This window comes from Micromonospora okii (assembly GCF_020884795.1).
Lineage (GTDB): Bacteria > Actinomycetota > Actinomycetes > Mycobacteriales > Micromonosporaceae > Micromonospora > Micromonospora okii.
The window spans coordinates 394,433-451,793 of record NZ_BBZF01000015.1; the positions used below are offsets into that span (position 1 = coordinate 394,433).

52 protein-coding genes (2 of these 52 cut by a window edge) are annotated in these 57,361 nt (G+C 75.0%); 26 read left to right on the top strand and 26 right to left on the bottom strand.

What is annotated here, in order from left to right:
- On the top strand, nt 1-21 hold the final stretch of the coding sequence (locus tag LPU43_RS11250; RefSeq protein ID WP_229400218.1) for a DUF58 domain-containing protein. The gene continues 1,278 nt to the left of window position 1, outside the view; the window shows 21 of its 1,299 coding nt (coding positions 1,279-1,299); the start codon falls outside the window, past its left edge; it ends in the stop codon at nt 19-21.
- A gap of 64 nt (nt 22-85) precedes the next feature.
- Entirely contained in the window at nt 86-2,551 is a 2,466-nt protein-coding gene (locus LPU43_RS11255) for a transglutaminase TgpA family protein (protein ID WP_229400219.1), read from the top strand.
- Nucleotides 2,552-2,886: 335 nt separating this feature from the next.
- Here LPU43_RS11255 and LPU43_RS11260 read toward each other — a convergent pair whose 3' ends face one another.
- The 9 genes from LPU43_RS11260 to LPU43_RS11300 all read right to left on the bottom strand — a co-directional run bounded on the left by LPU43_RS11260 (nt 2,887) and on the right by LPU43_RS11300 (nt 13,788).
- Complete coding sequence (locus tag LPU43_RS11260; protein ID WP_229400220.1) at nt 2,887-3,285, bottom strand: SCO2097 family morphological protein; 399 nt, start codon at nt 3,283-3,285, stop codon at nt 2,887-2,889.
- 115 nt (nt 3,286-3,400) lie between these two features.
- Nucleotides 3,401-4,660 (bottom strand): DNA polymerase IV, encoded by a 1,260-nt coding sequence (locus LPU43_RS11265; RefSeq protein ID WP_229400221.1) that lies wholly within the window; start codon nt 4,658-4,660, stop codon nt 3,401-3,403.
- Between the two features lie 49 nt (nt 4,661-4,709).
- On the bottom strand, nt 4,710-5,867 hold the full coding sequence (locus LPU43_RS11270; protein ID WP_373321686.1) for an alkaline phosphatase family protein: 1,158 nt from the start codon (nt 5,865-5,867) through the stop codon (nt 4,710-4,712).
- A 47-nt stretch (nt 5,868-5,914) separates the two neighbouring features.
- On the bottom strand, nt 5,915-6,682 hold the full coding sequence (locus LPU43_RS11275) for a methyltransferase domain-containing protein (RefSeq protein WP_229400222.1): 768 nt from the start codon (nt 6,680-6,682) through the stop codon (nt 5,915-5,917).
- A gap of 82 nt (nt 6,683-6,764) precedes the next feature.
- Nucleotides 6,765-6,914: a hypothetical protein gene (locus tag LPU43_RS11280; protein ID WP_373321687.1), complete on the bottom strand. Its 150-nt coding sequence runs from the start codon at nt 6,912-6,914 to the stop codon at nt 6,765-6,767.
- A gap of 118 nt (nt 6,915-7,032) precedes the next feature.
- Nucleotides 7,033-10,455: an error-prone DNA polymerase gene (locus LPU43_RS11285; RefSeq protein ID WP_229400224.1), complete on the bottom strand. Its 3,423-nt coding sequence runs from the start codon at nt 10,453-10,455 to the stop codon at nt 7,033-7,035.
- A gap of 102 nt (nt 10,456-10,557) precedes the next feature.
- Nucleotides 10,558-12,255: a DNA polymerase Y family protein gene (locus LPU43_RS11290; protein ID WP_229400225.1), complete on the bottom strand. Its 1,698-nt coding sequence runs from the start codon at nt 12,253-12,255 to the stop codon at nt 10,558-10,560.
- 205 nt (nt 12,256-12,460) lie between these two features.
- Nucleotides 12,461-13,261, bottom strand: coding sequence for a DnaE2-dependent mutagenesis accessory factor ImuA' (gene imuA' / locus LPU43_RS11295; protein ID WP_229400226.1), 801 nt, complete (start codon nt 13,259-13,261; stop codon nt 12,461-12,463).
- Nucleotides 13,262-13,338: 77 nt separating this feature from the next.
- Nucleotides 13,339-13,788 carry an SAV_6107 family HEPN domain-containing protein gene (locus LPU43_RS11300; RefSeq protein ID WP_229400227.1) on the bottom strand — a complete coding sequence of 150 codons (450 nt, stop codon included), beginning with the start codon at nt 13,786-13,788 and terminating at the stop codon, nt 13,339-13,341.
- Nucleotides 13,789-14,283: 495 nt separating this feature from the next.
- On the opposite strand from LPU43_RS11300, the gene LPU43_RS11305 reads away from it, so the two are divergent.
- From LPU43_RS11305 to LPU43_RS11345, 9 genes are all read left to right on the top strand, one after another.
- Complete coding sequence (locus LPU43_RS11305) at nt 14,284-15,252, top strand: EamA family transporter (protein WP_229400228.1); 969 nt, start codon at nt 14,284-14,286, stop codon at nt 15,250-15,252.
- A 179-nt stretch (nt 15,253-15,431) separates the two neighbouring features.
- Nucleotides 15,432-16,247 carry a sensor domain-containing protein gene (locus LPU43_RS11310; RefSeq protein ID WP_229400229.1) on the top strand — a complete coding sequence of 272 codons (816 nt, stop codon included), beginning with the start codon at nt 15,432-15,434 and terminating at the stop codon, nt 16,245-16,247.
- Nucleotides 16,244-17,755 (top strand): coiled-coil domain-containing protein, encoded by a 1,512-nt coding sequence (locus tag LPU43_RS11315; RefSeq protein WP_229400230.1) that lies wholly within the window; start codon nt 16,244-16,246, stop codon nt 17,753-17,755. The genes LPU43_RS11310 and LPU43_RS11315 overlap by 4 nt, the downstream gene beginning before the upstream one ends.
- 52 nt (nt 17,756-17,807) lie before the next feature.
- Nucleotides 17,808-18,296: a YbaK/EbsC family protein gene (locus LPU43_RS11320; protein ID WP_229400231.1), complete on the top strand. Its 489-nt coding sequence runs from the start codon at nt 17,808-17,810 to the stop codon at nt 18,294-18,296.
- Nucleotides 18,293-19,033 (top strand): monooxygenase, encoded by a 741-nt coding sequence (locus LPU43_RS11325; RefSeq protein ID WP_229400232.1) that lies wholly within the window; start codon nt 18,293-18,295, stop codon nt 19,031-19,033. Before LPU43_RS11320 ends, LPU43_RS11325 begins: the two co-directional genes overlap by 4 nt.
- Complete coding sequence (locus LPU43_RS11330; protein ID WP_229400233.1) at nt 19,030-19,635, top strand: GNAT family N-acetyltransferase; 606 nt, start codon at nt 19,030-19,032, stop codon at nt 19,633-19,635. Before LPU43_RS11325 ends, LPU43_RS11330 begins: the two co-directional genes overlap by 4 nt.
- 68 nt (nt 19,636-19,703) lie before the next feature.
- Complete coding sequence (locus LPU43_RS11335) at nt 19,704-20,549, top strand: carotenoid biosynthesis protein (RefSeq protein ID WP_373321696.1); 846 nt, start codon at nt 19,704-19,706, stop codon at nt 20,547-20,549.
- Nucleotides 20,546-21,673: a glycosyltransferase family 2 protein gene (locus tag LPU43_RS11340; RefSeq protein ID WP_229400234.1), complete on the top strand. Its 1,128-nt coding sequence runs from the start codon at nt 20,546-20,548 to the stop codon at nt 21,671-21,673. The genes LPU43_RS11335 and LPU43_RS11340 overlap by 4 nt, the downstream gene beginning before the upstream one ends.
- 12 nt (nt 21,674-21,685) lie before the next feature.
- Complete coding sequence (locus LPU43_RS11345) at nt 21,686-23,176, top strand: phytoene desaturase family protein (protein ID WP_229400235.1); 1,491 nt, start codon at nt 21,686-21,688, stop codon at nt 23,174-23,176.
- A gap of 10 nt (nt 23,177-23,186) precedes the next feature.
- On the opposite strand, the gene LPU43_RS11350 is transcribed toward LPU43_RS11345, so the two are convergent.
- Together LPU43_RS11350 and metF are read right to left on the bottom strand one after the other, a co-directional pair.
- The gene (locus LPU43_RS11350; RefSeq protein ID WP_229400236.1) at nt 23,187-23,876 is read right to left on the bottom strand and encodes a CDP-alcohol phosphatidyltransferase family protein; all 690 of its coding nucleotides are present in this window, start codon (nt 23,874-23,876) and stop codon (nt 23,187-23,189) included.
- Nucleotides 23,877-23,919: 43 nt separating this feature from the next.
- Nucleotides 23,920-24,837, bottom strand: a complete 918-nt coding sequence (gene metF / locus LPU43_RS11355) for a methylenetetrahydrofolate reductase [NAD(P)H] (RefSeq protein ID WP_229400237.1) — start codon at nt 24,835-24,837, stop codon at nt 23,920-23,922.
- 273 nt (nt 24,838-25,110) lie between these two features.
- Between metF and LPU43_RS11360 the strand changes: the two genes are divergently transcribed.
- Nucleotides 25,111-25,494 carry a helix-turn-helix domain-containing protein gene (locus tag LPU43_RS11360; protein ID WP_229400238.1) on the top strand — a complete coding sequence of 128 codons (384 nt, stop codon included), beginning with the start codon at nt 25,111-25,113 and terminating at the stop codon, nt 25,492-25,494.
- Between the two features lie 168 nt (nt 25,495-25,662).
- Here the strand turns inward: LPU43_RS11360 and LPU43_RS11365 are convergent, their stop codons facing one another.
- Entirely contained in the window at nt 25,663-27,189 is a 1,527-nt protein-coding gene (locus LPU43_RS11365) for a non-reducing end alpha-L-arabinofuranosidase family hydrolase (RefSeq protein ID WP_229400240.1), read from the bottom strand.
- 352 nt (nt 27,190-27,541) lie between these two features.
- Between LPU43_RS11365 and LPU43_RS11370 the strand changes: the two genes are divergently transcribed.
- Nucleotides 27,542-28,624 (top strand): polyprenyl synthetase family protein, encoded by a 1,083-nt coding sequence (locus tag LPU43_RS11370; protein ID WP_229400242.1) that lies wholly within the window; start codon nt 27,542-27,544, stop codon nt 28,622-28,624.
- A 204-nt stretch (nt 28,625-28,828) separates the two neighbouring features.
- Here the strand turns inward: LPU43_RS11370 and LPU43_RS11375 are convergent, their stop codons facing one another.
- Nucleotides 28,829-29,272 carry an Rv2175c family DNA-binding protein gene (locus tag LPU43_RS11375; protein ID WP_373321688.1) on the bottom strand — a complete coding sequence of 148 codons (444 nt, stop codon included), beginning with the start codon at nt 29,270-29,272 and terminating at the stop codon, nt 28,829-28,831.
- Nucleotides 29,273-29,413: 141 nt separating this feature from the next.
- Between LPU43_RS11375 and pknB the strand changes: the two genes are divergently transcribed.
- Both pknB and LPU43_RS11385 read left to right on the top strand, forming a co-directional pair.
- On the top strand, nt 29,414-31,399 hold the full coding sequence (gene pknB, locus LPU43_RS11380) for a Stk1 family PASTA domain-containing Ser/Thr kinase (protein WP_229400243.1): 1,986 nt from the start codon (nt 29,414-29,416) through the stop codon (nt 31,397-31,399).
- Nucleotides 31,400-31,401: 2 nt separating this feature from the next.
- Nucleotides 31,402-32,271 (top strand): deoxyribonuclease IV, encoded by an 870-nt coding sequence (locus tag LPU43_RS11385; protein ID WP_229400244.1) that lies wholly within the window; start codon nt 31,402-31,404, stop codon nt 32,269-32,271.
- 131 nt (nt 32,272-32,402) lie between these two features.
- Here the strand turns inward: LPU43_RS11385 and LPU43_RS11390 are convergent, their stop codons facing one another.
- From LPU43_RS11390 to LPU43_RS11405, 4 genes are all read right to left on the bottom strand, one after another.
- A complete protein-coding gene (locus tag LPU43_RS11390; RefSeq protein WP_229400246.1) occupies nt 32,403-33,440 on the bottom strand; it encodes a threonine aldolase family protein in 1,038 nt (345 codons plus the stop codon).
- A gap of 103 nt (nt 33,441-33,543) precedes the next feature.
- Nucleotides 33,544-34,950 (bottom strand): class II 3-deoxy-7-phosphoheptulonate synthase, encoded by a 1,407-nt coding sequence (locus LPU43_RS11395; RefSeq protein ID WP_229400247.1) that lies wholly within the window; start codon nt 34,948-34,950, stop codon nt 33,544-33,546.
- A gap of 83 nt (nt 34,951-35,033) precedes the next feature.
- Nucleotides 35,034-35,510, bottom strand: a complete 477-nt coding sequence (locus LPU43_RS11400) for a hypothetical protein (protein ID WP_229400248.1) — start codon at nt 35,508-35,510, stop codon at nt 35,034-35,036.
- A gap of 244 nt (nt 35,511-35,754) precedes the next feature.
- Nucleotides 35,755-37,386: a glycosyl hydrolase family 18 protein gene (locus tag LPU43_RS11405; RefSeq protein WP_229400249.1), complete on the bottom strand. Its 1,632-nt coding sequence runs from the start codon at nt 37,384-37,386 to the stop codon at nt 35,755-35,757.
- A 160-nt stretch (nt 37,387-37,546) separates the two neighbouring features.
- On the opposite strand from LPU43_RS11405, the gene LPU43_RS11410 reads away from it, so the two are divergent.
- Complete coding sequence (locus LPU43_RS11410; RefSeq protein WP_229400250.1) at nt 37,547-38,035, top strand: glutathione peroxidase; 489 nt, start codon at nt 37,547-37,549, stop codon at nt 38,033-38,035.
- Nucleotides 38,036-38,260: 225 nt separating this feature from the next.
- Here the strand turns inward: LPU43_RS11410 and LPU43_RS11415 are convergent, their stop codons facing one another.
- The gene (locus LPU43_RS11415; RefSeq protein WP_229400251.1) at nt 38,261-39,034 is read right to left on the bottom strand and encodes an SGNH/GDSL hydrolase family protein; all 774 of its coding nucleotides are present in this window, start codon (nt 39,032-39,034) and stop codon (nt 38,261-38,263) included.
- Between the two features lie 302 nt (nt 39,035-39,336).
- On the opposite strand from LPU43_RS11415, the gene LPU43_RS11420 reads away from it, so the two are divergent.
- Nucleotides 39,337-40,167 carry an exonuclease domain-containing protein gene (locus tag LPU43_RS11420; RefSeq protein WP_229400252.1) on the top strand — a complete coding sequence of 277 codons (831 nt, stop codon included), beginning with the start codon at nt 39,337-39,339 and terminating at the stop codon, nt 40,165-40,167.
- 119 nt (nt 40,168-40,286) lie between these two features.
- Here LPU43_RS11420 and LPU43_RS11425 read toward each other — a convergent pair whose 3' ends face one another.
- Entirely contained in the window at nt 40,287-40,772 is a 486-nt protein-coding gene (locus tag LPU43_RS11425) for a GNAT family N-acetyltransferase (RefSeq protein WP_229400253.1), read from the bottom strand.
- A gap of 53 nt (nt 40,773-40,825) precedes the next feature.
- Between LPU43_RS11425 and LPU43_RS11430 the strand changes: the two genes are divergently transcribed.
- A complete protein-coding gene (locus tag LPU43_RS11430) occupies nt 40,826-41,773 on the top strand; it encodes a threonine ammonia-lyase (RefSeq protein ID WP_229400254.1) in 948 nt (315 codons plus the stop codon).
- Here LPU43_RS11430 and LPU43_RS11435 read toward each other — a convergent pair.
- Nucleotides 41,757-42,911, bottom strand: coding sequence for an oxidoreductase (locus LPU43_RS11435; protein WP_229400255.1), 1,155 nt, complete (start codon nt 42,909-42,911; stop codon nt 41,757-41,759). The genes LPU43_RS11430 and LPU43_RS11435 overlap by 17 nt on opposite strands.
- Nucleotides 42,908-43,261: a globin family protein gene (locus LPU43_RS11440; protein WP_229400256.1), complete on the bottom strand. Its 354-nt coding sequence runs from the start codon at nt 43,259-43,261 to the stop codon at nt 42,908-42,910. The genes LPU43_RS11435 and LPU43_RS11440 overlap by 4 nt, the downstream gene beginning before the upstream one ends.
- A 274-nt stretch (nt 43,262-43,535) precedes the next feature.
- Between LPU43_RS11440 and LPU43_RS11445 the strand changes: the two genes are divergently transcribed.
- The 3 genes from LPU43_RS11445 to LPU43_RS11455 are packed head-to-tail and all read left to right on the top strand — an operon-like array spanning nt 43,536 to nt 45,993.
- Nucleotides 43,536-44,696: a helix-turn-helix transcriptional regulator gene (locus tag LPU43_RS11445; protein ID WP_229400257.1), complete on the top strand. Its 1,161-nt coding sequence runs from the start codon at nt 43,536-43,538 to the stop codon at nt 44,694-44,696.
- Nucleotides 44,693-45,235, top strand: a complete 543-nt coding sequence (locus LPU43_RS11450) for a cysteine hydrolase family protein (protein ID WP_229400258.1) — start codon at nt 44,693-44,695, stop codon at nt 45,233-45,235. Before LPU43_RS11445 ends, LPU43_RS11450 begins: the two co-directional genes overlap by 4 nt.
- Nucleotides 45,236-45,273: 38 nt before the next feature.
- On the top strand, nt 45,274-45,993 hold the full coding sequence (locus LPU43_RS11455) for a 5-formyltetrahydrofolate cyclo-ligase (protein WP_229400259.1): 720 nt from the start codon (nt 45,274-45,276) through the stop codon (nt 45,991-45,993).
- 280 nt (nt 45,994-46,273) lie between these two features.
- On the opposite strand, the gene proC is transcribed toward LPU43_RS11455, so the two are convergent.
- From proC to LPU43_RS11475, 4 genes are all read right to left on the bottom strand, one after another.
- Complete coding sequence (gene proC / locus LPU43_RS11460) at nt 46,274-47,089, bottom strand: pyrroline-5-carboxylate reductase (protein ID WP_229400260.1); 816 nt, start codon at nt 47,087-47,089, stop codon at nt 46,274-46,276.
- A 152-nt stretch (nt 47,090-47,241) separates the two neighbouring features.
- Nucleotides 47,242-48,270, bottom strand: coding sequence for a 6-phosphofructokinase (locus tag LPU43_RS11465; RefSeq protein ID WP_229400379.1), 1,029 nt, complete (start codon nt 48,268-48,270; stop codon nt 47,242-47,244).
- A 423-nt stretch (nt 48,271-48,693) separates the two neighbouring features.
- Nucleotides 48,694-49,197: a pyridoxamine 5'-phosphate oxidase family protein gene (locus LPU43_RS11470; protein WP_229400261.1), complete on the bottom strand. Its 504-nt coding sequence runs from the start codon at nt 49,195-49,197 to the stop codon at nt 48,694-48,696.
- Between the two features lie 113 nt (nt 49,198-49,310).
- Entirely contained in the window at nt 49,311-49,808 is a 498-nt protein-coding gene (locus LPU43_RS11475; protein ID WP_229400380.1) for a polyadenylate-specific 3'-exoribonuclease AS, read from the bottom strand.
- 247 nt (nt 49,809-50,055) lie between these two features.
- On the opposite strand from LPU43_RS11475, the gene LPU43_RS11480 reads away from it, so the two are divergent.
- Entirely contained in the window at nt 50,056-50,748 is a 693-nt protein-coding gene (locus LPU43_RS11480; RefSeq protein WP_229400262.1) for a Crp/Fnr family transcriptional regulator, read from the top strand.
- Between the two features lie 64 nt (nt 50,749-50,812).
- Here the strand turns inward: LPU43_RS11480 and LPU43_RS11485 are convergent, their stop codons facing one another.
- Entirely contained in the window at nt 50,813-51,061 is a 249-nt protein-coding gene (locus LPU43_RS11485) for a hypothetical protein (RefSeq protein ID WP_229400264.1), read from the bottom strand.
- A gap of 98 nt (nt 51,062-51,159) precedes the next feature.
- On the opposite strand from LPU43_RS11485, the gene LPU43_RS11490 reads away from it, so the two are divergent.
- The 4 genes from LPU43_RS11490 to LPU43_RS11505 form a co-directional block, all read left to right on the top strand.
- Nucleotides 51,160-54,765, top strand: coding sequence for an ATP-binding protein (locus LPU43_RS11490; protein WP_229400265.1), 3,606 nt, complete (start codon nt 51,160-51,162; stop codon nt 54,763-54,765).
- Between the two features lie 44 nt (nt 54,766-54,809).
- Complete coding sequence (locus tag LPU43_RS11495; protein ID WP_229400266.1) at nt 54,810-55,100, top strand: hypothetical protein; 291 nt, start codon at nt 54,810-54,812, stop codon at nt 55,098-55,100.
- A gap of 136 nt (nt 55,101-55,236) precedes the next feature.
- Nucleotides 55,237-56,070, top strand: a complete 834-nt coding sequence (locus LPU43_RS11500) for a DUF308 domain-containing protein (protein ID WP_229400267.1) — start codon at nt 55,237-55,239, stop codon at nt 56,068-56,070.
- Nucleotides 56,071-56,273: 203 nt separating this feature from the next.
- Nucleotides 56,274-57,361: the 5' portion of an alpha,alpha-trehalose-phosphate synthase (UDP-forming) gene (locus LPU43_RS11505; RefSeq protein ID WP_229400268.1), read on the top strand. It continues 331 nt past the right edge of the window; 1,088 of the gene's 1,419 nt are visible here — the first part of the coding sequence; its start codon is at nt 56,274-56,276; its stop codon lies beyond the right edge, outside the window.

Below are 57,361 nucleotides of genomic sequence, written 5' to 3' on the forward strand. Positions count from 1 at the left end.
GTGGCCGGGCGCGTCAAGTGACGAACCGGCGGGCCGCGCGCCAGTGCGCCCGGCCCGGCGGGCAGACGACCGGAAGGGTGGTCCCGTGACCGCGACCCGCAACCTCGGCTTCGTGGCCGCCGGCGCGACCCTGCTGGCGGCGGCCCCCCTGTCGGCGATCTTCGAGCGCTGGACGTGGCTCATCCAGACGTCGATCGCGGTCGCGGTGGTGGCCGGGGCCGCCGCGCTGACCCGGCTGGCCCGGATGCCGCTGTGGGGGCAGGCGCTGGGCATGCTCGGCGGGCTGACGCTCGCGCTGACCTGGCTCTTCCCCGCTGGCACCGAGCTGGTCGCGTTCCTGCCCACGCCGGGCACCTTCGCCCACTTCGGCGAGCTGCTCGGCGCGTCGGCGCAGGACATGCGCTCGTACGGGGTAAAGGTTCCCGACACCGACCCGCTGCTCTTCGTGACCGTGCTGGGCATCGGCGCGGTGGCGGTGGTGGTGGACGTGCTCGCCGTCGGGCTGCGCCGCCCCGCGCTGGCCGGCCTGCCGATGCTCGCCGTCTACTCGGTCCCGGTCGCCGTGTACACCGACAGCGTCCCCGCCGTGCCGTTCGTCGTCGGCGCCGCCGGCTACCTGTGGCTGCTGGTCACCGACAACGTGGACCGGGTGCGCCGGTTCGGCCGCCGGTTCACCGGCGACGGCCGGGACGTCGACGTGTGGGAGGCCTCCCCGCTGGCCGCCGCCGGGCGTCGGCTGGCCGTGGTCGGGGTGGTGCTGGCCGTGGCGCTGCCGCTGGCGGTGCCGGGGATGACCGGCGGCCTGCTCGACACCCTCGGCTCGGGCACCGGCGACGGCAGCGGCCGACCCGGGCAGGGCGGCAACCAGGGCCGCGTCGACCTGTTCGCCTCGCTCAGCGGCCAGCTCAACCAGTCCGAGGTGTACGAGATGGTCAAGGTGACCACCTCCGAGCCGAACCCGTTCTACCTGCGCTACGGGGTCGCCGACGAGCTGCGGCCCGACGGCTTCCGGGTGCGCACCCCCACCGGCCGCCCGGTCACCCGGGACCTGCCCGACCCGACGCAGCGGGCCCGCGCGGGCGTCGAGCAGAAGCGGTACCGGGCCACCGTCAAGGTCACGAAGAACCTCGCCATGCCGCTGCTTCCCGTGTACGCCGAGCCGGTGCGGACCGAGGAGTTGGGCGGCAACTGGCTCTACGACCCGAACCTTCAGGTGCTCTTCTCCAACCGGGACAACTCCCGCGACAAGAGCTACTCCTTCGAGTACGTCCGCTCGACGTACACCCCGGCGGCGCTGCGCCAGGCCCCGTCGCTGCCGTCGGACCACCCGGTCCGGCTCCAGCAGACGGCCACCCCGCCGGCCCCGAAGGTGGACGCCCTGGTCGCCGACCTGGTGCGCGGCAAGCGCACCGACTACGACAAGGTCCGGGCGATCTACGACCACTTCTCCGCCGACAACGGCTTCACCTACAGCCTGACCACCAAGGGCGGCACGAGCGGGCAGGACGTCGTCGACTTCCTGACCAACAAGGCCGGCTTCTGCCAGCAGTACGCGGCGGCGATGGCGTGGCTCGTCCGCGCGGCCGGCATCCCGGCCCGGGTGGCGTTCGGTTTCAGCAACGGCACGGGCCGCACCGACGACGGTTACGTGCTGACCAACCGCAACCTGCACGCCTGGACCGAGGTCTACTTCGACGGGATGGGCTGGGTGCCCTTCGACGCCACCCCCGCGTACGGGGTGCAGGGGTCGACCCGCTCGGCCTGGGCGCCGGACACCGACCGGCCGGAGCCGGAGAGCCCCGGGGCCGGTTCCCCCGCCACGCCGGACGACGCGGAACCGTCGGCGGGCCCGGCCGGCCGCGACGCCGCCGACCGGGAGACCGACGCGGGCCTCGCCGTCGGGGCGGACGCCCCCACCCGGGAAGACCCCACCTGGCCGTGGTGGGCGGCCGGCGCGCTGGCGCTGCTGGCCCTGCTCGCCGCCCCGGCGCTGCGCCGGGCGGCGTTGCGCCGCCGCCGGGGCGGCCGGGCGGCGGTGGCCGCCGCGCCGGCCACCGTGGGCAGCGGCGCGGGCGGCTCCGAGCGGACGATGGTCGTGCAGGTCGACGCCGACCGGGCCCGCGCGGACGCCCACGCCGCCTGGGACGAACTGCTCGACACCCTGGTCGACTACCGGGTCCGGGTGGACCGGACGGAGACGCCGAGGGCGACCGCCGAGCGCCTGGTGAACGACGACCTCGCCGAGGACGCCACCGCCGCCGCCGGGGCCCGGCTGCTCGGCCGGGCCGAGGAGCGGGCCCGCTACGCCCGCGCGCCCCTCACCGGCGAGGAACTGCCCCCGGCCCTGCGCGCCGTGCGGGGCGCGCTCGCCGGCCGGGCGGGCCGCCGGGCCCGGGTGGTGGCCGCCGTGCTCCCGCCGTCGGTGCTGCTGCACTGGCGCACGGCGGTGACCGACGCGACCTCGCGGCTGGTGACCCGCGCCGGCGACGCCCGGTACCGCCTGCTGCGCTGGACCCCCCGCCGACTGCTCTCCTCCCGCCCCCACCGCTGACCCCACCCCGCGCACTCACCACTGACCCCGCCCATCGGCGGAAGACGACGCAAATTCACGGAATCAGTGGCTTAGAGCGCGAAATGGCCACTCATTCGGTGAATTTGCGCGCGGGGCGGGGCGGGCGCGGGGGGCAGGCCCGGAGCGGCGGGTTCTGGCCTGCGGCGCGGGTTGGGGTGGGCGCGGGCCTGCGGGACAGGGCGGGCGCGGAGTGGGCGCGGGCCTGCGGGCGGGCGGCAGCACGACCCTGTGGGAGTGGACGCGGGCCTGCGGGTGGGCGGCGGCGCGGCCCCGCCGGGGACGGCGGGGCCGGGATCTTCAGCGGCGGGGCCGGGTCAGCGGTGCCCCTCCGGGCGCTGCCGCCACCGGTCCTCCATCCGGTCGAGCAACGACGACCGGCGGCCGGACCGCCCGCGCGGGCGGCGTCGGCTGCTCGTCGTCCCCCCGACCACGTGCAGGTCGGGTGACTGCGCCCGGCGGTGCGACTGCACCGCGTACGCCGCCGCGCCGAGCATGATGACGAAACCCCCCACGGCAAGCGGTGGAGTCTTGATCACCGCACCGTAGACCAGCAGGGCCAGGCCAACGATGATCGCGCCGGCAGCGACGAGCAGGCGACGCCGCGCGTGGAAACGCGGGTCGCTGGCGCGCACGGCCGAGGCGAATTTGGGGTCCTCGGCAAGCGACCGCTCGATCTGCTCGAACAGCCGCTGCTCGTGCTCCGAGAGCGGCACGGCACTCCTCCCCGGTCACGTTGGTCGGCCCGGTCGGACCGACAGACCGTGGCAGCCATCCGGCTGCTTGCCGTCAAGTCTACGAGGGGGGTCGCGCGTCGGAAAGCGGGACGACCTATGGGCGGGGCGGATTTTCGTTTCGCCGGGGGTCGGGGCGGCCGAGCAGGCTCGCCGGACCTATGACGGATCGCCCGAATCGGGCGGCGGCGGCGTCCGCGGCGGCCTCGGCCTCCCGCCAGCCGCGCTCGGGAGCGCCGAGGGTGAGCTGCCGGGGCGTCTCGTCCGCCGGGGCGAGCCCCTCCATCCGGACCCCGACGAGGCGGACCCGCTCACCCGGGTCGAGGGCGGTGTAGAGCGCCCAGGACGTGTCGAACATCTCCCGGGCGGTGTCGGTGGGGACGCCGAGGGTGCGGGAGCGGCTGACCGTGCGGAAGTCGGCCATCCGCACCTTGATCGAGACCGTCCGCCCGACCTGGCCGGCCCGGCGCAACCGGCCGCCGACCTTCTCGGCGAGGGCGAGCAGCGCCCGGCGGATCTCCAGCGGGTCGGCCACGTCGGCGTCGAAGGTCACCTCGGCGCCGATGGACTTCTCCACCTGCTCGGGGGTGACCCGACGCGGGTCGCGCCCCCAGGACAGCTCGTGCAGGTGGCTGGCGGCGGCCTCGCCGACCGCCCTGCGGAGCATGCCGAGCGGCGCCTCGGCCAGGTCGCCGATGGTGGCCAGGCCGAGGCGGCGCAGCGCCTCGGTGGAGCGCTCCCCCACCCCCCACAGCGCGGAGACCGGCAGCGGGTGCAGGAAGTCGAGCACCTTCTCCGCCGGCACCACCAGCAACCCGTCGGGCTTGGCCCGGGTGGAGCCCAGCTTCGCCACGAACTTGCTCGGCGCGACCCCCACCGAGCAGGTCAGGCCCTGCTCGGCGGCGACCCGGGCGCGGATGGCGCGGGCGATCTCGGCGGGCGGACCGAACAGCCGGCGGGCGCCGGCCACGTCGAGGAACGCCTCGTCCAGCGAGAGCGGCTCGACCAGCGGGGTGACGTCCCGGAAGATCGCCATGACCGCGCGGGACGCCGCCGTGTACTGCGGGAAGTCGGGCGGCAGGTAGACCGCGTGCGGGCAGAGGGCGCGGGCCCGCGCGGTCGGCATGGCGCTGCGGACGCCGTACCGTCGGGCCTCGTAGCTGGCGGAGCTGACCACCCCGCGCGGCCCGACCCCGCCGACCACGACGGCCCGGCCGCGCAGCTCGGGGCGGCGGCGCACCTCGACGGAGGCGTAGAAGGCGTCCATGTCGACGTGCAGGATCGGGCAGCCGGAGTCGTCGCCCCCGGGCCCGAAGCGCGGGTCGCCGCCACGCGGCAACGACTGACTGCGACCCATCCCCGCAGGTTAGCCCCCGGGTCCGACAGCGCGGCGACCGCGCGGGCCCTCAGCCGCGCACGACCAGCAGCGGAATCGTCATCTCGGCGGCGGTGTCCGCGCCGTGGTACGCCACCAGGCGCGACTCCATCGGGTGCTCCGACCGGGTGGCCACCACGGCGGACGTGCCCCGGCACACCACCACCACGTCGCCGACGCGGCGCAGGTGCTCCTCGGGCACCGGGCCGAACCAGCCGGTGGCCACCGCCTCGTCGCGGCGCAGCACCCGGGCCGCGTCGCCGAGCAGGGCCGACCAGGCGGCCACCACGTCGTCGGCGGCGCCCGGCTCGACGTGCAGGTAGCGGACCCGGGGCTCGCCGGCCAGCACCCGCACCCCGGCCCGCAGCCGGGGATCGGCGTCGAAGTCGATCCGGTCCGCCGCCGGCACGTCGAGCTGGCCGTGGTCGGCGGTGACCAGCAGCGCGGCGTCCGGCGGCAGCCCGTCGACCAGCCGGACGAGCAGGGCGTCCACCTCGGTGGCGGCGGCCCGCCACGGCGCGGAGTCGACGCCGCTGAGGTGGCCGTGCCGGTCCAGGTCGGGGTGGTAGCCGGAGACCAGGGTCGGCCCGCTCCCGGCGCGCAGCGCGGCGAGCATCGCGGCGGCGAGCGCATCGGCGTCGGCCGCGCCCCGGTAGTCTCCGCCCCGGTTCGCGGCCAGGGTGAGGCCGCTACCGGCGTACTCGGGGCGGCTCACCACGGTCACCGCGACCCCGGCGGCGCGGGCCCGCTCGAGCTGGGTGGGCACGGGCTGCCAGCGCAGCGGCTCCGGGTCGCCGGCCCACTCGATGTGGCTGAGCACCCGGTCGGTGTCGGGCACCCGGACCTTGAAGCCCAGCACCCCGTGCGCGCCGGGCGCGGCGCCGGTGCCGAGGGTCACCAGGCTGGTCGGCGTGGTGGAGGGGAAGCCGGAGGTGAGCGGGCGGCCGACGGTGGCGGCGAGCCCGGCCAGGGTCGGGGCGTACGGGGCGGCGGTGGGGATCTGGTACCAGCCGAGCCCGTCGACCAGCAGCACCGCGACGCGCCGCACCCCGGCCAGCCCGGGGCGCAGCCCGAGCAGGTCGGCGGCCCCCGGCACGCCGAGCACCGCCAGCGCGCTGGGCAGCACGTCGGCCAGGCTCCCGCCGCCGTAGCGGGGCGGGACCGGGGTGAGGGGGCCCGGCGGGGTCACCGGGCCGGGCGACGGCGTCGGCGGCCCCGGCACGGGGCCGGGGCCACTCACGCCGGGCGGCGGGCGAAGAGGTGGAGTTGGGCGGCGAGGTCCCGGTACGGCGGCCGGGCGGCCAGGGCCCGCTCCAGCTCGACCAGGGCGCCCTGCTGGCCGTCCGCGACGGAGGCGGGGAGCAGGTCGGCCAGGACGCGTACCCCGTGGATCTCCTCGACCGCCAGGCCGGCGGCGGTGAGCAGCGCGGCGGCGCGGTCGGCGTCGTAGCGCCGGCGCAGGGTGTCCCGGGGCCCGGCGGCGCCGGCCGGGTCGGCGGCCAGCGCGGCAGCCACGTCGAGGTGGCCGCTCATCGCCCGGCCGAGCACCGCGGCGGCCCGCCCGGCGACCAGGACGCTCGCGGCGCCGCCCGGGCGCAGCGCGGCGGCCAGCGCGGACACCACCGGCACGGGATCGTCGACCACCTCCAGCACGGCGTGGCAGAGCACCAGGTCGACGCTGGCCGGCTCGACCAGGCCGGCGAGGGCGTCGCCGTCGCCCTGCACGGCGTGCACCCGGTCGGCGACGCCGGCCTCGGCGGCCCGGCGGGTCAGCGCGGCGAGCGCGTCGGGGCTCGCGTCGACCACGGTGACCCGGTGGCCGGCCCCGGCGAGCGGCACGGCGAACCCGCCCGTGCCGCCGCCGACGTCGAGGACGGTGAGCCGGTCGTCGGCGCGGCGGTCCAGTTCGGCCCGCAGCACCGACCAGATGACGGCGGTACGGGGGGTCAACGGCGGGCCGGTGAGTCGGCCCCGGGTCTGCTCCACGCGGTCGAGCCTAGTCACCCGGTCCAGCCGCCCGGCGCATCCGGTAGCCGGGAAACGGCGACCGGCGGAGCCCCGGGCGGCGGTGGACCGCCGGTGGCGCCTAGGACTCGCCGCCGCCGGCCGGGTCCTCCTCGGCGCGGGAACGGCGGGCGTTGGCCACCGCGCCGTCGGTCACCGAGTACTCGCGCGCCTCGGTGGTGTGTGCCGCGACCCAATCGGCGCCGAGCCGGGTGCGTCGGACGTTCGCCACCGAACCGCTGTACGTGTCGTTACCCGCCACTGGTTCCTACCCTTTCCTGGACCGCGGGCCACTCTGCCCGCGCGAGCACAATTGTCCCTCCCGACCACCGGCCACACCGTGACGCCGATCACCGGAAGTCGCGGGAGGCGGGGGCGACCGGCGGGTCGATCGGGTCGAGCCGGTCGGCGACGAGGTTGGTCACCCCCTCGTGCCGCTGCAACCGGCCGCGCACCACCAGCGCGGCGCTGCTGCGCGCCACCCGCCGGTGGCGCTGCCACAGCCCCGGCGAGCAGGTGACGTTGAGCATCCCGGTCTCGTCCTCCAGGTTGAGGAAGGTCACCCCGCCGGCGGTGCCCGGCCGCTGCCGGTGGGTGACGATCCCGCCGACCCGGATCCGCCGACCCGGCTCCACCCCGCCCAGCCGGGCGATCGGCACCGCGCCGAGGGCGTCGAGGCGGTCGCGGAGGAACCGGGCCGGGTGGCTCTCCGGCGACAGGCCGGTGGCCCAGACGTCGGCCACGAGGCGGTCCACCGCCTCCATCCCGGGCAGGGCCGGCGCGGTCGCGCCGGTCACCGTGCCCGGCAGCCGGCCCGGCCGGTCCTGGGCCGCCGCCCCCGCCGCCCAGAGCGCCTGCCGCCGGGTCAGCCCGAAGCAGGCGAAGGCGTCCGCGGTGGCCAGCGCCTCGAGCTGCGCGGCGGTGAGACCGACGCGCCGGGCCAGGTCCGGCATGTCCCGGTACGGCCCGCGCGCCGCCCGCTCCGCCTCGATCCGCTCGGCCACCCCGTCGCCGAGGGTGCGTACGCCGGACAGCCCGAGCCGGACCGCCGGACCGCCCAGCCCCCAGGAGTGCGGGGCCTCCCCCGGCCCGCTGCCCCACCGGGTCTGCGGCGTCGACTCCAGCACCGCCTTCGCGCCGCTGGCGTTGACGTCCGGCCGGCGCACCTCGACGCCGTGCCGGCGGGCGTCGTCGACCAGGGTCTGCGGCGCGTAGAAGCCCATCGGCTGGGCGTTGAGCAGCGCCGCCAGGAACGGACCGGGGTGGTACCGCTTGAGCCACGAGCTGGCGTACACCAGGTAGGCGAAGCTCATCGCGTGGCTCTCCGGGAAGCCGTAGCTGGCGAACGCGGTGAGCTTGCGGTAGACGTCGTCGGCCAGCTCGCCGGTGATGCCCCGCTCGGCCATCCCCGCGTAGAGCCGGTCGGCGAGCTGGGCCATCCGCTCCACCGAGCGCTTCGCCCCCATCGCCCGGCGGAGCTGGTCGGCCCCCGCCGCGTCGAAGCCCGCCAGGTCGATGGCGAGCTGCATGAGCTGCTCCTGGAACAGCGGCACGCCGAGGGTCTTCTCCAGCGCGTTGCGCATCAGCGGGTGCGGGAACGTCACCGGCTCCTGGCCGTTGCGACGCCGGATGTACGGGTGCACCGAGCCACCCTGGATCGGGCCGGGCCGGATCAGCGCCACCTCCACCACCAGGTCGTAGAACTCGCGGGGCTTGAGCCGGGGCAGGGTGGCCATCTGGGCGCGGCTCTCCACCTGGAACACCCCGACCGAGTCGGCCCGGCACAGCATGTCGTACACCTCGGGGTCGTCCAGCGTCATGTCGCCCAGGTCGAGGGTCTCGCCGATCATGTCGTAGCCGTAGTGCAGGGCGGAGAGCATGCCGAGGCCGAGCAGGTCGAACTTGACCAGGCCGACGGCGGCGCAGTCGTCCTTGTCCCACTGGAGGACGCTGCGGCCGGGCATCCGGCCCCACTCCACCGGGCAGACCTCGATCACCGGGCGGTCGCAGATCACCATGCCGCCGGAGTGGATGCCCAGGTGCCGGGGGAAGGTCTGCAACTCGTCGGCGTACGCGACGACCTGCTCCGGGATGCCCTCGGCGTCGACGGAGGCGACCGAGCCCCAGCGGTCGATCCGCTTGCTCCAGGCGTCCTGCTGGCCGGGCGAGAAGCCGAACGCCTTCGCCACGTCCCGCACCGCCGACCGGGGCCGGTACGAGATGACGTTGGCGACCTGGGCGGCATGCTCCCGCCCGTACCGGGCGTAGACGTGCTGGATCACCTCCTCCCGGCGGTCGGACTCGATGTCCACGTCGATGTCGGGCGGGCCGTCGCGTTCCGGGGCGAGGAAGCGCTCGAAGAGCAGCCGGTGCCGCACGGCGTCCACGTTGGTGATCCGCAGCGCGTAGCAGACCGCGGAGTTCGCCGCCGAGCCCCGGCCCTGGCAGTAGATGTCCTCCCGGCGGCAGAAGGCGACGATGTCGTACACCACCAGGAAGTAGCCGGGGAAGCCCAGCTCCTCGATCATCCGCAGCTCGTGGTCGAGTTGCGCGTACGCCTCCGGGTGCGCCTCGGGCGGCCCGTACCGCTCCCGGGCGCCGTCCATGGTGAGCCGGCGCAGCCAGCTCATCTCGGTATGCCCGGGCGGCACCGGGTACGCCGGCAGCTTCGGCGCGACCAGCCGCAGGTCGAACGCCAGCTCCGCGCCGAACTCGGCGGCCCGCGCCACCGCGCCCGGGTACGCGGCGAACCGGGCCGCCATCTCCGCGCCGCCGCGCAGGTGGGCGGTGCCGGCGGCGGGCAGCCAGCCGTCGATCTCGTCGAGGCTGCGCCGGGCCCGCACCGCCGCCACGGTGGTGGCCAGCCTGCGCCGCCCCGGGGTGGCGTAGTGCACGTTGTTCGTGGCCACCGTGGGCAGCCCGGCGGCGGCGGCCAGCTCGGCGAGGGCGTCGTTGCGGTCGCCGTCGACCGGGTGGCCGTGGTCGGTCAGCTCCACCGCCACCGTCTCCGCGCCGAACAGGGCGGTCAGCCGGTCCAGCTCCCGGGCCGCCGCGTCGACCCCCTCGGTGAGCAGCGCCGCCGGCACGTGCCCCTTGCGGCAGCCCGTGAGCACCAGCACGTGGTCGCGCAGCTCAGCGGCGACCTCCGCCAGCTCGCCGTAGTCCGGGCGGCCCTTCTCGCCGCCGCGCAGTTGGGCGCGGGCGATGGTGCGGGCCAGCCGGGCGTACCCCTCGGGGCCGTGGGCCAGGACGAGCAGGTGGGTGCCGCGCGGGTCGGGCTCGCCGCTGCGGGCGGACGCTCCCCGCTTCCCGGGGGCACCCGGGCCGGGCGGGCCCAGCGTCAGCTCCGCGCCGACCACGGTGGGCAGCCCCAGCGCGCGGGCCGACTCGGCGAAGCGCACCACCCCGTAGAAGCCGTCGTGGTCGGTGACGGCGAGCGCGGTGAGCCCCAGCCGGGCCGCCTCCTCGGCCAGCTCCTCGGGGTGGCTGGCCCCGTCGAGGAAGCTGAAGTTGCTGTGCGCGTGCAGCTCGGCGTACGGCACCGCGCCGTCGCGGCGGGGCACCCCCGGGGCCCGGTACGGCCGCCGGTTGCGGGCCGCGCCGTCGCCCCCGTCGACGGCGAGCGGGTCCACCACGCGCAGGTGCCGCCCGTCGCCCCGCCCGCCGCCGCCTTGCCCGCCGCCACCCCGTTCGCCACCCCGTTCGCCGCCGCCCCGCCCGGAGAGCACGTCCTCCAGCTCCGACCAGGGCATCTTCGGGTTACGAAAACTCACCGGACGCCCCCTCGCCCGGCCCGTGCGGAGATCTTGGTAGCTTTCGGCCCCTCCAGGGGCCCCTGGAGGGGCCGAAAGCTACCAAGATCCGTCGAGGTGTCGTCAGTCATAGATCGCCTCGACCAGCCACCGACCGGCCTCGACCGCCAGGAGGAGGGCGGCGCCGTCGGCCAGGCAGACCTGGAACCGGGCCCGGCGGCGGGCCTCGGCCGGCGCCCACCAACGCTCGTCGACCGGCCACGGGCCAGCCCACCCGACGATCTCCACCGGCCTGGCCGCGCCCACGACCAGCCGCGCCGGGGCGGCGGTGAGCTGGAGCCGGGCGCTGACCCCGACCGGCTCGCCGGCGGCGTCGTGCACGGTCGCGGCGAGCGGCGCGGGGAGCACCACGGCCGGCGCGGGCGGCGGAATCCGCCCCGGCCAGGGCGGCTCCCCGGACCGCGCCACCCCACCCGACCGGGCGACGCCGCCCGCCCGGCTCCCTCCATCGGCCCGGACGGCGCGGGCAGGAGCGGCAGCGTGGGCAGGACCGGCGGTGAGGGTCGGTTCGAGCGGCCAGGCCGGTGGGCCGGGGCGGGCGGGCAGCCGCTCGTCGCCCCACGGCACCAGTCGCACCTGGTCGGCCGGGGACCGCCCGCCGCCGAGCACCGCCGTCACCACCGCCTCGGGGCCGAGGATGCCCTGCACCCGGCTGAGCGCCCGGTGCGCCCGCTCCCGCTCCTCACCCGTCTCCCCCCACAGCCCGGGTTGCAGGCCGCCCCGGGCGAGCACCCCGTCGGGCACCAGCCGCAGCCGGACGATCCCGGCCGTCGGCCGGGCCGGACGCGCACCGGACCGGCCGGCGCTGCCGGACAGCCAGCCGTCCAACTGCCAACGCACCCGGTCGGCGATGGCCGCGGCGGTGAGCAGGCCGTCGTGCCGCCACACCCGGTGCAGCTCCTGGCCGTGCGCGGTGACCGCCTCGATGCCCAGCCGGGTGCAGGCCAGCCCGTGCGCGGCGAGCCGGTCGTGCAGCCGCTCGGCCAGCGCGCGGGCGGCGAAGGCGGCGGCGTCGACCCGGTCGATCGGCTCGTCGTGGTCGGCGGTGACCGCCAGGTCGACCGGGGGTTGGCGGACGGCCAGCGGCCGGTGGTCCCGGCCGGCGGCGAGCCGGTGGGCCAGCGCGCCGTCGAACCCGAACCGGGCCAGTACGTCCCCGGCCGGCAGCGCGGCGAAGTCCCCGAGGGTGCGCACGCCGAGCCGGCGCAGCAGGTCCGCCAGGGCCGGCCGGCCCAGCGCCTCCACGGCGAGGCCGGCCAGGAATCGGGGCGTGTCGCCGGGGGGCACCACCTGCCCGGCACGCGCGGCCAGGCCGGCGGCGAACACCCCGTCGGCGATGCCGACCTGGCTCTCCACCGCGCAGGTCTGGGCGACGTGCTCGATGATCTGCTCGGCGGCGGCCTCCTCGCCGCCGAGGTAGCGGCCCGGCCCCCGGGCGGCCAACGCGCAGGCGCCGGGGCGGACCACCTCGACCCCGGCGGCCAGCTCCTCGACGGCGGCCACCACCGGCTCGAACGCCCGGGCGTCGCGCCCCGGGTCGTGGTCGACGACGGTCAGCCCCGGGCAGCGGCCCTGCGCCTCCCGCCTGCGCAGGCCCCGGCGGACGCCGTCGGCGCGCGCCCGCTCGGAGCAGGCGACCACCCGGTTGGCGTGCAGCACGGCGACCGGCCCGGTGGCCGGCACCCCGTCGACGATCTCGGCGGCGAGCACCGGCCAGTCCGGGCACCAGAGCAGCAGCGTGCGCGTCGGCGCCCCGGTCACACGGGCCTCCCCGCGCGAGCGGTCCCGGCCGGGCAAGGCGAACCGCGCAGCCCGGCCGGCCGACGCGGGCCGCACAGCCCGGTAACACGGGCCTCCCTGCGCCGAGCGGTCCCAGGAGAGCAAGGCGAGCCCCGTAGTCCGGCCGGCCGGCGCGAACCGCACAGCGCGGTCACGCGGGCCTCCCCGCGCGGATCGTGCACTCCGGTCACGCCCGGCCGACCAGGGCGAGCGGGCCGGGGGCAGCCGGGGCGTCGCGCACCGGCGGGGCGGCCGGTGGCACGGCCCGGAGCCGGCCGGCGGTCGACCGGCCGGTGGCGGAGGCCGCCGGGGCGGCGGGCGAGCGGGGAATGACCCGGGTGCGCCCGTCGCCGGGCAACCAGACCTTGATCTCCTTGGGTCGGGCGGCGGCGCCGCGCCCCCGGGCGGAGACGGTGACCTCGCGCCGCCGCAGCCGCCCCCGGCCCTGCCCCAGCCCCTCCCAGACGCCCCGGACCACCTGGAGCGTGACGTCCGCGCCGTCCCAGCGGCCGTACGGGACGAGCACGCTGCCGCGCTGCCGGGCGCGGGCGGCCAGCCGGCTGGCGACCGAGGCGGAGACCGTGGCCGGCACGGCGGCGACCACCACGTCCACCCCGTCGATCAGCGCGGCGACGACGGTCGGCCACTCCGGTCCGGGCTGCGGCACCAGGGCGAGCCGGTCCAGGGCGATCCCGGCCTCGGCGGCGGCCCCCGCGCCGAACGTCGGCACCCCCACCACGGCGCACCACGAGCCGGACCGGGACGCCTCGGCGAGCAGCGCCAGCACCAGCGAGGTGCCGCCACTGCGCCAGGGCTGGCCGGTGGCGACCGCGACCGTGCTGCCCCTGCGCAGCCCCCGGTGGGGCAGCAGCCCGGTCAGCTCGGGGGCGACCGGGAGCGTCCGGTGTCCGCCGGTCGCCTCCGGCGCGCTCGCCGGACGCACCAGGCCGGCCAGTGCGGCGGTACCGACCACCATGCGGCCCGCCATCGGACCTACCCCCCGTCGTGCCTCGTCTGCCGTCTCTCTGCGCCTGCGTGCCCGGTGCCCGTCGCCGGGCGGCTGGCTCAGGCGGCGAGGCCGTCCAGCGGTGGCTGGTGGGCCAACCCGAGGGACGTCTCCACCACGGCCACGAACTGCTCGGCGGCCCGGAGCAGGTCGTCGGCCTCGCGGGCGCTGACCACCCGGGGGATGCCGGCCTCGGCGGCGGCGCGCTTGCCGGCGGCGGCGGCGAAGAACGCCGCCCACTCGTCGAGCTCGGGGGCGACGGTGGAGAGCAGGACCCAGACGCTGGTGATCCGGTGGCGGCGGGTCGGCGCGGGCCGGGCGCGGGCGGCGAGCAGGGCCGCGGCGGCGCGGAGCGCGGCCAGGTGGGCGGTGGCGTAGCGCAGCCCGTCGGGGCGGGTGCGGGCGGCCTCGACCAGCCCGTGCCGGGACACCGCGAGAAGCTGGGCCGGGGTGCGGTGCGGCAGCACGTGTGCCGGCACCGTCGGTGGCAGAGCCGGGTTGGTCGGCATGGGCTGTCTCCTCCACTCGGGCCGGGACCGGGCGCGGCGGGGCGAGCCGCCGACACGGGCCGGGTCGGGTGGTGCGGAGGAAGACGCACCGGGTGGGGCCGGCCGGGTGTGGACGCTTCCCCACACCACACCCGGCCGGCGTACCGGCGGGTTCGTCGCCCGCCGCCCGGGGGTCGTGGGCGGCGGGCGACGCTCCTGCCTGACGGGACCGGGCTCGCGACTGCCCGGCGCCCAGGTGCGGCCCGCGAAGCCGCACCGCCCGGGGCCGGCGCCGCGAAACACCACCCCGGACTGTTGGAACGAGTGTACGAGACAATCGTACACTCGTTCTAACCACTGCTGACAGTACACCCCCCTCCCGACGAAAACGCAACGTGTGGCGCGCCCCGAGCCGGTCGCGGCGACGGCGGTCCACCCCGACGACGACCGGGATGCCGGGCGGGTAACGAGCCCAAGCCCTTTCGCTCCTGACCGATCGACGGCTAACCTCTGCTCGTGACGACTCCCCGCCCCGCCCTCGGTGTCGCCATGGTGCTCGGCTCGGGAGCCCTGTTCGCCGTCAACGGCACGGTCTCCAAGCTGGTGCTGCGGGCCGGCCTGAACGCCCCGCAGCTCACCCTGCTGCGCGCCCTCGGCGCCGTCGCCGTCCTGCTGGTGCTGAGCGCCGTGCTGCGCCCGGGCGTACGCCGGCTGCGGATCACCGCCCGGCAGCTCCCGCTGCTGGTCGGGTACGGCCTGACCGGCTTCTTCCTGGTGCCGATGCTCTACCTCGTCGCCATCTCCCGGCTGCCGGTCGGCATCGGCCTGCTGTTCGAGTACTCCGCCCCGCTGCTGATCGCCCTCTGGGCCCGGTTCGGCCAGCGGCACCGGGTCCGCCCCCGGCTCTGGGCCGGCCTGGTGTTGAGCCTCGCCGGGCTGGGCTGCGTGGCCGAGGTGTGGGGCGAGCTGAAGCTGGACGGCCTCGGCGTGCTCGCCGGCCTCGGCGCGGCGGTCTTCCTGGCCTTCTACTACGTGCTCGGCGAGCACGGGGTGCGCAGGCGCGACACCCTGTCGCTGTGCACGTGGGCGTTCGGCGCGTCCGCCGTGGCCGGGCTGCTCACCCAGGCGCTCACCGCCGGCGCCGGGAGCTGGGAGCCGCTGACCGCGAGCACCAACGGCGTGCCGGTCGCCCTGCTCTGCGGGTACGTGGTGCTGCTCGGCGCGGTCGCGCCGTTCATGCTGGTGGCGGGTGCGATGCGGCACCTGCCGGCGACCAGCGTCGGGATCATCGGCATGGTGGAGCCGGTGCTCGCCGCGGCGGTCGCCTGGGCGGTCCTCGGCGCCGGCGAGACGCTCAACGCCGCCCAGCTCGGCGGCGGCGCGCTGGTGCTGCTCGGGGTGGCCCTGGCCGAGACGGCCCGGATCACCGTGCCGAGGACGACCGCCCCGCCCGCGCCCGACGTCGTCGGCGTCACCGCCCGCTGAGGCCACCCGCCCCCAGGTTCGGGTTCGGGACACTTCCTGGACCGGGCCCCCGGCGGACGGGCATCATTACCCCTCAACACATCGATTCCCGCGCATCGGCGGCTGTCGGGGCGGCGAGGATGACGAGTCGCGCCCACGGCGTCCCTGCCTGCCGTCGTCCGTCCGTGACGAGGTGGCCCATGACCCAGGCACCGCACCCCGGCATCCCCCCGGCAGCGCCCGGACCGCACGACACCGGCCCGGCCGGCCCACCCCCGACGTACGTCAACCCGGCCGGCCCGCCCCCGGGTGGACCGCCCCGCCCCCTGCTGTCCCGGCCCATTCCCCCGCTGGCCCGGCGCGTCCTGCTGATCGCCGGCGTCGCCGCCGTCGCCGCCGCGGTGCTGCTGGCCGGGGTCGGATGGTGGGTGTGGCACGCCGTCACCCGGTCGCACGCCGTGCCCGGGACGGTGCAGGCCAGCGTGCTCGACGCGGAGGAGGTCAGCAGGATCGTCGGGGTCACCCTGGCCGCCGAGACCCGGGCGGGGGAACCCGCGCCCGCGCTGGCCGCCGACCCGCTCCCCTGCGAGGTGGCCGTCGGCCCGGCGACCCGGGCGGTCTACGGGCGGTCGTGGACGGCCTTCCTGTCGGTCACCCACCAGGAGTCGCGCGAGGCGACCGCGCACGTCGTGACCCAGGTCGTCGGGAGGTACGCCGACGCCGGGCAGGCGGCCAAGGCGTTCCGGATCCTGACCGACGGCCTCCGGGCGTGCGCGCGGGCGGTGCGGACCGACCGGAACGAGGACACCTCGACGTGGTCCTACCGGGTCGACGCGTCGACCCCCGACGCGCTGGGGTGGACGGCCACCCAGGACGCGGGCGACGGCTGGGCCTGCCACCGCGCGGCACGGCTGAGAGACAGGTCGCTCGTCCAGGCCGCGGTCTGCCAGGCCGGCGACGGTCGGGCCGCCGCCGCGAGGATCGGTGACCTGCTCGCCACCCGGGTCGAGGGGTGATCCCCGTGGTCGCGGGGCGCATCCGGCGGCTGGCGGCGCTGGTCCTGGCCATGGTCCTGGCCCTGCCGCTGGGGGCAGGGCCGGCGGCTGCCGCCCCGGACGGCGCGGCGGCTGCCGTGGTCCTGCCGCTCGCGCCGAACAGCCTGTACCCGGCGGAGCTCAACGCGCGGATCAGGACGTTCGACGATCGGCTGTCGGCCCGGTCGGGCCGCGAACGGGACCTCGCGGCCCGGGAGAGGTCCCTGGACGGGCGGGTCAGGACGTACAACCAGCGCTCCAAGGCGGTGCTCGACCAACTCGACCGCAACCGCCAGCGGATCCGGGCGCACAACGCCCAGGTGGCCGCCTATCCCCGGGGCGCGCCGCCGCGCGTCGCCGACGCGCTCAACGCCCAGGCGCGGTCGCTCAACGCCGAGCAGCGGCGGCTGAAGCAGCAGGCCCAGGCGATCGCGTCCGACGGCGAGGCGATCAAGAGGGAGCAGCGGAAGCTGGAGGAGCGGCAGGAGGCCCTCGACGAGCAGCGCGCGACGCTGACGGCCGAACGCCGGGAGCTGCTGCGGGACAGCGTCTCCGCGCTGGTCAAGCAGAACAGCCGCCGGCCGCTGGTGACCGTCCGGTCGCTCGGCGGCGGTGACGTCGGCCGGTTGACCGACCCGGTCGGCGCGAGGCCCGCCGCCGACGGCGGCGACAGCGCCTCGCCGTCGCCCCGGGTCTCGGCCCTGCGGCAGTACGCCAGGACCCGCAACACCGAGGTCGACACCCGGCCCGTCGGGGTGCTGCTCCCGCCGGAGGCCGTCGCCCGGGCCACCGGCGACGAGGCCGGCGCCCTGCGGCCGTACCACGTCGTCGACGGCCTGGAACGCAACCGCGACGGGACCTACACCGCCCTGGAGGTCGTCGACCCCGCGCGGGGGTCGACGGAGCAGCGGCGGGCCTTCCACGAGGCCGTCCGCCGGGGCGGCCCGGCCCACGTCATCGGCAACCGGAGGATCACCGTCAGCGGGATACGGGAGGTGCCGGGGGCGTCCGCGCCGAAGGTCGAGCCCGTGGCCGAGGCTCCCTTCCCCCACGGCGGGGAGTCGGCGGAGGCGGCGGCCGTCGGGGCGCGGGACCGGGCCGCGGAGCTGCACGCGCTGCTGAGCAACCAGGCGAACACCACCACGGCGGTGATCGGCGTCTTCGACACCAGGGCCCGGACCTGGACGCTGCGCGTCGCGGTCAACGCCCCGGCGGGCGGGCCGCCCTCCACCCGGCCCGGGGCCTGGGCCCTGCGCGACGGGCTGGAGGAGTTCGTGCCGGGGGTCGGGCACGCGGAGGAGATCGTCGTCAACGGGCTCCGGCCGAACGAGGTCGTCGCGTTCGGCGGCGTGGTGCGCAACGTCTGCCGCGACATCTGCTTCAAGGCCCTGAACACCCGGGGGATGCAGTTCGGCGGGGAGGGAGACTACCGGGGCACCGACGACAAGACGCCGTTCTCGTACTTCTGGGTGGCGGACTGGTGGGAATGACGGGGCGGATACGGCCTCGGCCGGCGCACCGGCGGCGGGGAGAATGGGCGGCATGCAGTCACACCCGAACGTGCGGGCCGTGCGCGAGGCCCTCGACGCCGCGGGCGCGCGCGACGGCTCCGGCCGCCCCAGCGAGATCCGCCTGCTCCCCTCGGCAGCGCACACCGCCGCCGCGGCGGCCGAGGCGCTCGGCGTGACCGTCGGCGCGATCGCCAACTCGCTGGTCTTCGCCGCCGACGACGCGCCGCTGCTGGTGCTCACCTCCGGGGCGCACCGGGTGGACACCGCCGGCCTGGCCGCGTCCCTCGGCGTCACCCGCCTGCGCCGGGCCACCCCGGAGTTCGTCCGGCAACACACCGGCCAGGTGATCGGCGGGGTCGCCCCGCTCGGCCACCCCGCACCGCTGCGCACCCTGGTCGACGCCGCCCTCGCCGGGTACGACGAGGTCTGGGCGGCCGGCGGGGTGCCCCAGGCGGTCTTCCCCACCACGTACGCGGAGTTGCTCCGCATCACCGCCGGCACCCCGACCGAGGTCGCGTGAACGGCGTCCCCGAGCTGGTCACGCTGCACGTCTGGCGGATCGGCCGGTCGGGGCTGCCCGGCGCGCTGGCCCGGATGGCGGCGCACCCGGCGCGGCTGCGCCGCACCGCCGGGGTGCGGTTCGGCAAGCTGCTCGGCACCGGAACGGGGACCGGCTTCGGCCCCGGCGACGCCGACCTGACCCGCTGGGCCGCGCTGGCCGCCTGGGACTCCCCGGCCCACGCGGCCGGCTTCGACGACTCGCCGGTGGGCCGGTCCTGGGCCCGCCTCGCCCGCTCCTCCGTCCGGCTGGACCTGCGCCCGCTGACCAGCCGGGGCGAGTGGTCCGGGCGACGGCCGTTCGGCGAGCCGACCGGCGGCCGGGTCGACGGGCCGGTGCTGGCGCTGACCCGCGCCCGGCTGCGGCCCCGCCGGGCGGTCACCTTCTGGCGGGCGGTGCCGCCGGTGGCGGCCGCCCTGCACGCCGCGCCCGGCCTGCTCGCCCGGTTCGGCGTCGGCGAGGCCCCGCTCGGCTGGCAGGGCACGGTCAGCGTGTGGCGCGCCCCGGCGGACCTCGTCGCGTTCGCGTACCGTCACCCCGAGCACCGCGCCGCGATCACGCGCACCCCCACGGAGGGGTGGTACGCGGAGGAACTCTTCGCGCGGTTCGAGGTGCGCGACGTGGTCGGCGACCGGTCGGTGCTGGGTTGGGTCGCCGAGGACGGCGACGCGGGAACGGCGAGGGGTGGTCGGGCATGAGGTTGGTGCGCTGGACGCCGGACGATCTGGTCCGGCGGCTGGACGACGTGGTGGCGGTCTACGGCGAGGCGATGAACTACCGCACGGACCTGCTGGACGCCCGGCGCGGCTACATGGCCACCCACGTCCGCCGGCCCGGCTTCCGCGCCGTCGCCAGCCTCACCTCCGAGGGGCACCTGGCCGGCTTCGGGTACGGCTACCTCGGCGCCCCCGGCCAGTGGTGGCACGACCAGGTGCACCGGGCCCTGGACGGCGAGGCCCGCCGGCGCTGGCTCGTCGACTGCTTCGAGGTGGTCGAGCTGCACGTCCGGCCGCCCGCGCAGGGGCACGGCCTGGGCGGTCGGCAGCTCACCGCCCTGCTCAGCCTGGCCGAGGCCAGCACCACGCTGCTCTCCACCCCGGAGGCCGACGAGCAGCGCTCCCGGGCCTGGCGGCTGTACCGCCGGTTCGGCTTCGTCGACGTGCTGCGCCACTTCCGCTTCCCCGGCGACGAGCGCGCGTTCGGCATCCTCGGCCGGGACCTGCCGCTCGCCCCGCAGGCCCCGGCGGGCCGGGCGGCCTCCACCCAGGGACCGGCCGCCTCGGGGCCGGCCGCGCCGTGACCCACGGCCGGCGGCCGGGGCTGGACGCCCCGCAGCCCCGGACGGGGCCGGGCGGCGGGCGGCCCCGGGTGCCGGGGCGGGGCGGCGGGCGGCCCCCGGTGCCGGGGCCGGGCAGCCTGCTGCCCTGGGTCGGGCTGGGCGCGCTGGTGCTGGCCCAGGTCTGCTACCCGCTGACCGGCGGCGCCACCCGGGCCGGGCTGACCGTGGCCACCGTCGTTCTGGGGTACCTGCTCTCGGTCGGCCACGCCCTGCTGACCCGGGGCCCGCGCACGGCGGCGGCGCTGGTCGCGGTGGCCACCGGCGGCGGCTTCGCGATCGAGGCCCTCGGCGTGGCCACCGGCTTCCCGTTCGGCAGCTACGACTACTCCGGCGAGCTGGGCCCGAAGCTGGCCGGGGTGCCGCTGATCATCCCGCTGGCCTGGACGTGGATGGCCTGGCCGGCCTGGCTGGCGGCGGTCCGGCTCACCTCCTCCGGGCCGGCCCGGGTGGCGCTGGCCACCGTCGGGCTGGCCACCTGGGACCTCTTCCTCGACCCGCAGATGGTCGCCGAGGGATACTGGGCGTGGCGGGACGCCACCCCGGCGCTGCCCGGCCTGCCCGGCGTCCCGGTCAGCAACTACCTCGGCTGGCTGCTCTTCGCCGTGCTGCTGATGTCGGCGCTGCGCCCGCTGGCCGGGCCGGCCGCCGGCCGCGCCGGCCCCGGGGACGCGCCGATGTTCACGCTCTACCTGTGGACGTACTTCTCCAGCATCCTGGCCCACGCCGTCTTCCTCGGCCTGCCCGCGTCGGCGGCCTGGGGCGCGGCCGGCATGGCGGCGACCGCCGTGCCGCTGGCCCTGGCCCTCGGGCGGGACCGCCGGGAGCGTCGGGACCGGGACCACCGCCCGCGCCGGACGGCCGACACCACCGCATGACCGGCGTCCTGCTGCTGGTCGCGGCCGTCACCGCGCTCACCGCCCACACCTGGGTCAACGCCACCCGCTGGCTGCGCCGCCCCGCCGACGGGCCCGTCGAGGTCGCCGAGACCGTCGCGGTGCTGCTGCCGCTGCGCGACGAGGCCGCCCGGGTCACCCCGTGCCTGCGGGCGCTGCTCGCCCAGCGGGGCGTGCCCGGCCTGCGGATCGTGGTGCTCGACGACGGCTCGACCGACGGCACCGCCGACGTGGTGCGCGCGGTGGCCGGCGACGACCCCCGGGTCACCCTGCTCAGCGGGGTCGCCCCGCCGTCGGGCTGGCTGGGCAAGCCGCACGCCTGCCACCAGCTCGCCACCCGGGCCGACCCGACCGCCACCGCGCTGGCCTTCGTCGACGCCGACGTGGTCCTCGCCCCGTACGCGGTGGCGGCGGCGGTCGCCGAGCTGCGCGCCGCGCGGGCGACGCTGCTGTCGCCGTACCCCCGGATCGTGGTGGCGACGGCGGCCGACCGGCTGGTGCAGCCGCTGTTGCAGTGGTTGTGGCTGACCTTCCTGCCGCTGCGGGCGATGGAGCGCTCGGCGCGGCCGTCGCTGGCCGCCGCCGGCGGGCAGTTCCTCGTGGTGGACCGGGCCGGGTACGACGCGGCCGGCGGGCACGCCGCCGTGCGCGCCAAGATTCTGGAGGACATCGAGCTGGCCCGGGCGGTCAAGCGCTCCGGCGGGCGGATCGCCCTCGCCGACGGCTCCCGGCTGGCCGCCTGCCGGATGTACGCCGACTGGCCGGAGCTGCGCGACGGCTACTCGAAGTCGCTGTGGGCCTCGTTCGGCCACCCGGTCGCGGCGGCGGCCGTGATGGCCGTGCTGCTCCTGCTCTACACCGCTCCCCCGCTGGTCGCGCTGGCCGCCCTCGCGGTGGGCGCGTGGCCGGTGGCGGCCCTGGCCACGCTCGCCTACCTGCTGGGGGCGGCCGGGCGGGCGGTCACCGCCCGGGCGACCGGCGGCCGGTGGTGGCCCGACGCGCTCGGCCACCCCGTATCGGTCGTGGTCCTCGGTTGGCTGACCCTGCGGTCGTACCATCTGCGGAAGCGGCGACGCCTGTCCTGGCGCGGCCGTCCGGTCAGCTAGGAGGGGCACGACATGGCGCGGATCGCGGTCGTCGGCGCCGGGGTGGGCGGGCTGGCCACGGCCGCCCGGCTCGCCGCCACCGGCCACCAGGTCACGGTCTTCGAGCGGGCCGACACGGTCGGCGGCAAGCTCGGCCGGTACGTCCACGACACCCCCGCCGGGGCGTTCCGCTTCGACACCGGGCCGAGCCTGCTCACCCTGCCGGAGGTCTTCCACGACCTGTTCGAGGCCACCGGGGCGAAGCTCGACGAATACCTGGACCTGGTCCCGCTGGACCCGATCGTCCGGCACGTCTTCCCCGGCGGCGGCCCCGCGCTCGACTCGTGCGCCGACCCGGCCGAGTTCGCCGCCCGCATCGGCGCGGCGTTCGGCGACCGGGCCGCCGCCGACTGGCAGCGGCTGTGGCGGCGGGCCGCCCGGGTCTGGGACGCCTCGCACGCCGACGTCCTGCGCCGGGCCGTCGGCTCCCCGCTGGACCTCGCGGCGCTGGCCTGGCGGCTGGGCGACCTGGCCGCCATCGCCCCGGGCCGGAGCCTGCGCGGACTGGGCCGCCGGTACCTGTCCGACCCCCGGCTGCGGATGCTGCTCGACCGGTACGCCACGTACACCGGCGCGGACCCGCGCCGGGCCCCCGCCGCGCTGGTCGCCGTGCCCTACGCCGAGCTGGCCTTCGGCGGCTGGTACCTGCGCGGCGGGCTGGGTACCCTCGCCGACGCGCTGCTGACCCGCTGCCAGGACCTCGGCGTGGTCGTGCGCACGGGCGCCGCGGTCACCCGGATCGACGCCGCGGGCGGCCGGGTGCACGGGGTACGCCTCGCCGGCGTCGCCGCGCCCGTGCCCGCCGACGTGGTGGTGGCGAACGTGGACGCGCTGACCCTCTACCGGGACCTGCTGCCCAGCCCCCACCGACTGGCCGGGCTCACCGACCGCAGCCTCGCCGGTTTCGTGCTGCTGCTCGGCGTGGCCGGCGACTCCGGCCTGGCCCACCACAACGTGTTCTTCCCGCGCGACTACGACGCCGAGTTCGACGCGGTGTTCGGCCGCCCCGGGCGGGGCGTGCGGGCCCGCCCCGCCACCGACCCGACGGTCTTCGTCACCGTGGCCGACGACCCGGCGGTGCGCCCGGAGGGGCACGAGGCGTGGTTCGTGCTGGTCAACGCCCCCCGCCACGGCACCGCCGCCGGAGCGGTGGACTGGCGTCGCCCGGGGCTGGCCGACGCGTACGCCGACCGGGTCCTCGACGTGCTCGCCGAGCGGGGCGTGGACGTGCGGGACCGGCTGGTGTTCCGCGAGACCCGCACCCCGGCGGACCTGGACGCCGCCACGGGTTCGCCCGGCGGGGCGATCTACGGCACGGCCGGCGGGCTGCTCCGCCCCGCCAACCGGGGGCCGGCGGCCGGCCTGTGGCTGGTGGGCGGCTCCGCCCACCCGGGCGGCGGCCTGCCGATGGTGACGCTCTCCGCCCAGATCGTCGCCGACGAGATCGGCCCGGCCTGGGAGTAGGCCGGCGCGGTCAGGGGGTGTCGGCGAGGGCGCGGCGGACTGCGGAGAGGAGCTGGCCCAGGCCGAAGCCGGCCAGCAGCACCCAGACCGCCGTGGCCATGGTGATGGTGCCGGCGATCAGGTCCGGGTCGATCAGCCCCGCCAGGCCGGCCAGCAGCAGCCCGAGCAGGGCCACGCAGACCCGGGTGGGGCGCTCCCCCACGGTCACCGCGCCGATCTCCCGCATCCCGGCCGAGACGGCGCGCGCCCGGACGTACTCGTGCAGCCAGGACAGCCCGCCGGCGGTGGCGACCAGCGCGCCCGGCGCGCCCAGCAGCCAGAACGCGGCCAGCCAGGCGACCTCGCCGAGCCGGTCGGCGAGCGAGTCGTAGACGTAGCCGAGCCGGGTGGTGCGGTTCGTGGCCACCGCCACCGCGCCGTCGACGCTGTCAGCCACCGAGGCGGCCAGCACGAACAGCGCCCCGATGATCGGCCCGTTCACCGGCCGGACGGCGAACAGCGGCACGCAGAGGCAGAGCAGCACCCCCGCCACGGTGACGGCGGTCGGACCGACCCGCAGCCGGCCCAGCACGTACCCGACGTGGTAGGCGAAGCGCAGCCAGGCGCGGACCACCGGGGCCGCCACCCGGGGGTCGAAGCCCCCGTGCAGCCGCGCCCACGCCGTCGCGTACTCGTCCCAGTTCAGCTGAGTGCCCACCACGGATAAACCGTCGCACCGGCGTGGCGGTGTCGCGCCACGGGGGTCACACCCGCGCGTCGATCCGCAACTGCTGCCAGACCTCGCGCGTCGCGGTGGACCGGTTGAGGGTGATGAAGTGGATGCCGGGGATCCCCTCGTCGAGCAACCGGCGGCACATCTCGGCGGCCTGCTCGATGCCGAGCCGGCGGACCGCCTCCGGGTCGTCGGCGACCTCGGCGAACCGGGCGGCCAGGGCCGGCGGGAAGGGCGCCCCGGAGAGCTGCACCGAGCGCTCGATGGTGCTCATCTGGGTCACCGGCATCACCCCGGCCAGGATCGGGGTGTCGCAGCCGGCCGCCGCCACCCGGTCCCGCAGCCGCAGGTAGTCGTCGGCGTCGAAGAACATCTGGGTGATCGCGAACTCGGCGCCGGCCCGGCACTTGCGCACGAAGTGCGCCGTGTCGCTGGCCACGTCCGGCGAGCGAGGGTGCTTGTACGGGAACGCGGCGACCCCGACGCTGAAGTCACCGGCCTCGCGGACCAGCCGGACCAGATCCTCCGCGTAGAGCACGCCCTCCGGGTGGCGGACCCATTCGCCGCCCGGGTTGCCGGGCGGGTCGCCCCGCACCGCCAGCACGTTGCGCACCCCGACACCGGCCAGCCGGCCGATGACGTTGCGCAGCTCGGCGACGGAGTGGTTGACGGCGGTGAGGTGCGCCATCGGCAGCAGGGTCGTCTCGGTGGCGATCCGCTCGGTCACCGCGACCGTGGTGTCCCGGGTCGAGCCGCCGGCCCCGTACGTGATCGACACGAACGACGGGCGCAGCGACTCCAGCTCGCGGATCGCCTGCCAGAGCAGCCGCTCGCCCTGCGCGGTCTTCGGGGGGAAGAACTCGAACGAGAACGTCGGCTGGCGGTCGCGGATCAGCTCCCCGATCGCCGGCTGCGGATTGGGGAGGACCGAGGGAAGACCGAGCGCCACGCCTGAACTGTAGCGGTCGGGGCGCGCCACCCCCAGCACTTCCCACGTGACGTGATCGCCACCTCGGTCGCTCCACGAGCCGATGACCAGCGGCTCTCGACCCGGACGGGCAGATCGTCGTACCCCGGGGGTAGACAGGTGGGCAGCGCGGACGGGGCCGGCCGGAGCCGGCTCCCGGGGGCCCGCGCGGGGTCAGCACCGACCGGCGGCGCGCCGGTCCCGCCCGTGCGGGGCGGGGTCCGCGCCGCCTCGCGCCGACCTCAGGGAGGACCGATGACGCCGCCCACGTCCCCCGGCCCGGAGCCGCTCGGGCCGCTGCTCGCCCGGCTCCGGCGGGCCCGGGGCCGCAGCCAGCAGCTCCTCGCCGCCGAGCTGTGCGCCGCCTCGGGCGTGCCCACCCTGACCCGGCACGAGGTGTCCCGCTGGGAGCGGCAGGTCCGGGTGCCCGGAGGCTTCTGGCGGGGGTGGCTGGCCGTGGTCCTCGCCGTGCCGGTCGAGCTGCTGGCCGAGGCCGCCCGGCACAGTCGGCGGGCGCGCCGACGCCCGCCGCCGGCCGGTCCGGCTCGCCCACGACCCGGCGGTAAGCCGGCACGCCGCCCTCCCCGACGCGCCACCCACCCCGTCCGAGGGGGCCACCGACCCCGCCTGCCCACCTGACGCCACGCCCGGTCTGGTGGCGGTCGTCGGCTTCCGGGCGAAGTCCGGTCGCGGGCCTGCGGCGGGCTCGGCCCACGCCGAGCCCGCCGTTGGTGTTCCGTCCGCCCGGTCCTGGTTCCGGGCCGTCGCCGCTGGTCCCGGCCCGCCGGGCTGGTTCCGCGTACGCCGTCAGCGCCGCAGGGTCAGCAGGCCCGGCCGGTACGGCAGGAGCCCGTAGTCGCCGCCGGAGTCGGGAGACCGGCCCTGGTAGAGGAACCGCAGGTTGCAGGGGTCGATGGTCATGGTCTGGTCGGGGTCGGTGCGCAGCAGCTCGCCGTGGCTGATGTCGTTGGTCCAGGTGGCGCCGCTGTTGGCCTTGCCGGCGAAGGGGTTGCTCTCGCTGGTGGCCTGCGGGGTCCACGAGCCGTTCAGGCTGGTGGCCGTGAACGAGCGGAAGTAGCGACCCTGGGAGCCGATCGCCTCGACGATCATCAGGTACTGGCTGCGGCCCTGGACCTTGTAGACCTGGACGGCCTCGAACAGGTTGTTGGTCGTGTCGCTCATGATCGTCGTGTACGAGGTGCCGAAGCTGCCCGGGAAGTTCCCGATGGGCATACTGGCCCGGTAGATCCTGCCGTTGTCTCCGGCGAAGAAGAGGTACATGTTCGTACCGTCGCCGATGAGCGCCTGGTCGATCGGCCCCGTGCCGGAATCGGAGATGCTGCCCGAGAAGAGCGTCTGCGGCGCGGACCATCCGTTCGGGTTGGTGGGGTCGCTCGACGTCCGGTAGGAGAAGGCGGGCCCACCCCACTGGTACGCCAACACCCAGACGTTCCTCGGCGCGAAGTAGAACAGCGTGGGCGCGACGGCGGCGGAGGACATGGCGTTCTGGCTGGCCGAGGCCATCTCCGACCAGTTCGTGAAGAGGCCGAAGTTCATCGAGCCCCACGTCGTTCCCGTGTCGTGCGTCGTCGCGTAGACGAGCTGCCGGCCGTTGTACGGCGCGACCGTGAAGTCCTTCAGCGAGACCCAACCCGGCCTCGGCTGCGCCAACGCACCCGTCGACGTCCAGCGGTACGACGAGGGAAGGTCACAGGTGCCCGACGGGGGTGGGGTGGTGGGGGCGGTCCCGCCGTCGACGCGGACGAGTTGCCACTGCTGGTTGGCGCCGTTCCAGTCGTCGTACTGCACGATGCTCCCGCCGTCGGCGGTCGAGGCACCCTGCACCTCGACCACCTTGTTGCTGTTCCGGTTGACCAGCCGGACGTGACCACCGTCGGAGTCGGCCAACCGGAACTGCTGGTTGGCCCCGTTCGCGTCGGTCCACTGCACGATGCCGGCGCCGTTGGCGACCGACCAGTTGTAGACGTCCAGCACCTTGCCCGACAGCCGCGACCGCAGCCGGTAGTAGCCGCCGCCCGAGTCGACGAACTGCCACTGCTGCTGGTGGCCGTTGTTCCGGGCCCACTGCACGATCCGGGCACCGTCATTCGTCGCCAGGTTGTACACGTCCAGGGCCTTGCCGCTGTTGCGGTTGACCAACACGTACCACGCGCTCGTGTCGACCGTCGCCGCCGCGGCGGGCGTCGACACCACCGCCGCGGCGGCGACACCGAGCAGCACCGCCGTCAGGCCGGCGGCGACGAGCTGCGGCAACCACCCCCGCCGCCGCGAGGGCGGCGGCGCGATCGATGGAGACCTTTCGAGGGCAGACATGGTCCTCCTCCAGTGTCAGGAGCCGGACGGTCCTCCCGAGGCGGCCGGCGGCAGTGCCTGCCGCACGTCGTCGGGCCGATCGGGGCGGCCGTCGTGGTGGCTCGGAGGGCACCCGACGCGCCCGGCACAGGACGCGTGGGAGCGCTATCAGAGATAACTGTAGATGTTTTCGGCCCGGCTCCACATCACCCCTCACCCCCGCGGCGAAGCGGACGCCCGGCGGCCTGCGCTCGTCGGGGGGTGGTCGCCCGCCGGACGGCGGCCGGGCCGGGGCCGGCCACGGTCGGGCCGCTCCGGCGCGCCACGGGGCGCTGATGGCGTAGGTCCCGGGGGGACCGGCTAGCGTCGGGGCGTGACCCACGCTGCTCCCGTATCCCCCATCGACCGCGCCGGCCTGCGCCAACGCGTCGACAAGGCCCTCACCGACTTCCTCGCCGGCCAGCGCGCCTGGATGGCGACCGTCGACGACGCGCTGATGCCGGTGGCCGAGGCGATCGAGGCGTTCGTGCTGGGTGGCGGCAAGCGGCTGCGCCCGGCCTTCGCGTATTGGGGTTTCCGGGGCGCGGGCGGGGGCGACGCGGACCAGGTGGTGACCGCCCTGTCCGCGCTGGAGTTCGTGCAGGCCAGCGCGCTCATCCACGACGACCTGATGGACCGCTCGGACACCCGACGGGGTGAGCCGGCGGTGCACCGCCGCTTCGCCGCCCGGCACCGGGCGGCCGGCTGGGGCGGGGACGCCGACGGGTTCGGCGACGCGGCGGCGATCCTGCTCGGCGACCTCTGCCTGGTCTGGTCCGACGATCTGCTGCACTCAGCCGGGCTGGACCCGCGCGTCGTCGCCCGGGCCCGCCCGGTCTTCGACGAGATGCGCAGCGAGGTCACCGTCGGGCAGTACCTCGACGTGCTCACCCAGGTCACCGGGGACACCTCGGTGGAGCGGGCCAGCAAGGTGGCCCGGTACAAGTCGGCCAAGTACACCGTCGAGCGCCCGCTGTTGCTGGGCGCGGCGCTGGCCGACGCGCCGGCGGACGTCCGGGCGGCCTACTCGGCGTACGGGCTGCCGCTGGGCGAGGCGTTCCAGCTCCGCGACGACGTGCTGGGCGTCTTCGGCGACCCGGCGCAGACCGGCAAGCCGGCCGGCGACGACCTGCGCGAGGGGAAGCGGACGTACCTCGTCGCGGCGGCCGTGGAGGCGACCGACGACGCCGGCCGGGAGCTGCTGCTCGGCCGGCTCGGCGACCCCGACCTGGACGCCGGGGGCGTGGCCCGGCTGCGCGAGCTGATCACCTCGACCGGGGCGCTGGCCCGGACCGAGGAGCGGATCGCCGCGCTGACCGACGCGGCGCTCGCCGCGCTGGCCACCGTCGACCTGGAGACCGAGGCCCGCCAGTCCCTGGTCGACCTCGCCATCGCCGCCACCCGCCGCGCCGACTGAGCTCCCCGGCCGGCACCACGACCGCGCCCCTCGGCCGGGCCCGTCACCGCGCCCCTCAGCCGGGTCCCGTCACCGCGTTCCTCGGCCCGGTCCGAGGTCGGCCGGGCCGGGTTACATGGTCGACTCCATGTCGGCGACATCGCGGGGTTCCACGCCGGGGATCCCCGCCACGTCGCCGACATGGTGTCGGGTCCGGGGGTACGGTCAGAAGCCGAGCGCCTGGGCGCGGCGCTTGACCTCGCGGGCGTGGTCGCCGCCGAGCGTGGCGGCCGGGGTGCCACCGGACAGGGTGGCATCCGGCTCGTAGAGCCAGCGCATCGCGGCCTCGTCGTCGTAGCCGGCGTCGGCCAGCAGCGTGAGCACGCCGGGCAGGTGCTTGAGCACGGTGCGGTTGGCCACCAGGTCGGCGGGGATCCGGCGGACGCCGTCGCGGCGTACGGCCAGCAGCTCCCGCTCCCGGATCATCTGGTGGACCTTGCTGATCGTCAGGTCGAGGCGCTCGGCGACGTCCGGCAGGGTCAGCCACTCGGTGGCGCCGGCGTGCTCGGCGCCGGAGGCGGCCTGGTCGGCGGGGTCTGCGCCGGAGGCGGCCTGGTCGGCGGGGTCTGCGCCGGAGGCGGCCTGGTCGGAGGGTACGGAGTCGGTCACCCGATCACCCTGCCACGCCCCGGGCGGAGACGGCGAGGGGCACCCCCCGCGCCGCCGGAAACCGCTCGTGACCGGGCTGTCGGCCCCCGGCTGTAGCATCCTGTTCATCCCCCGCCCTCTGGACACATAGACTGCCTGCCGATGGACACACAGGTCGCCGACACGTTGCTGGGCTCGCTGATCGACGAGCGCTACCGCATCCGCGGTCGCGTGGCTCGCGGCGGCATGGCGACCGTGTACACCGCCACCGACGAGCGCCTGGAGCGCACCGTGGCGGTCAAGATCATTCACCCGACCCAGGCCACCGAGGCGCGGACCCGCGCCGCCGGGTTCCTGGAGCGGTTCACCGACGAGGCGAAGACCATCGCCCGCCTGACCCACCCGAACGTCGTGGCGGTCTACGACCAGGGCACCCACGCCGGCCTGCCGTACCTGGTGATGGAGTACGTGCGGGGCCGGACGCTGCGGGAGGTCCTCGCCGAGCGGCGGCGCCTCAACCCCGACGAGGCGCTGGCGATCATGGAGCAGATGCTCGCCGCGATCGCCGCCGCGCACCGCTCCGGGCTGGTGCACCGCGACGTCAAGCCGGAGAACGTGCTGGTCGCCGAGGCGCCCACCGGCGGCCCGGCGAGCCTGGTCGACAGCGTCGTCAAGGTCGCCGACTTCGGGCTGGCCCGGGCCGTGGAGGCCAGCGCGGAGGAGGAGCAGGGCAACCAGCTCATGGCCACCGTGGCGTACGTCGCGCCGGAGCTGGTCACCGAGGGGCGCTCCGACACCCGCACCGACGTCTACTCGGCCGGGATCGTGCTGTTCGAGATGCTCACCGGCCGGGTGCCGTACGAGGGTGACCGGCCGGTGGACGTCGCCTGGCAGCACGTCGACCGGGACGTGCCGGCCCCCTCGACGCTGGTGCCGGGGCTGCCCCGGGGCCTCGACGACCTCGTGGCCCGCGCCACCCGCCGCGACCCGGCCGCCCGCCCGGCCGACGCCGCCGCCCTGCTGACCGAGGTGCAGGCGGTCCGCGACGAGCTGGGCAGCGCCAACACGCACACCACCGTCCTGCGCACGCTGGCCGACCCCGCCAGCGTGGCGCAGCCGACCATGGTGGTCGCGGCGGTCCAGCCGGTCGAGCGCCCGGCCTGGGCGCGGCTGCCCGAGGCGGCCAAGGAGCCGCAGCGCCCGCACCGACGCCGGTCCGTGCCGGAGGGCGACGGGCCGCTGGCCCGGCTCGGCGCGCTGCGTAGGCGGGTCATGGCCGACCCGCGTGGCCGCAGGGGTGTCCTGGCGGCCGTGGTGATGCTCGGCCTGGTCGTGGCGCTCGGCTGGTGGTTCGGGCTGGGCCGGTACACGGTGGCCCCCGAGCTGGTCAGCCTCAGCAAGGCCGAGGCGGAGGCGCAGGCCAGCCGGGGTGGCTTCGTCCTGCAGTACGCCAAGCCCCGCCACGACGACAAGGTCAAGCGCGACGACGTGGTCGCACAGGATCCGGCTGCCGCCGAGCGGATCGTCAAGGGCGGCACGATCACCCTCACCCTGTCGCTGGGGCCGGAACGGGTGTCGGTGCCGGACGTGGTGGGCAAGGAGTTCGAGCTGGCCGAGGAGGACCTGCGCAACGCCGAGCTGGTGGTGGCCAAGGGCAACGCCCGGTACGACGACAACCTGCCCGAGGGCGTGGTGCTGGAGACCGACCCGAAGGTCGGCACCGAGGTCAAGCCCGGCGAAAAGGTGACGGTCGTCCTGAGCAGGGGCAAGGCGCCGATCTCGGTGCCCAACCTGATCGGCAAGAGCCTCACCGACGCCCGGGCCGCCCTGTCCCAGCTCGGCCTGGTGCCGGTGGAGACGTACAAGGACTCGGAGAAGCCGCGCGACGAGGTCCTCGACCAGAGCCCGGGCCAGGGCACCGGCGTGGAGCGGGGCGCCCAGGTCAAGCTCGGCGTCAGCAAGGGCCCGCCGCAGGTCGTCGTGCCGCGGGTGATCGGTCTGCCCTGCCAGCAGGCCAAGCAGCAGTTGGAGAGCCAGGGCTTCCCGGTGAACGTGCAGTTCAACCCCAACGCCACCGTCCGGTTCCAGAGCCCGGGGGAGAACTCCCAGGTCAACCCGGGCACCCAGGTCACCCTCGGATGTCTGTAGGCATGACGACGCCCGCAGCGCACCGCCCGGTCGGCTCGCACACCCCCACCTCGGGTGGGCTGGCGAGGGCCGCCCTGCCGTACGTCGACGCGGCCGGCTCCGAGGTGGTCCAGGTCTACGTGTCCAACTCCCGGGGCTGGGCGCTGCCCCCGGGCGACCCGGCCCAGGACGGGCTGTTCCGCCACGGCTGCGCCGAGCGCGGCGTCGCGGTCTTCATCCACGCGTCGCTGCTGGTGAACCTGGGCTCCCCCACCCCGGCGACGGTCGAGCGGTCGGCGGAGACCCTGGCCCACGCGCTGCGCCGGGGCCGGGCGATCGGCGCGCGGGGCGTGGTGTTCCACGCCGGCAGCGCGGTCGACGCGGGGCACGCCGACGCCGCCATGCGGCAGGTGCGCGAGTCGCTGCTGCCGCTGCTGGACGCCACCGCCGCCGAGGACGGCCCGCTGCTGCTGGTCGAGCCGAGCGCGGGTGGCGGCCGGTCGCTGGCCTCCCGGGTGGAGCAGCTCGGCCCCTACCTCGACGCGGTGGACCGGCACCCGGCACTGGGCGTGTGCTTCGACACCTGCCACGCCTGGGCGGCCGGGCACGACCTGGCCGCCGAGGGCGGGATGACGGCCTGCCTGGACGCGCTGGTGGCGACGGTGGGGCCGGGCCGGCTGCGGCTGGTGCACGCCAACGACTCGAAGGACCTGTGCGGCTCCACCCGGGACCGGCACGAGAACATCGGCAAGGGCAGCATCGGCGAGCCGGCGTTCGCCGAGCTGATGGCCCATCCCGCCACGGCGGGCGTGCCGATCGTGGTGGAGACCCCGACGGAGAAGCACGTGGGCCACGCCACCGACATAGCCACCCTCCGCCGCCTCCTCCCCTGACCCTCCCCTGCCGCCCCCACCCAGGGGTCGATCAAGAGGTTTCCGTCAGGGTCGGGGCTGCGGCTGACGCGAACCTCTTGATCAACGTGGCTGACCCGGCCCTAGTGAACGACAGGGCGTGAGGGCCGGGGTCAGGCGCGGAGGATGGTCGTGAGGACGGCGGCGGCCCGGTCCACGGCGTCGTCGTCGACGTCCATGTGGGTGACCAGGCGGGCGGTGCGCGGGCCGAGGACGGAGATCAGCACGCCCTCCGCGCGGGCGGCGGCGGCCAGGCCCGGCGCGTCCAGCGGGGACTTGCTCAGGTCCAGCGGGACCAGGTTCGTGCGCACGGCGGTGGCGAGCACCCCGAACGGGGCGACCGCCTCGGCCAGCCGGGCGGCCTTCGCGTGGTCGGCGGCGAGCCGCTCGACGTGGTGGGCCAGGGCGTACCGGCCGGCGGCGGCGAGGACGCCCGCCTGCCGCATCCCGCCGCCCATCCGCTTGCGGATCGTCCGGGCCCGCGCGATCCGCTCGGCGCTGCCGACGACCAGGGAGCCGACCGGCGCGCCGAGGCCCTTGGAGAGGCAGACGGACAGGGTGTCGAACAGCGCGCCGTACGTCGCGAGGGGCACCCCGTCGGCGACGTGCGCGTGCCAGATCCGGGCCCCGTCGCAGTGCAGCGCCAGCCCGTTGTCGTCGGCGACCCGGCGCAGCTCGCGCAGGGTGGCGAGGGGAATGACCCCGCCGCCGCCCCGGTTGTGGGTCTGCTCGACGGCGACGGCCCGGGTCGGCACCGCGAAGTAGCCGTCCGGGCGGACCATGCGGGCCACCACGTCCGGGTCGATGTCCGCGCCGACCGCCGGCCACGTCCGCGACGAGATCCCGCCGTACGCCGCCGCCGCGCCGATCTCGTACGTGACCACGTGCGCGTCGGCGTCGCAGAGCAGCTCGTCACCGGGCGGCACCACGAGTTGCAGGGCGATCTGGTTGGCCATCGACCCGGTCGGGGCGAACAGCGCCGCCTCGTGCCCGAACAGCGCGGCGACCTCGGCTTCGAGGGCGTTGACCGTCGGGTCCTCCCCGTAGACGTCGTCGCCGACCTCGGCGGCGGCCATCGCCTCCCGCATCCCGGCGGTGGGCCGGGTCACGGTGTCCGAACGCAGGTCGACAAGAGCGTCAGCCACGGTCATCCCCTCCGGCCGCCGACTGCGGGGCTCGCAAGCTCACTCCTCGCGTCAGCCACCATCATCCCTCCGGCCGCCGACTGCGGGGCTCGCAAGCTCACTCCTCGCGTCAGCCACGGAGCATCTCCGCCACCAGGAACGCCAACTCCAGCGACTGCTGGGTGTTCAGCCGGGGGTCGCAGGCGGTCTCGTACCGGTCGGGCAGGTCGAGGTCCTCGATGCCCTGGGCGCCGCCGAGGCACTCGGTGACGTCCTCGCCGGTCAGCTCGACGTGCAGGCCGCCCGGGTGGGTCTCCAGGCCCCGGTGCACCTCGAAGTAGCCGAGCACCTCGTCGACGATCCGGTCGAAGTGCCGGGTCTTGTAGCCGTTGGAGGACTCGTGGGTGTTGCCGTGCATCGGGTCGCACTGCCAGACGACCTTCGCGCCGGCGGCGGTGACCTTCGACACGATCGGCGGGAGGGCGTCGCGGACCTTGTGGTTGCCCATCCGGCTGATCAGGGTGAGCCGGCCGGGGACGTTCTCCGGGTTGAGCTTCTCGCAGAGCTCGATCGCCTCGTCCGGGGTGGTGGTCGGGCCGAGCTTCACGCCGATCGGGTTGGCGATGCGGGAGATGAAGTCGATGTGCGCGCCGTCGATCTGCCGGGTGCGCTCGCCGATCCAGAGGAAGTGCCCGGACAGGCCGTACGCGCGGTTGCCGGAGACCCGGGTCAGCGCCCGGTCGTACTCCAGGGCGAGGGCCTCGTGGGAGCAGTAGAGGGTGACGGTGCGCAGCGCCTCGTCCTCGGTCATGCCGCAGGCGGTGATGAAGGCCAGCGCCCGGTCGATCTCCCGGGCGATGGCGTCGTAGCGCTCGCCGGCCGGGGAGTTGCGGACGAAGCCCTTGTTCCAGTCGTGCACGGCGTGCAGGTCGGCCAGCCCGCCGGCCAGGTACGCCCGGAGCATGTTCATGGCGGCGGCCGAGTTCGCGTACGCCCGGATCATGCGCTGCGGGTCGGCGACCCGGGCCTCCGGCGTGGCCTCCAGCGAGTTGATCAGGTCACCGCGGTAGGCCGGCAGCCCCCGCGCGTCGGTGGGCAGCGACCGGGGCTTGGTGTACTGCCCGGCGACCCGGGCGACCTTGACCACCGGCAGGGACGCGCCGTAGGTCAGCACGATCGCCATCTGGAGCAGGGTGCGGGCGTTGGCCAGCAGGTGGCTCTCGGTGTTGTCGGCGAAGGTCTCGGCGCAGTCCCCGCCCTGGAGCAGGAACGCCTTGCCCTCGCAGACCAGGGCCAGCTTGCGGCGGAGCTGGTCGACCTCGTACGGCGCGACGACCGAGGGCACGGTGTCGAGCACCTTGCAGACCTCGGCGACCTCGGCCGGGTTCGTCCACGGCGGGGTCTGCGCGCGGGGCAGTTCCCGCCAGCGGTCCAGGCCGAGGGCGGCGTCCTCGGCGGAGTCGACGGTCGGGCGGCTGGTCTGGAGTACCTGGCTGCCCACCGCGGGATGGCTCAGTCGGTGCCACTCATGGCGCATGAGAGAAAGCGTACGGCGAGCATCCGACAGGCCGGGCGGCGAGGGTGACGGTTCCGGTGGGTGGGAGTGACCGGGCGGAGCCGTCAGGGGGTGGCCGCCGGGGCGGGCGTGTGCCCGCCGGGAGCCTCCCCCGCGACGCACCAGTCGGCGCCGCTGCGGGTGACCGTGAACAGCAGCGCACGGCTCGCCTTGCGGGAGCCGGCGGTCACGGTGATCTCCGTGCTGACCTCCTGCCCGCGCGTGCCGGGACGGACGTCGGTGATGGTGGCCTCGGAGACGGTGAAGTGGTCGGCGAAGTCGCCGTTCGGGCCGGTCGCGGCGGACTCGAAGCCCGTCTGGGAGGGGGCGCAGAGCTGGTTGCGCCCGGCCGCGACGTCCTTGGCGATCATCGCGTCGAGGTACGCCTGGACCCGCTCCCGGGACTTCGTGGCGGCCTCCTCGGCGGGCGCCCGGCCGGGGCGTCCGGCCTCCTCCTCGTCGCCGCTGCCGCAGCCGAGGAGGGCGAGCGGCAGGATCGCCAGCGTCGCGACCAGCGCCGCCCCGGAGTTCGTCACGCCCATCCCGTACCTCCCCTCGGCCCCGGCAGGCGGGACACGTCGATGCGCGAGTCTGACACATCGCCCGCGCGGCACGCCCGCGGCGGGGCCGGGAACCGCGCGGGGACACCAGGGGGTGTTAACAGGGGCCCCCTGCTCTACCGAAAGCGTTAACAGGGTGCCCTTCCTTACACACGCAGGCCGGCGGGGAGGGACCGGGTACGGTCCCTCCCCGCCGGGTGGGGTGTTGCGTCAGCCCTCAGCTAGCTCAGCCGAGGCCGCCCTTCATGGCGCTGATCAGCTCGCCGTTGGTGGTGTCACCGGAGAGCTCCCAGAAGAACGCGCCGCCGAGACCCTGGTTCTTGGCGTACGTCATCTTGCCGCCGATGGTGGCCGGGGTGTCGTAGCTCCACCAGTTGCTGCCGCACTTGGCGTAGGCCGTACCGGCGATGGTCTTGGTCGCCGGGCAGGTGTTCTTCAGGACCTTGTAGTCCTCGATGCCAGCCTCGTAGGTGCCCGGGGCGGCGCCGGTGGCGGTGCCGCCCGGAGCCTCCTGGGTGACCCCGGTCCAGCCGCGGCCGTAGAAGCCGATGCCGAGCAGCAGCTTCTCGGACGGGATGCCCTTGCTCTTGAGCTTCTGGATCGCGGCGTCGCTGTTGAAGCCCTCCTGGGGGATGCCCGGGTAGGCGGTCAGCGGCGAGTGCGGGGCGGTCGGGCCCTGCGCGGCCCAGGCGCCGAAGAAGTCGTACGTCATCGGCATGATCCAGTTGAGGTACGGGGCCGCACCGGCGTAGTCGGTGGCGTCGATCTTGCCGCCGTTGCTGCCGTCAGCGGTGATCGCCGCGGTGACCAGCGCCGAGGAGCCGAACTTGGTGCGCAGCGCGGAGACGACGTTCTTGAACGCGTTGGGGCCGCTGGTGTCGCAGGTGAGGCCACAGGCGTTCGGGTACTCCCAGTCCACGTCGATGCCGTCGAAGACGTCGGCCCAGCGCGGGTCCTCGACCATGTTGTAGCAGCTCTCGGCGAACGCGGTCGGGTTCTGCGCGGCCTGGGTGAAGCCGGCGGACCAGGTCCAGCCACCGATGGAGTAGATGACCTTGATGTGCGGGTACATCTTCTTCAGCTTGCGGAGCTGGTTGAAGCTGCCGCGCAGCGGCTGGTCCCAGGTGTCGGCGACGCCGTCGACGCTGTCCGCGGCGGTATACGCCTTCTCGTAGTCGGCGTAGCTGTCACCGATGCTGCAACGGCCGCCGGTGGTGTTGCCGAAGGCGTACAGGATGTGGGTCAGCTTCGCGGCGGACCCGCTGGTGTGGATGTTCTTCACGTGGTAGTTGCGGCCGTAGACGCCCCACTCGGCGAAGTAGCCGACGACCTTCTTGCCGCCGGTCGGCGGGACGCTGGTGGGCGGAGCGCTGGTCGGCGGAGCGCTGGTGGGCGGGGCGCTGGTCGGCGGCGCGCTGGTCGGCGGGGCGCTGGTGGGCGGAGCGCTGGTCGGCGTGACCCCGCCGGCACACGGCTGGCCGTTGATGGTGCAGTTCAGCGGCGCCTTGTACGCGCCGGTGCCGTTGTAGCCCCAGGTGTACGCGGCACCGGGAGCGAGCGGGCCGCCCCAGCTCTTCTTCACGGCGACGTACTTGTTGCCGTTCCGGGTGACCTCGGCGTCCCAGGAGCTGCTGACCGTGGTGCCGGCCGGCAGCTCGAACTCGATGCGCCAGTCGGCGCTGGCCGTGGTGCCGTTGTTGATGGTCACCCGCCCCTCGTGACCGGTCCCCCAGTCCGCTGCCTTGGCGAACGTGGCGGTCAAGCTGCCGGCACCGAACGCCGAGGTCACCGGGACCGCGGCAGCGGTCACCGCGACCACGGCGCCGACCCAGAGGGCCCGGCGGAACGATCTCTTCATGTAGCGCTCCCCAAACAGTTAGGAAACTTTCCAAAAGGATTGCTGCGACGCTACTCACGGCGTCACCACTTCGTCAAGATGTACATGCGTCGATGGTGAGGAAATCCCGCCGGCGCGGCGGGCGGCGCAGCGGACGAGGTCACCTGGGTAGCCTCGATCCATGACCGTCTTCGACATCGAGATCGACGCCCTGTCCGGCGGCCCGGCCGACCTCGCCCGCCACCGGGGCAGGGCGCTGCTGGTCGTCAATGTGGCCTCCCGCTGCGGGCTCACCCCGCAGTACGCCGGGCTCCAGGCGCTCTCCGACACGTACGCCGACCGGGGCCTGGTGGTGCTCGGCGTGCCGTGCAACCAGTTCGCGGGCCAGGAGCCGGGGACCGCCGACGAGATCGGCGAGTTCTGCCGGGCCAACTACGGGGTGACCTTCCCGCTGACCGAAAAGGTCGACGTCAACGGCCCGGCCCGGCACCCGCTCTACGCGGCCCTGGTGTCCACGGCCGACGCCGAGGGGCACACCGGCGACGTGCGGTGGAACTTCGAGAAGTTCCTGGTCGCGCCGGACGGCACGGTGGCGGGCCGGTTCGCCCCGACCGTCGCGCCGGACTCCCCCGAGCTGCGCACGGCCATCGAGAAGGTCCTGCCGGCGTAGCCGACACGCAGGAAGGCCCGCCCGCACCGCCCACACGCGAGCGAGGGGGCGCAGCGGCGCGGCCGACACGCCGATACGCCAGAAGGCCCGCCGGCGCTGCCGACGCGCGAGAGGGCGCTGTCGGGTCAGCCGTCGGGGAAGGACGCGCACGCGGGCGAGGCCGCGCGCCCACCCTCACGGGGCGGGCGCGCGGCCTCGGTGGTCACCGGCGCGGGGCCGGCCCGCTCAGCCCGCGGCGGTGCGGAACACCGGGTAGTAGCCGCCGGCCTGGCCGGCTGCCGTCGGGTGGTACGAGACGCCGATGTTCAGGAAGTTCAGGGCGTGCATCCACTTCTCGCCGTAGCTGCACAGCTGGTGGCCGACGAAGGCCGACCGCACGTCGGCGAACTTGAACCCGGCCGAGGTGGCGGCGGTGCGGATGATGTCGTCGACCAGGTTGATGCCCGCGTTGAGCCTCGTCCGGGAGGTCGTGGTCAGCCCGACGCAGGGCGTGCCGAGCTGGTAGAAGACCGGGTAGCCGACGACCACCACCCGGGCCGAGGGCGCCTTGGCCTTGATTGCGTTGTAGGTGTTCGCCAGCTTGGCGGGCAGCTCCGTGCGCGCCTTCACCTCGGCGGCGGCCACGGCGGCCACGCACTGGCTCTCGCCCTGGAGCACACAGGTCTGCATGATGGTGGAGAAGCCGACGTCGTTGCCGCCGATGGTGACGCTGACCAGCGTGGTGCTCGACGACAGGGCCGAGACCTGCTTGCTGATCACGTCCGAGGTGATCGCCCCGGAACAGGCCACCGACTTGTACGAGGCGGGCTTGACCTTGGTGTTGTACAGCGCCGAGTACGCGTTCGTGCTGCGCTTGCAGGCACCACTCTCGGCGGTGTAGCTGTCGGCGCCGACGCCGGAGGCGTACGAGTCACCAAGTGCGACGTAGTGGTCGCTGGCCGACGCCTGGGCGGGCACGGCCAGCGCGAGCGTGGCACCGAGGGATGCCGCGACGCTCACGGCGAGGGTAATGAGGCGGGATCTCCGCACGTCGCACTCCTGGGGGTGGGAAGTGGTGGTTAGAGATAGATACCACTGCATGCATGATTTATGGAAGATCACCGATAGGGGTAGGGAAGGGTGCCTTCTCAACGTCTGAGGTAGAAAGGGGTTCCCTTCTCAGTCGGTCACCGAGCGACCCCGGTCGTCCACAGGGGATGAAGACGTGACCGGTCCTCGGCGTGTACGAACGGACAACCACCGGCGACGTACCCGAAGATCACCTCTTGGTTCGGAAGCCAGCTCGCGAGGAGACCCAAGAAGTGATCAACAAGTACGGCGGGCCCTGCGGCGCCTGCGGGGAACACGTGCCGGCCGGGGCCGGGCGGCGCGAGAACGTCGACGGGGACTGGAAGTCCTACCACCACGGTTGCGTACCGGTCCGGGTCGCGCCGCCGACGGGCCGCCACCCCGGATGGCACGACCTGCCGCTCGTGGGCTTCGACGTCGAGGGCACCCTGCCCGCGCCGATGGAGACCCGGATCGTCTCGGCCGCCCTGGTGCACTCCGATGGGTCCACCCAGGAGTGGCTCATCGACCCCGGCGTGCCGATCCCCGCCGACGCGACGGCCCGGCACGGCATCACCGACGAGCGGGCACGCAGCGGCCGGCCGGCCCGCGAGGCGCTGGCGGAGCTGGGCACGGCGATCGGCAAGCTGATCGCAGACGGGACCCCGTTGGTCGCGTTCTGCGCCCCGTACGACATCACGGCCCTGCACACCGAGCTGGCCCGGCACGGCCTGCCCGCGGTCGACTGGGGCCGGGCCGTCGTCATCGACCCGTCGGTGCTGCACCGGGAGGTCGAGCCCCGCTGGTACGGCAGCAGGCAGCTCGGCGACCTGTGTCGGTACTACGAGGTCACGCTGGACAACGCCCACGAGGCCGCCAGCGACGCGCGGGCGGCGGCCGGGATGGCCCGGTCGATCGCGGCGCGGCACGAACGCATCGCCGGGATGCGGCCGGACGCCCTGCACCGGGCGCAGATCGGGTGGTACGCCGAGCAGGCCCGGGACCTCCAGCGCTACTTCGACCGGCAGGGCCGCGACGAGACGGTCAGCACGCAGTGGCCACTGGAGACGGGGCCGCGCGCGTAGACCGGGCCGGGCGCCCGACGCCCGGGAGGAGTCGCCGGTCGACCGGCGGCGTCGTTCGACCGGCCATGTCGGTCCACCGGCGTCGTCAATCGGCCGGCGTCGTCGATCGGCCGGCGTCGTCAGTCTGCCGGGGGCAAGCTCAGGCGCATCGTCCGGCCGCTGGTGGGGACGAACCCCAGCGAGCGGTAGAGCGGCTCGCCGTCCGCCGACGCCCGCAGGTCGATCTTCCCGACCCCGCGCCGGCGGTACCAGTCGAGCAGCGCCTCCAGGCAGGCCCGCGAGTAGCCCCGCCGCCGGTACCCCGGGTCGGTGACGACGTTGAAGACGTACCCGGTCAGGCCGCTCGGGTTGGCCGGGCCGCCGAGCCGGCGCTCGATCGTGCCCACCGCGACGGCGGCGAGCTCCCCCGGCCGGTCCGGCTTGTCGACGACGAAGACGCCCAGCGCGTCCTGCGGCTCGGCCAGCCGGTCGCGCAGCGTCTCGCGGGCCGCCTCCTGCCACGGGCCGGGCGCGGGCTCCGCCCCGTCCATCGACGCCAGCATGACGGCGCGGAGCCGGACGACCTCGGCCGCGTCCCCGACGACGGCCCGACGAACGTTGATCACGGTCGGACCGTACCCCGGGGTGGGTTGGCCCGGGGGCGGCTAGGCTGCGCGGTGTGCGGTTGGTGGGCGCGGACGACGTCACGGCGGCGGAGCGGCGGATCACGGGCCGGGTGGTCCGGACCCCGCTGCTGCCCTGCCCCGAGCTGGGCGACGCCCTCCGCCTCGACCTCTGGGTCAAGGCGGAGAACCTCCAGCGCACCGGCAGCTTCAAGGCGCGCGGGGCGTTGAACGCCCTGCTCGCGCTGGTGGAGCGGGAGGGCCCGCCGGCCGGGCTGACGGCCTTCTCCGCGGGCAACCACGCGATGGCGGTCGCCTGGGCCGGTCAGGTGTTCGGCCTGCCCACCGTGGTCTGCATGCCGCCGCACGCGGTGCCGACGAAGATCGCCGCCGTGCGCCGGTACGGCGGGGAGGTCGTCCTCACCGACGACCTGCTCGGCACCTGCGAGGCGCTCGCGGCGGAGCGGGGGTTCTACCTGTTGCCGCCGTTCGACGACCCGGACGTCATCGCCGGTCAGGCCACCGTCGGGCGGGAGATCCTGGCCGACGGCCCGGCCCCGGAGCTGGTCGTGGTCCCGGTCGGCGGCGGCGGGCTGATCAGCGGGGTCGCGGCGGCGGTACGGGCGGCGGCCCCGACGGCCCGGATCGTCGGGGTGGAGCCGGTCACCGCCAACGCGGTCGGCCACGCCCTGCGCACCGGGGAGGCGCACCTGCCGGTGCGGCCGAGGTCGATGGCGGACGGGCTGGCCGCCCCCTTCGCGGGCCGGCACACCCTGGCCCACGTCCGCGAGCTGGTCGACGACGTGGTGGAGGTCTCCGAGGAGGCGATCGGGGCCTCCTGGTGGGAGCTGCTGGACGCCACGAAGCTCCTGGTCGAGCCGGCCGCCGCGGTCGGCCTCGCCGCGCTGCGGGCCGGCCTGGTCGAGGTCACCCCGGGTGCCCGTACGGTGTTGGTGCTCAGCGGCGGCAACACCTCCCCGGCCGCGCTCACCGCCCTGGGCTGACCTCCGCCGCGCCGCAGCGGCGGGCGTGAGAGGGGTGCCCCTCTATACCGCAGGCGTTAACAGGGTGCCCCTCCTTCAGCTCTGGCAGGTGGATGCGCTCGGCCGGGACTCCGGCGGCGAGCAGCCGCAGCCGCGACCCGGCGACCATCAGCGGCGGCCCGCACAGGTAGACCTCCTGCCCCGGCCGGCGGTGATCCAGCGCCACGGTCAGCGCGTCGCCCCGCTCCCCCGGCTCGGCGAGCGGGTCGTGTGAGAACGCCGGCACGAGGGTCAGCCAGTCGTGGGCGCACTGGAGCTTGTCCAGGCTGATCGAGTCGTAGAGGTCGTCGAGGGTGCGGGAGCCGACGACCATGGTCACCCGCCGCCCGGCCGGGGCCTCGGCGACCTGCTCGACCAGGGCGCGCAGCGGCGCGAGCCCGGTGCCCCCGGCCACCAGCAGCAGGTCCGCCCGCGACGCCGGGTCGAGACTCAGCCCGTTGTCGTGCGGCGGGCCGAGCCAGAGTCGGTCGCCGGGGCGTACCGCGTGGACCAGGGCGCGGGAGACGGCCGCGACCGCCCGGACGTGGAATTCGACGGTGCCGTCCGGGCGCGGGGCGTTGGCCGGCGAGTACCAGCGCCACCGGCCCGGCCAGCGCTCGGTGCAGACCGGCACCGCCTGGCCGGGCCGCAACGGCAGCCGCCCCCACGGGCGTACGGTGAGGATGGCGACGCCGTCGGCGGCCCGGTCGTGGTCGACGACCTCGGCCGGCCACCAGGCCCCGCCGTCCCGGGCCCGCGCGGCGGCCCGGGTCACCTCCGCCGACGCCCGCCGGGCGGCCTCCGCCCACGCCGCCGCCAGCTCCGGCGACCAGGGGGCGTGGCGGGCGACGGTGGCGGTGAGCGCGGCCTCGACGGTTTGCCGGTGCGGCAGCAGGCCGTAGCGGCGGTAGGCCGGGCCGAGCACGGCCAGCAGCGCCGCCCGCCCGGCCGGGTCGTCTCCGCCGCCGGCCAGCCGGCCCAGGGCGGCGAGGAACACGGGTGCCATCCGCTCCGGCAGCAGCCCCGGGCAGCGGTCCTCCAGGGTGCCCCGGAAGTGGTCGGCCGCCGCGCGGGCGTACCGCATGGTGGCCGACCACGACGCGGCGAGGGCGGCGGTCACGAGCCGGCCTCGTCCGCGAAGGCCCGCCGGGCCGCGTCGACCGCGCCGGCCGGCACGTCGAGCGCCCACAGTGCCCCGGCCAGGTAGTCGACCACGCGGCGGTGCTGCTCCTCGGTCAGGCCCAGGCCGCGCCACGCCCCGGCCGCCGGCCGGGCGACGTCGCCGGCCGGCCCGCCGAGCGCCACCGTGAGGGTCAGCGCCAGGTGCCCGGCGAGCCGGGCCCGATCGACCCCGATCAGGTACGGCGCCAGCTCGGCGTCCGCCGCCACCAGCCGCAGCCACCGGGCCACCGCGTCCCGCACCCCCGTTGGCCCGAGCGCTCCGACGTGGTACGGCCCGAGCCCGCTCACGCCCATGTCCAGGTGAAGTCGTCCAGCACTGCCGTCATGGAGAGCCCTTCCGTCGAGATCGCGAAGTGGAGCGGCACCGGGGCGGGCGGGGACGGCGGAGACGCGAGGGGGGAACGCCCCACCGGAGCACAGCACCCGCCCCGGGCCATGCGTCCACCCTGGTCAATCCGTCGACCATTCGGTACGACTACGCTCTGCACCTACGCTGTACCGGTTCTGCAGTCGAGCCGCTAAGCTGCCGACTGGCCGGTCTCGAAGCGACGGGGGCGAGTGGATGACGACCGTGCAGAAGTGGAGCGGCCGGGAAGCCCGAGAGCTGCGCCACGCCCTGCGGATGACCATCCGCGACTTCGCCGAACACCTCGGCGTCAGCGAGCGCACCGTGTCCAAGTGGGAGGCCGGCCGGGAAGCGGTGCAGCCCCGACCGGAGCTGCAGGCCACTCTCGACACGGCTTTGCGCAGGGCCAGTGACGAGGCCGTAAGCCGGTTTACCGCTGCGACGAGCGAGAGCGCCGCGCCGACTATCGCTGTGGCTGGGAGCTACCGTGTCCAGTCCCACAAGTTCATCCCTGGGTACATCGGGGCAGCGGCAGCAAAGGGCCTGGCCGGGTTGCCGCAGGTGAGTCCACGCCCGCACGAGTGGCTGCAGGTGTCAGCAACGAAGGTGCCGCATCCGAGCGGTCGGTGCACAGCTCACGTCTTCGCGTGTGGCGTGGTGGTGTTTCACCTTGAACAGGAGCTCGCCCCTACGAACCTGGCAGAACTCGCCGCTTGGCGTTATGCCAGCTACGAGGAGGACCTGCCGTGGGCAGCCCACCAGATCGAACAACTGCTGTCGGATCAGGCTGACAGCCAGGTGGCGGTACCGGAGTACGTGATGTCGATGTACGTCCTGCACGAGCAGGCGTGCCGCCGCGAGGACGTGGACAACGCCGTCCGGTTGTTAAGCCTCCCGTCAATCTTGGTCAACCGCCACGCGACGCCTCGCCCACAACCCGTCCCCGCGCAGGTGGAGCGGGGTTTGTTGGCTGAGGGATTCGACCAGCTCCCTGCCGAACCCTTCGGAATCCCGGGGGTGTCCATCGGCTTCGCAGCCTGGTCAGGGTTGGCCTACCACGCGATCTCACCGGAACGAGCCCTGACCGCTGATGAACTGCTCTCGCTTGAGATCGACGTACAGATGCTCTGGGCCTACTGCCGGCACATCCAGCGAGCGGTGGAGGAGGGCCGGGACCCGGTGATGCCCCAGAGGTTCGGCTGGCGTTTCCTGCGGGCCGCTCACTCTCGGCTCACCACCGCTCGCGTGCAGGAGACGGCCCAGCACTGCTTGATGCGCCAGGCAGCCGTCACGACAAGCGGCCTACCGGAACGCCTGGTACAGGCCCAGGCGGCGCTTCGCGAGGCCGAGACGATGGATGACAGAGTCAGCGCATGAGCAGTACACGAGCGGCCCTGATCGTCATCGACATGCAGAACGGCTTCATCAACGATCAGAGCCGGCACGTCATCCCCAAGGTCGTGGAACTGGTCGAGTGGTGGGAGGCAACGGGCCGGCCGGTCGTCTTCACCCGCTACCACAACTATCCGGGCAGCCCTTTCGAGAGGCTGATCCACTGGTCGAAGGTGCAGCACACGCCGGAGACGGAAATCGTGCCCGAACTGAGTCAACACGCTGCTCGGGCACGGGCCGTGGTCGACAAGCGCATCTACTCGTACTTCACCCGCGAGGGAGCGGAGATCGCCTCCCAGGAGGGCTGGACCGACCTCGTCTTCTGCGGTGTAGCCACCGAAAGCTGCGTGCTGAAATCAGCGGTGGACGCATTCGAGCGCGACCTCACGCCATGGCTCGTCACAGACGCCTCGGCAAGCCATGGCGGTCCAGCCGCCCATGACGCTGGCCTGTTGGTTGCCCGTCGCTTCATTGGCGCAGGGCAGCTCGTCAACGCCAGCGAGGTGAGCGTGGGTGCCTGCTGACAAGTCAGAAAACTGAGCGATCCGTCGTAGGAGGCCACTTGAAGCTCGAAGAGGCAAAGTGCGAGGTACGCGAAGCCGTCTGGTCACGACTGGAGCAGGCCGGCCAGGCGCTTCCCCCGGGCGCTCACGGACGGATCCCCAACTTCGTCGGAGCCGAGCTGGCCGCCGAGCGGCTCGCGCAGCATGATGCTTGGCGTAGCGCCAGCGTCATCAAATCCAACCCGGACAAGGCTCAACTGCCGGTGAGGCTACGGGCGCTTGCCGAGGGCAAGCTCCTCTACATGGCGGTGCCGAAGATCGCCGACATACGGCCCTTCTATCTGCTCGATCCCGCCAACCTCAATGCAGCGCCCGACGACATCGCGACTGGCAGCGGTGCGGCGGACCACGCGTCGAAGGTCGGCATCAGCGAAATGCAGCCGGTGGACCTGGTGGTGTGCGGCAGCGTCGCGGTCAATCGTGACGGCGTGCGGATCGGGAAGGGCGCGGGTTACTCGGACATCGAGGTCGCCCTGCTCACCGCGGCCGGATTGGTCGGCCCATCCACCATCCTCGCGACGACGGTCCACCCGTTGCAAATCATCGACGGGCCGCTCCCCGAGGCGTCGCACGACTTCAGCCTCGACCTGATCATCACTCCGAACGAGGTGGTCGAGTGCCGGCGACGCCAGCGCCCCGGCGGCATCTACTGGGAGAGCCTCAGCGCCCAAAAGATCGACGCTATCCCAGTCCTCAAGGCATCAGCGACGCCCAGATGAGGGCAGCCTAAACAGCACGCAGCCCGACTTGATTGCCATCGACATGCAGAACAGCTTTCCAAATAGCTACGCCCAGCATTTCATCGTCAATATTTTTGTTGCTGAGGATCCGACGGCGGGACTCCAGCTCTCCTGACCCGTGTAACGGTCGAACGTGACCGGCGGCGTCCCGTCGGAAAGCCGCAGCAGAGGAACCGCTCCCGCGCGACCGCTGGTCAGGGCCGAGTGGCGGTGAGAAGGGCGCCCTTCTCTACCGCAGGCGTTAACAGGGGGCCCTTCCTTACACCTGGGCGGCGAGTTCGCGGGCGCGGTCGCGGGCCGCCTCCAGCGCGGCGAGCATCGCCGCCCGGACGCCGTGGTTCTCCAGCTCCCGGATGGCCGAGATCGTCGTGCCGGCGGGCGAGGTGACCGCCTCGCGCAGCTTGACCGGGTGCTCGCCGGAGTCGCGCAGCATGACCGCCGAGCCGATCGCGGTCTGCACGATCAGCTCGTGGGCGACCTGGCGGGGCAGGCCGAGCAGGATGCCGGCGTCGATCATCGCCTCGACCAGCAGGTAGAAGTACGCCGGGCCGGAGCCGGAGAGCGCGGTGACGGCGTCCTGCTGGGACTCGGGCACCCGGATCGTGGCACCCAGCGGGGAGAACATCTCCTCGGCCAGGGCCAGGTGCTCGCCGGTGGCGTGGGCCCCGGCGGAGATCGCGCTCATCGCCTGGTCGACGAGGGCGGGAGTGTTGGTCATGACCCGGACCACGGGGGTGCCCTCGGGCAGCCGTCGGTTGAAGAAGGCGGTGGGCAGGCCGGCGCAGAGCGAGACGACCAGCTTGTCGGCCGGCACCTTGGGGCCGATCTCGTCGAGCAGGGCGGAGGCGTCCTGCGGCTTCACGGCCACGGCCAGCACGGCGGCCTCGTTCACCGCGGTCAGGTTGTCGACCACCCGGACGCCGTACCGGGCGGTCAGCTCCTCGGCCCGGCTGGGTCGCCGGGCGGTGGCCAGCAGCCGTCCCACGGGCCAGCCCGAGCGCAGCAGCCCCGAGAGCATCAGCTCGCCGATCTTGCCCGCGCCGATCACCGCAACGGTGTGTCCGCCGGCCGCCATTGGTCGTACCTCCTGGTCTCACCCGCCGCCGCGGCGGGGCCGACTGGTTTCACCCGCCTCCCGGGCGGGGCCGACTGGTCTCACCCGCCTGCGCGGCGGGGCCGAGCGGCGCGCGCGGCGGCCCGGGGACCGTCGCGCGCGCCGCGCCTGCGTCAGCTTCCGAAGAAGACCTCGGCCTCTTCGTACCGCTCCAGCGGCACGGTCTTCAGCTCGCGGGTGGCCTCGGCCAGCGGCACCCGGACGATGTCCGTGCTCTGCATGGCGACCATCTTGCCCCAGTCGCCCTCGTCGGCCGCGTCGATCGCGTGGAGGCCGAGGCGGGTGGCGAGCACCCGGTCGAAGGCGCTCGGGGTGCCGCCGCGCTGGATGTGGCCCAACACGACGGTCCGCGCCTCCTTGCCGGTCTTGGCCTCGAGCTGCTCGGCCAGCCACTGGCCGATGCCGCCCAGGCGGACGTGGCCGAACGCGTCCAGCTCCTGGTTGTGCAGGACCATCTGGCCGTCGAGCGGCTGGGCGCCCTCGGCGACCACGACGATCGGCGCGTACTGGTGCTGGAAGCGCTTCTCGACGTACCCGGCGACCTGCTCGACGTCGAACTGCCGCTCCGGCAGCAGGATGACGTTGGCGCCGCCGGCCAGGCCCGCGTGCAGGGCGATCCAGCCGGCGTGCCGGCCCATCACCTCGACGACGAGGGTGCGGTGGTGGCTCTCGGCGGTGGTGTGCAGCCGGTCGATCGCCTCCATGGCGATGTTGACGGCGGTGTCGAAGCCGAAGGTGTAGTCGGTGGCGCCGAGGTCGTTGTCGATCGTCTTCGGCACGCCGATCACGTGCACGCCCAGCTCGTGCAGCTTGGTGGCTACGCCGAGGGTGTCCTCGCCGCCGATCGCGATGAGCGCGTCGACGCCCTGGGCGGCGAGGTTCTCCTTGATCCGCTCCACGCCGTTTTCGATCTTGAACGGGTTGGTGCGGGACGAGCCGAGGATCGTGCCGCCGCGCGGCAGGATGCCCCGCACCTCGGCGATGCCGAGGGGCTTCGACAGACCCTCCAGCGGGCCCTTCCAGCCGTCCCGGAAGCCCACGAACTCGTGACCGTAGGTGGCGACGCCCTTGCGGACCACCGCCCGGATTACCGCGTTGAGACCCGGGCAGTCGCCGCCGCCGGTGAGCACGCCGATTCGCATGATCTGCTCATCCTCCTGAAGCATCAGGTAAAGCCCGATTTTGCCCCAGGATATGGGTCAGTCCAGACCGTCGGCGCCATTGCCGGCCCGGGGCGGGCCGTCAGTGCGCACTGTAGCCGCCGCGCCCGCACGCCGGCCGCGCGCCCCGGGCACCACAGCGGGCGCAGGCCGCCGGGCGGCCGGATGCGCGGGCCCAGGCGCGCGGCCGACGTACGGCAGCCGTTGCGCGGCTCCGTGTCGGCGACATCGCGCCTTCGCACGGTCCCTGACCAGCCCATGTCGGCGACATGGAGTCGATCGTGCCGTCAGCGATCACCGCCCGCCCGACGCCGCCCCACCGTCGCCCGCGAGGGCGGGCGACGGTGCGACGGGCGACGGGACGACGGGCGACGGGACGACGGGCGACGGGCGACGGGGCTCGGCCTAGAAGTCCACCTCGTGGTTCTCCCCCGCGCGCGGCGGCCTCCCGGTGACCGCCGCCTTCGCGAAGCCCAGCAGGCTCACCACGGAGCCACCGGGCGAGTCCCAGTACTCGGCGGAGCTGGCCCGCACCTTGATCAGGGTCAGCCCGGGGGTGTCCAGCCCCTCCGGGAACCAGGTCTTCAGCAGCGGGTTCCACAGCCGCTCGGCGCGGGCCCGGTCGTACCCCTCCTGGGCGGTGCCGGTGACGGAGACCCGGGCGTGGTGCCGCTGGTCGGAGAAGGCCACGTTCACCTCCGGGTTGACCCGGAGCTGGCGCACCTTCGCCGAGTCCGCGTACGCGAAGAACCACAGGTCGCCGTCGAACTCCGCCGACTGCAGCGCCATCGGCCGGCTCACCAGCCGGCCGTCCAGCCCCGTGGTGGTCAACATGCAGATCCGCGCGTCGCGCGCCAGCTCGGTGACCCGGCGCCGGGCGTCGGCGACGCTGGTCGGCTCGCTGCTCATGGTGCCCCCCTCCTCCTCGGTCTACTCGATCCGGACCCGGTGCCCCGGACAGAACCGACGAAACCTGAGATGAGGGGACGAAAGCGAGCGGCGGCGACCCGCTGGGTGGCGGCTCAGCGGGCGGTCATCGCGCGCCAGCGGGCGAGGTTGTGCCGGGCGTCGACCAGCGCGTCGTGCCGGGCGGCGTCCGCGTCGGGCAGGGTCGGCCGCCCCCGGTCGTCCCAGAGCTGGCGCAGCTCCTTGGTGAACCGGGGGATCTCCCGGGGCAGCGCCGGCATCGCCCCCCAGAGCTGGGCGAGCACCACATGGTCGTACGCGGCGTACCAGGCCCACAGTTCGAGCTGCTCGCCCGGGCGGTCGCGGATCGGCTCGACCAGGAAGTCGTAGAGGTCGTCGCGGATGCGCTCCCGGGAGCGCCAGGCCCGGTCGGCCGGCGAGGGGAGCTTGTCCAGGACGTTGCGGCGCACCCAGGGCACGGCGCGGGAGTCGTCGAACTCGGTGGAGACGGCGTAGAACTCGCGACCGTTCTCGTCGACGACGCCGATCGACACGAGGTCGACGGTGCGCCCGTCCTCGATGAACTCGCAGTCGTAGAAGTAGCGGTAGACCATCCCCGTCATCCTCGCCCACCCCGGCCGGCCGCCGACGGGCGGGGTTGCCCGGCCGTCCCCCACGCCCTGCGCCGCAGCTCGGGAGTGTCACGGAAGTGTCTCCGGGGGTGTACAGCAAGCGACCGGGCCGTCATGATCTGATGTGTACCGCTACCGGACGCCGAACCGGTCCAGAACCTCGTACCGGGGGCTGTCACGGTTCGCCCGGCGAGCGATGTGTGGTCCTCGACCGGGGAGGGATTGGGCCGTGGAGATGCGCCTTCCGGAGCCGGGTGACGCCCTCACGGGCGTCGACATGTTCGCCGGGCTGGAACCGGAGGTGCGCCAGCGGGTCATCGCCGCCGCCGTGCCGCGCACGTACCGCAAGGGTCAGCTCCTCTTCGTCGAGAATGACCCCGGCGAGTCGCTGATCGTGCTGCGCCGGGGCGCGGTGGCCGTGTTCCGCACCGCGCCGACCGGCGAACGGGCCGTGCTGTCGGTGGTCCGTCCCCCCGACGTGCTCGGCGAGGTGTCCCTGCTCGACGCCTCCACCCGCTCGGCGTCGGCCGAGGCGATCGAGGACTGCTCGGCGCTCGCGCTGTCCCGGCCCGCGTTCATGGAGCTGGTGCACTCCAACCCGCGCATCCTCGACGCCGTGATGCGCTCGCTCGGCGCGCTGATCCGCCGGCTGACCGAGCAGAACGCCGACCACGTCTTCCTCGACCTGCCCGGCCGGGTGGCCAAGACGCTGGTCCGGCTGGCCGGCGAGAGCCAGGCCCCGATGATCACCATCGAGCTGAACCAGAGCCAGCTCGCCGAGATGGCGGGCGGCTCGCGGCAGAGCGTGAACCAGGCGATCGGCTCCTTCGCCAGCCGGGGCTGGCTGCGCACGGAGGGCCGGCGGATCGTGGTCACCGACGTGGCGGCGCTGCGCCGCCGCGCCGGCATGAACGACCGCTGAGGCCGCCCCACCCGACGGCGGCAGGGCCGGCGGGTGCGGCCCGCCGGCCCTGGTCGCCGGTCGTTCAGTCGCCCGGCTCGTCCTTCGGCGGCGCGCCCGGGCCGGGGCCGATCTTCTGCGGATCGGTCGGCTTGGTCGTCGACGTGGTGGTGGTGTTGCCCTGGTCGGGGCCCTCGCCCTGACCGTCCGGCGTCTCTACCATGCCCTGCTCCTCCAATGCGGCGAGAGTGACGGCGTCGACCTCGACCGTGTCGCCCGGGGCCCACACGGTCCCGCGCGCATCCGTCCACGGGGCGGACAGTCGTACGTTCACGGCACTCTCCTGACGGTGTCTCCTGAGTGGAAGGTTAGTCTCGCCCGGTCAGCCGGGGAGTCCAGCCGGATATCGGGTAGCCGACTCGGCCGCGCGGCGTGATACTGGGCCCACCTCGCGCTACGGAGCCGACCATCGACCTCAGGTGTGGACACTGCTCACGCGAAGCCGGCCCCGACGACCGCTTCTGCGGCGGGTGCGGGCAGCCGTTGACGCGTGGCTGCGCCCGCTGCGGCCACCCCAACGGCGCGGAGGCCAACTTCTGCACGAGCTGCGGTAACCCCCTGCACGACCGGCCGGTGGTGATCCAGGAGGACCGGCGCCAGGTCAGCGTCCTGTTCATCGACATCGTCGACTTCACGACGTACGCCGAGCGGGCCGACCCGGAGCAGGCGCGCGGCCTCCAGCAGGGCTACTTCACCACCGTGCGCCGGCTGGTGCACCAGTACGGCGGGGTGGTCGAGAAGTACATCGGCGACGCGGTGATGGCGCTGTTCGGCGCGCCGGTGGCCACCGACAACGACGCGCTGCGCTGCGTGCGGGCGGGGCTGGAGCTGCAACGCAACCTGGCCCGCCAGCCCGCCGGCCCGCACCCGCCGCTGGGCTTCCGGGTCGGCATCGCCACCGGGGAGGCCCTGGTCGACCTCTCCGCCGCCCGCGACGGCGGGCAGGGCTTCGTCACCGGCGACGTGGTGAACACGGCGTCCCGGTTGCAGTCCCTGGCCCCCACCGGCGGGGTGGTGGTGGACGAGAGCACCTGGGCGGCCACCCGGCACGACATGGAGTACGACGACCGGCCGCCGGTGACGCTGCGGGGCCGCTCGTCGGTCAGCCGGATCTGGCTGGCCGTCCGGCCGCTGCCGCAGCGGGACCTGACGACCGCCGAGCTGACCCCGATGATCAACCGGGAGCACGAGCGCGGCCTGCTGGTCAACGCCCTGCACCGCACGGTCACGGACCGCACCTCCCAACTGGTCACCGTCTTCGGCCCGGCCGGGGTGGGCAAGAGCCGGCTGCTGCGCGAGCTGGCCCGGCACGCCGCCAGCCTGCCCGGCCCGCCGGTCACCTGGCTGGTCGGCCAGTGCCCGCCGTTCGGGGAGAACGTCACGTACGCCGCGCTCGCCGACATCGTCAAGGGCTGGGTCGGCGTCTCCGACGTCGACGAGGCCGAGGCGCTCGGTGACCGGCTGCGGCAGCGGCTGGGCGGGCTGGGTGACCCGCAGGCCGTCCGGCTGGCGGACCCGCTGCGACCGCTCGTCGGCCTCCCCGGCGAGCGGCTTACCCCGGGCGAGACCGAGGCGTCCTGGCGGCGGTTCCTGCTCGCCCTCGCGGCGGCCGGCCCGACCGTGCTGGTCTTCGAGGACATGCACTGGGCCGACCAGGCGATGCTCGCCTTCGTCGAGCAGTTGGGCGCGGCGGCGCGCGGCGTGCCGCTGCTGGTCCTGGCCAGCGCGCGCCCGGAGCTGCGGGAGCGCCACCCGGCCTGGACCGGCACGATCAGCGGGGCCATGTCGATCTCCGTGCCGCCCATGCACGACTCGGACATCGACACCCTCTACTCCCTGCTGGTCGGGCAGGACGTCCTGCCGCCGGAGTCCCGGGCGCCGCTGATCGAGTTCGCCGACGGCAACCCGCTCTACGCCCAGGAGTACGCGCGGATGCTGCTCGACGGCGGCCTACTCGGCGCGCCCGGGCCGGGCCGGGCGGGGCAGGCCGGCATCCGGGCCATGCCGCGCACCGTGCAGGCGGTCATCGCCAACCGGCTCGACCTGCTCGACCCGGCCGACCGGGCGGTGCTCCAGGCCGCCGCGGTCGTCGGCGTGCAGTTCTGGCCGGGGCCGGTGGCCACCGCGCTCGGCCGGGGCGTGGGGTGGGTCGAGCGGGCGCTGGCCCGGCTGCAACGCCGCGACCTGGTGTACGAGCAGCCCAGCTCCACGATGCCCGGTCAGCCCGAGTACCGGTTCCGGCACATCCTGGTGCGGGACGTCTGCTACCAGCGGCTCCCCCGCGCCGAGCGGGTGCTGCGCCACCAGCGCACCGCCGACTGGCTGGAGCAGGTCACCGACGGCCGGCAGCAGGACCTCGTGGAGGTGCTCGCCAACCACCGCTGGACGGCGCACGAGATCGCCCGCACCGTCGGTCTGGACCCCGCGCCGTACGCCCCGGCGGCACGGGCCGCCCTGCACCGCGCGGCGCGCCGGGCGTACGAGCTGCACGCGCTGGACACCGCCGCGACCCTGGCGGAACGGGCGCTGGCCCTCGCCGGCGGGCCCGACCCGGCCCTGGAGCTCTTCGCCGCCGAGGTGGCGCTCTTCCGCGACGGCGACGCGTTCCTGCTGGCCGACGGCGCGCGGCGGCTGACCCTGCTGACCGAGCGGCTCGCCGGGGCCGGGGAGTGGAGCGGGGCGGCCCGGGCCTGGACGCTGCTGGCCACCGCGGCGTGGAGCCGGGCGGACCGCTCCGAGACCCTGCGCTGCCTGGACCGGGCCATCGGCATCTACGCCGACCTGCCGGACACCGAGGAGAAGGCGGGCGCCCTGCTGGAGCTGGCCCGGGTGCACATGCTCAACGCCGAGACCGACCCGGCGTGCCTGGCGGCCCGGACCGCCGCCGGGCTGGCCGAGCGCCTCCAGCTCCGCGAGGTCAGCGCGAACGCCCGGATCACCCTCGCCGTGGCCCGCTACCTCTCCGGCGTCGGGGAGGCGTACGCGGAGCTGGCCGAGATCACCGAGCACTGCCGGGTGGAGCAGCTCAGCAGCCGACGCCGGGCGGTGCAGAACCTGGCCTGGGCGCTCCAGGAGGAGGGCGACCTGGCGGGGTCGGCGCGGCTGGTGGACGAGCAGCGCTCGCTGGACCTCGGCGGCGAGCACGGCCTCGCCACGAGCTTCGAGGACCAGTGGGGCCGGTCCTACTACGCCGGGGACTGGAACTCGGCGGCCGAGCTGGTCGCCGAGTCGACCCGGCGGCCGACCGGCGAGTGGGACCTGCACATCGTGGCGGTCTCCGGCTGGCTGCGGGCGCTGCGCGGCGACCCCGAGCCGGCCCCGGACCCGGGCGGGGGCGAGAGCGGAATGGACCAGGTGGGGCGGGCGGTCGTCGCCGCGCGGCGCTCCGGCTTCCACCGGGTGCTGCGCTCGACGCTGGCCCACGCCGCGCTGTGCCGGGCCGTGCAGGGGCGCGCCGACGAGGCGCTGCGCCTGCTGGCCGAGCTGGACGAGGACTGGCGGCGCAGCCGGATGATCCCGTTCGCCGAGTGGGTGCCCGCGATCGGGCACGTCGCGGTGGTGCTCGGCGGGGAGGCGGCCGAGCGGGTGCGCGCGCTGCTGGGCCGCTCGCCCCGGATGACGCCCTGGGCGCGGGCCGCCGGGCGGGCGGCGGAGGCGGCGCTGGCCCGCTCGGCCGGCGACGCCCGCGCCGCCGCCGGGCGGTTCCGGTCGGCGGCCGAGGGGTACCGGCGGATGGGCGACGTCACCGACCACATGATCGCCGCCGCGCTCGCGGTGCCGGCCCTGCGCGCGGTGGACCCGGCGGACGCGGCCCGCGTGCTGACCGGGGTACGCGGGTTCGCCGCCCGCAACCGGGCCCCGGGCCTGCTCCGCCTCGCGGAAGCCGGCGCGGATACGGGAACCGGCGCGGGCGCGGGGGCGGGAACCCTCGCGGACGCAGCCGGCGCGGAGGCGGGAACCGGCGCGGGCTCGTCCTGAGCCGGCCCTTGATCCCCTTACCGGCGAAGTGCTCCGCTTTGGCGATGAATGTGACTTTTCGCTTCACCGCCAGCGGCGCGAAGATCGAGTCGGCCAGGGAAAGGTCGTTGCCGGTCGGGATGACCGGACCGGCGTCCGGCACCTGGCGCGGCCCCTCGGCCCGGGGGCGGAAGATCAGCCACGGCGGCGGGCCGCGGATGATGTACTTCATCAGCCAGTACGGCACCGGGTTCCGGGCCGGGCGATGGTGGCGTCACCACCTCGGCCCGGGGTCGTCGGACGAGCCCCGGCGGGCCCTGTGGAGCGCCGTCGGCGAGCGGCACCGCCGGCCGTGAGCCGACGAACCGGGAGCGGCGCGCCACAACGCACTCCCGGAACCGGCCCCCGACGTGTCACGATTCAGGGCACGGCGTACGGGGCGCCGGGGCGTGCGACATGCGCACCGCGAGGTGCGAACGAGGAGGATGTCCGGTGTCAGCGGGTGGGGCCCGCCGGGGGCGGCGGGACAACGGGCTCGACGCGAACGAGTACGCCGTCGCCGGCGACGTGGATCCGCGCGTCGGCGAGCACCTGCTCGACGTGCTGGCCGCCGGCGGCATCGCCGCGTACCTCCAGCCGTCGGCCGACCTGAACCCGGTCACCCGGACCACCACGGTCCCCTCCCGCCCGGTGGACCGGCTCTACGTTGACCGGTCCCACCTGACCACGGCGCGCGACTACCTCACCCAGCTCGCCGACGAGACCCCCGCCGGGCCGTCCCGGGCCGAGCCCGACGTGGACGCCGAGTGGGCCCGCATCGTGGCCGGCTTCCACACCGCGCCGGCCGCCGGGGCGCACCCCTGGCCCGCCGCCGAGGACGTCGACGACGACCCGGCCGAGCCGCCGGCCGGCACCACCGCCCGGGGTGCCGGGGCCGACGAGGGCGCCACCGCCACCGACGTGCGGCGGCTACCGTGGGCGGCCGACGTCTCCGGCGTCTCCGTCGGCCCGGGCCGGCAGGACGAGCCGTCGCTGCTGGACGGGCTGGACACCTTCGGCACCGACCTGCCCGACGACGCGGAGGAGCGCTACACCCCGCCGCCGCCCCCGCCGCTGCCCCGGATCTCCAAGTACGCGGTGGCGGGCGTGCTGGCCATCATGGTGGGCTTCGTGCTCTTCCTGGAGCCGTCGCTGCTGCCGGTGGACTCCTCGGTGGTCACCCTGTTCGGCTTCACCGGCATCCTCGCCGGCTTCGTGACGCTGATCTGGCGGCTGCGCCCCGGCGACTCCGAGGACGACGACCCGGACGACGGCGCCCGGGTCTGACCCCGGCCCGGCACACCGGGTCGACGCCGCGCGGCGGCGCCCCGCCGGCTGCCCGGATTTCGGGACACCCCGCCCCGGACAGGAGGCGTGACAGTGGTGTAACTTACGGTCAGTAGGAATACCGCTGTACGTCACTTCCCTCACTGACTGCCCGGTTGTTCCCTGCTCGCGGTGGTCGGTCTCTGCTGATCGGAATGCCCGAGATGCGACAGAGCTCCCTCGTGGTGGTGGCCAACCGCCTTCCCATCGACGACAGTGTGGCGCCCGACGGCGCCTGCGAGTGGCGACGCAGCCCTGGCGGGCTGGTGACCGCCCTGCACCCCCTCCTCCGACACACCCCCGCCACCTGGGTCGGCTGGGCCGGCGGCACCGGGCCCGCGCCGCGCCTGCCCGACGTCGACCGCGTCCGGATGCAGACCGTGGCGCTGACCGCCGAGGACCTCCGGGACCACTACGAGGGCTTCGCCAACTCGACCCTGTGGCCGCTCTACCACGACGCCGTCGAGCAGCCGGAGTACCACCGCCGCTGGTGGGAGGCGTACCAGCGGGTCAACCGGCGGTTCGCCGAGGCGACCGCCGAGGTGGCCGAGCAGGGCGCGGCGGTCTGGGTGCAGGACTACCACCTGCAACTGGTCCCCGGCGTGCTCCGCGAGCTCCGCCCCGACCTGCGGATCGGCTTCTTCCTGCACGTGCCGTTCCCGCCGCCGGAGCTGTTCATGCAGCTCCCCCGCCGCGCCGAGCTGCTGCGGGGGATGCTCGGCGCCGACCTGATCGGCTTCCAGCGCGCCCAGGCCGCGCACAACTTCGCGCAGCTCGTCGCGAAGGTGCTGGAGCTGCCGGCGACCGACCGGCGGATCAGCGTCGGCGAGCGGGTGGTGCGGGTCGGGGCGTTCCCCGTCTCCATCGACACCGCCGGGATGGCCGCCCTCGCGGACCGCCCGGACGTGGCCGCCCGGGCCCGGCGGCTGCGCCAGGACCTCGGCGACCCCGACCACGTCATCCTCAGCGTCGACCGGATGGACTACACGAAGGGCATCGAGCAGCGGCTCAAGGCGTACAGCGAGCTGCTGGCCAGCGGGCACGTCAAGGTCCGCGACACGGTGCTGGTGCAGGTGGCCGTGCCCAGCCGCGAGCGGGTCACCCAGTACCAGATCCTCCGCGACCGGGTCGAGCGCGAGGTGGGGCGGATCAACGGCGAGTTCGGCCGGGTCGGCGAGCCGGCCATCCACTACCTCACGCAGCCGTTCGACCGGGCCGAGCTGGCCGCGCTCTACCGGATCGCCGACGTGAT

Bases quoted from the DNA above. Each gene is read 5' to 3' on its own strand.
- LPU43_RS11390 (WP_229400246.1), bottom strand. From the start codon at position 33,440: ATGACCGTGGCTGACGCTCTTGTCGACCTGCGTTCGGACACCGTGACC.
- LPU43_RS11445 (WP_229400257.1), top strand. From the start codon at position 43,536: ATGACGACCGTGCAGAAGTGGAGCGGCCGGGAAGCCCGAGAGCTGCGC.
- LPU43_RS11330 (WP_229400233.1), top strand. From the start codon at position 19,030: ATGAGGTTGGTGCGCTGGACGCCGGACGATCTGGTCCGGCGGCTGGAC.
- LPU43_RS11300 (WP_229400227.1), bottom strand. From the start codon at position 13,788: ATGCCGACCAACCCGGCTCTGCCACCGACGGTGCCGGCACACGTGCTG.
- proC (WP_229400260.1), bottom strand. From the start codon at position 47,089: ATGGCGGCCGGCGGACACACCGTTGCGGTGATCGGCGCGGGCAAGATC.
- LPU43_RS11365 (WP_229400240.1), bottom strand. From the start codon at position 27,189: ATGTCTGCCCTCGAAAGGTCTCCATCGATCGCGCCGCCGCCCTCGCGG.
- LPU43_RS11340 (WP_229400234.1), top strand. From the start codon at position 20,546: ATGACCGGCGTCCTGCTGCTGGTCGCGGCCGTCACCGCGCTCACCGCC.
- LPU43_RS11360 (WP_229400238.1), top strand. From the start codon at position 25,111: ATGACGCCGCCCACGTCCCCCGGCCCGGAGCCGCTCGGGCCGCTGCTC.
- LPU43_RS11450 (WP_229400258.1), top strand. From the start codon at position 44,693: ATGAGCAGTACACGAGCGGCCCTGATCGTCATCGACATGCAGAACGGC.
- imuA' (WP_229400226.1), bottom strand. From the start codon at position 13,261: ATGGCGGGCCGCATGGTGGTCGGTACCGCCGCACTGGCCGGCCTGGTG.
- LPU43_RS11265 (WP_229400221.1), bottom strand. From the start codon at position 4,660: ATGGGTCGCAGTCAGTCGTTGCCGCGTGGCGGCGACCCGCGCTTCGGG.
- LPU43_RS11495 (WP_229400266.1), top strand. From the start codon at position 54,810: ATGAATGTGACTTTTCGCTTCACCGCCAGCGGCGCGAAGATCGAGTCG.
- LPU43_RS11320 (WP_229400231.1), top strand. From the start codon at position 17,808: ATGCAGTCACACCCGAACGTGCGGGCCGTGCGCGAGGCCCTCGACGCC.
- LPU43_RS11470 (WP_229400261.1), bottom strand. From the start codon at position 49,197: ATGAGCAGCGAGCCGACCAGCGTCGCCGACGCCCGGCGCCGGGTCACC.
- LPU43_RS11465 (WP_229400379.1), bottom strand. From the start codon at position 48,270: ATGCGAATCGGCGTGCTCACCGGCGGCGGCGACTGCCCGGGTCTCAAC.
- LPU43_RS11410 (WP_229400250.1), top strand. From the start codon at position 37,547: ATGACCGTCTTCGACATCGAGATCGACGCCCTGTCCGGCGGCCCGGCC.
- LPU43_RS11345 (WP_229400235.1), top strand. From the start codon at position 21,686: ATGGCGCGGATCGCGGTCGTCGGCGCCGGGGTGGGCGGGCTGGCCACG.
- LPU43_RS11475 (WP_229400380.1), bottom strand. From the start codon at position 49,808: ATGGTCTACCGCTACTTCTACGACTGCGAGTTCATCGAGGACGGGCGC.
- LPU43_RS11385 (WP_229400244.1), top strand. From the start codon at position 31,402: ATGACGACGCCCGCAGCGCACCGCCCGGTCGGCTCGCACACCCCCACC.
- LPU43_RS11395 (WP_229400247.1), bottom strand. From the start codon at position 34,950: ATGCGCCATGAGTGGCACCGACTGAGCCATCCCGCGGTGGGCAGCCAG.
- LPU43_RS11400 (WP_229400248.1), bottom strand. From the start codon at position 35,510: ATGGGCGTGACGAACTCCGGGGCGGCGCTGGTCGCGACGCTGGCGATC.
- LPU43_RS11405 (WP_229400249.1), bottom strand. From the start codon at position 37,386: ATGAAGAGATCGTTCCGCCGGGCCCTCTGGGTCGGCGCCGTGGTCGCG.
- LPU43_RS11310 (WP_229400229.1), top strand. From the start codon at position 15,432: ATGACCCAGGCACCGCACCCCGGCATCCCCCCGGCAGCGCCCGGACCG.
- pknB (WP_229400243.1), top strand. From the start codon at position 29,414: ATGGACACACAGGTCGCCGACACGTTGCTGGGCTCGCTGATCGACGAG.